This is a genomic window from Pseudoflavonifractor sp. MSJ-30 (assembly GCF_018918045.1).
Classification (GTDB): Bacteria; Bacillota; Clostridia; order Oscillospirales; family Oscillospiraceae; genus Faecousia.
Genome location: NZ_JAHLPU010000015.1, coordinates 1 through 55,015, shown reverse-complemented (window position 1 = coordinate 55,015; position 55,015 = coordinate 1). Strand labels below are relative to the sequence as shown.

Sequence of the window (55,015 nt, the reverse complement as noted above, 5' to 3'; positions counted from 1 at the left end):
TACCGGGATGTGCCGGAAAACCTGATCGGGGCTATTGTAGAATCCAACCGCACCCGGAAGGACTTCATAGCGGACCGGGTGCTGCAAATGGCGGGATACTATGGCTACGACGAGGACAATGAATACAATGCCAACGCGGAAAAAACCTGCGTCATCGGGGTCTACCGCCTGACCATGAAGGCCAATTCTGATAATTTCCGCCAGTCCTCCATTCAGGGCGTCATGAAGCGCATCAAAGCCAAGGGCGCCGCGGTCATCATCTATGAGCCATCCCTGGAGGACGGCACGACCTTTTTCGGCAGCCGGGTGGTAAACGATTTGGCAGAGTTCAAAAAGAACAGCCAGGCCATCATCGCCAACCGCTACGACAGCTGTCTGGATGATGTACGGGAAAAGGTCTATACCCGGGATCTGTTCCGCAGAGATTGATTTTTCCGGCAGGAGCTTCAAGGCCCCTGCCGGATTCCTTTTTTTTGGGGGAGACAAATGAAAAGCAATGTGTTATAATAAAGCAAAAATGTCTGAAAGAGGTTTGTCACAATGAAAAAAGCACTGATCACCGGCATTACCGGCCAGGACGGCTCTTATCTTGCCGAATTCCTTCTGGAAAAGGGCTACGAGGTCCATGGCATCACCCGCCGGGCGTCCATTTCCAATACTGCCCGCATTGACCACCTTATGGGGAAGATCAAACTCCATGACGGGGACCTGACCGATTCCTCCAGCCTGATTCGCATCATCGGTCAGGTCAAGCCGGATGAAATTTACAATCTGGCGGCCCAGTCCCATGTGCAGGTCAGCTTTGACGTGCCCGAATATTCCGGCGATGTGGATGCCCTGGGCGTTCTGCGGATTCTGGAGGCGGTCCGCATCTGCGGACTTGCCGGTACCTGCCGCATTTATCAGGCATCTACCTCCGAGCTTTTCGGCAAGGTGGAGGAGGTTCCGCAGCGGGAAACCACACCTTTCCACCCCTATTCCCCCTATGCCGTTGCCAAGCAGTACGGTTTCTGGATGACCAAGGAGTACCGGGAGGCCTATGGTATGTTTGCCGTCAACGGCATTCTCTTCAACCACGAGTCTGAGCGCCGGGGCGAGAACTTCGTCACCCGAAAGATCACGCTGGCTGCCGGACGCATTGCCGAGGGCTTGCAGGACCATCTGGAGCTTGGCAATATGGATTCCCTCCGGGACTGGGGCTATGCCAGGGACTATGTGGAATGCATGTGGCTGATTTTGCAGCAGGAGACTCCGGATGACTATGTTATCGCCACCGGCGAGCAGCACACCGTCCGGGACTTTACGGAGAAGGCCTTTGCCGCCAACGGCATGACCATCCGCTGGGAGGGCACCGGTATTGACGAAAAGGGCTACGACGCGGAAACCGGCAAACTGCTGGTGTCGGTCAATCCCCAATGGTTCCGGCCAACGGATGTGGATAATCTGTGGGGCGATCCCACCAAGGCCAGAACGAAGCTGGGGTGGAACCCCCAGAAGACCAGCTATGCGCAGCTGGTGCGGATCATGGCAGAGCACGACCGTGCTTTGGCAAAGCGGGAAAAGGCAATGATGGAGGCGGCGAGATGATGGAGAAAAACGCGAAGATCTATGTGGCGGGACACCGGGGCATGGTAGGTTCCGCCATAGTCCGGGAGCTGCAGCGCCAGGGCTATACCAATATCATCACCCGCACCCATAAGGAACTGAATCTGACCCGGCAGGACCAGGTGGAGGCATTCTTTGCCGCGGAGAAGCCGGAGTATGTGTTCCTGGCGGCGGCGAAGGTAGGCGGCATTGTGGCCAATCAGAATGCGCTGGCCGATTTTATGTACGACAATATGGTGCTGGAAATGAACGCCATCCATGCGGCCTGGCAGAACGGCTGCAAAAAGCTGGAATTTCTGGGCTCCTCCTGCATCTATCCTCGCATGGCGCCACAGCCCATGAAGGAAAGCTGTCTGCTGACCAGCGAGCTGGAGAAGACCAACGAGGCATACGCCCTGGCAAAAATATCGGGACTCAAATACTGTGAGTTCCTGAACCGGCAGTACGGCACGGACTATATTTCCGTTATGCCTACCAATCTTTACGGACCCAACGACAATTACCATCCTACCCACAGCCATGTTCTGCCCGCGCTGATCCGCCGCTTCCATGAGGCAAAGGTCAGCGGCGCGGAAAGTGTCACCTGCTGGGGTGACGGCAGCCCCCTGCGGGAGTTCCTGTATGTAGACGATCTGGCGAACCTCTGTGTCTTCCTGATGAACAACTACTCCGGCAATGAGACCGTCAACGCCGGTACCGGCAAGGAACTGTCCATCAGGGAGCTGACCGAGCTGGTTGCCAAAGTCGTGGGGTATACCGGGGAAATCAGGTGGGATTCCAGCAAGCCCAACGGGACTCCCAGAAAGCTGCTGGATGTTTCCAAGGCCACGGCCCTGGGCTGGACCTATAAGACCGAGCTGGAGGATGGTATCCGTCTGGCTTACGAAGACTTCCTGCATAACCCCATGCGGGCTGAGCGCTGAGGGAGAAGATTTATGAATATCATTTTGCTTTCCGGCGGCTCCGGGAAACGGCTTTGGCCCCTTTCCAATGACGTCCGCTCCAAGCAGTTTATCAAGTTCTTCAAAAAAGAGGACGGCGGCTACGAGTCCATGGTTCAGCGGGTCTACCGGCAGATCAAAAAGGTGGACGTTGACGCCACCGTGACCATTGCCACCAGCAAGACCCAGGTCTCTGCCATTCACAATCAGCTGGGGGAAGACGTGGGCATCAGCGTGGAGCCCTGCCGCCGGGACACCTTTCCGGCCATCGCTCTGGCGACGGCTTACCTTGTGGACGTGCTGCATGTTTCACCCGCGGAGTCTGTAGTTGTCTGCCCGGTGGACCCTTATGTAGAGGATAGTTATTTTGAGGCCCTGAAGGAGCTGTCTGCCCAGGCGGATAAAGGGGAGGCCAATCTGGTGCTTATGGGCATCGAGCCCACCTATCCCAGTGAGAAGTACGGCTATATCATCCCGGAGAGCGGAGACCATGTGGCTTCCGTCAGAACCTTCAAGGAAAAACCCACGGCGGATGTGGCGGCAGAGTACATTGCCCAGGGCGCCCTGTGGAATGGCGGCGTCTTTGCCTATAAGCTGGGCTATGTCATGCGGAAGGCCCATGAACTCATGGATTTCACAGATTATCAGGACCTGTTTGACAAGTATGAGACCCTGAAAAAGATATCCTTTGACTATGCGGTGGTGGAGCACGAGCCGAAGATCCAGGTGGTGCGCTATGCCGGGATGTGGAAGGACCTGGGTACATGGAACACCCTGACGGAATCCATGGACGAGAATATCATCGGCAAGGGTGAGCTGAACGACAAATGCTCCGGGGTGCATATCATCAATGAGATGGATGTGCCCGTGCTGGCAATGGGATTGCACGATGTCATTATCTCCGCGTCTCCGGAGGGGATTCTGGTCTCCGACAAAGAGCAGAGCTCCTACATCAAGCCCTTTGTGGACAAATTTGTGCAGCAGATCATGTTCGCTGAAAAGAGCTGGGGCAGCTTCAAGGTGATCGATGTGGAGAACGCCTCCATGACCATCAAGGTGACCTTGAATCCGGGCCACAGCATGAATTACCACAGTCATAAGCACCGGGACGAGGTCTGGGTGGTTATTGCCGGAGAGGGCCGGACCATTGTGGACGGCATGGAGCAGAAGGTCCACGCCGGGGATGTGGTGACCATGTCCGCAGGCTGCCGCCATACGGTGCTGGCGGATACGGAACTGAAGCTCATTGAGGTACAGCTGGGCGAGGAGATCAACGCCCAGGACAAGCAGAAATTTGAACTGGAGTAACAAAACAGGGGAGAGGCCCATGCCTGAAAAGAATGAACCGCTGCTGTTGCGCCCTGCCGGAAAGGATTACCTCTGGGGCGGGACCCGGCTGAACGATGATTTTGAAAAGAATATACCCTTGTCCCCTCTGGCGGAAACCTGGGAATGCTCCACCCATCCGGATGGCCCCAGCTTTGTGGTTGGGGGACGCTTTGACGGGCGGCCTCTGGCGGAGGTGCTGGAAGCCAACCCAGGTTATCTGGGTGCGCGGCACCGGGGTGAAACGGGGCTTCCCATCCTCATTAAGTTCATTGACGCGAAAAAAGACCTGTCCGTTCAGGTCCATCCCGGAGACGATTACGCAAGGCTCCATGAAAACGGCCAGCTGGGCAAAACCGAGATGTGGTATGTGCTGGACGCAAAGCCGGACACCAAGCTGGTCTATGGTCTCCGGCGCAGCTGCAAGAGAGAGCAGCTGCGCCGGGCAATCGCGGATGGAACGGTCGAGAAATACCTGCAAAAGCTCCCCATTCACAGGGATGACCTTTTTTTCATCCCGCCGGGTACCATCCATGCCATTGGGGCGGGAACTCTGGTGGCGGAAATTCAGGAGAGCTCCAATCTGACCTACCGGCTCTATGACTATGACCGGGTGGACAAGAACGGGCAGAAACGGCCATTGCATATTGAAAAAGCTCTGGATGTGGCAGATCTTCGGGGCTGCGCGGAACCCCGGCAGCCTCTGCGGGTGCTGAAATACCGGCCGGGCGCGGCCTCGGAGCTGCTGTGCCGGTGTAAGTATTTCGAAGTTTACAGAATGCTGGTCAATACCGAGCGACGGCAGCGGGTGGAATACCGGGCCGACGAGCTGGCCTTCCGGGTGCTGCTCTGCGTGGGCGGCTGCGGGACGATCGCCTATGACGGCGGGAGCATCCCATTCTACAAGGGAGACTGCGTTTTCGTTCCGGCGAATTCCGTGACGCTGACCATCCATGGGCAGGCACAATTCTTGGACGTGAAAGGATAACATATGGAAATCGAAAAAGAATACAGTCGCTGGCTGGAAAAAGCCCTTGCGGACGCGGATGTGGCGGAAGAGCTGAAAAGCATGGATGCCGCTGAAAAAGAGGACGCCTTTTATCGGGATTTGGCCTTCGGCACCGGCGGCCTGCGGGGTGTGATCGGTGCGGGCACGAATCGGATGAACGTCTATACCGTGGCAAAAGCCACCCAGGGTCTGGCGAACTATCTCAGGAGTCATTTTGAGAAACCGTCCGTGGCCATTGGCTATGACAGCCGTATCAAGAGCGATCTGTTCGCCCGGGTTGCGGGGGGGGTGTTTGCGGCAAACGGAGTTCAGGTGCATATCTGGCCTGTACTGATGCCGGTTCCAACGGTGTCCTTTGCGGCCCGCTATCTGAAGACCTCCGCGGGTGTTATGATTACCGCCTCCCACAACCCAAGCAAATACAACGGTTACAAGGTCTATGGCCCTGATGGCTGCCAGATCACGACTCAGGCCGCCGCGGCAGTTCTGACGGAAATCGAAAAACTGGATATTTTCGAAGATGTAAAAACCGGAGATTTTGAGACAGAGCTGCAGAATGGGAACATCCGCTATATTCCCGAAGAAGTGTATACCGCCTTTGTTAATGCAGTCAAGGCCCAGTCTGTTCTCTTCGGGGAGGGGGTAAACAGAGACGTTGCCATTGTTTACAGCCCTCTGAACGGCACAGGCCTGAAGCCTGTTACCCGGACGCTGAAGGAGATGGGCTACACCAATATTGCGGTAGTCCCCGAGCAGGAGCAGCCGGACGGCCATTTCCCCACCTGCCCTTATCCCAACCCCGAGATTCGGGAGGCCATGGCGCTGGGTATGGAATATGCGAAAAAGACCAACGCGGACCTGCTGCTGGCAACGGACCCGGACTGCGACCGGGTGGGCATCGCCGTGCGCACCAAGGCGGGGGATTACACCCTGCTCAGCGGCAATGAGGTGGGCCTTTTGCTGCTGGACTACATCTGTGCCCAGCGCGTCAAGCATGACAAGATGCCGCAGGATCCTGTCATGGTCAAGACCATTGTGACTATGGACCTTGCGGAGCGGATCGCGGCACATTATGGGGTGGAAACCCGCAATGTGCTGACGGGCTTCAAGTTTATCGGGGAGCAGATCGGCTTATTGGAAAAGCAGGGCCGGGAAAACAGCTATATCTTCGGCTTTGAGGAAAGCTACGGTTACCTGACCGGCTCCTATGTCCGGGATAAGGACGGTGTGGACGGGGCCTATATGATTTGCGAGATGTTTAGCTTCTACGCCACCCGGGGCATCAGCCTTCTGGACAAGCTGGAGGAACTATACCGCACCTATGGCTATTGCCTGAATACCCTGCACAGCTATGAATTTGACGGCAGCGCGGGCTTTGCCAAAATGCAGCGCATTATGGCCTCTTTCCGGGAAAGTATTTCGGAATTTGGGGGAAAGAAAGTGGAAAAGGTTCTGGATTACAGCGCCGGACTGGACGGTTTGCCCAAGTCCGATGTGCTGAAATTCCTGCTGGAAGGAAATTGCTCTCTGGTGGTTCGCCCCTCCGGCACGGAGCCGAAGCTGAAGCTCTATGCTTCCATCAGTGCTGAAAACAAAGCCGCAGCGGAGAAGACGGAGGCGGCCATTCTGCGCTGCGCTGAGGAAAGGCTGAAATGAAAGCCTGTTTCCTTCGGTGCGTGTCGCTCCTGCTGTTAATACTCTTGTTTACCGGCTGCGGGGAGGTCAAACTTTCCACTCCGGAAAAGGCCGCCTGGAAGCAGTGCGGCAGACTGCTCGCCAAAATCAGCGGGGAGTTGTCCGCCTGCGGCTATGATTCTCCGGCAGAAAAATGGCAGCGGTCCACGTTGATTCCCGAGGACAGGGCGCGGGTGGAGGCTGTTGCCGCGGGGGCAGGATTCTGCATTCTGCGCAGCGGCCGGGATATCCCGGAGTATCTGGCGGAGCCGGAAGGACTGCTGCAATTTCTGGATCAGGTACAGGCAGGCAAAGACTGCTTTTTTTCCCTGTTTCAAATCACGGAAACGGGAATGCTTTCCTGCCGCTATTTCTGGCAGGAGAACAGGCAGTTCTACCTGACTACACTGACCTGCGACCCGGCGGTGAAAGGGAAGAGCTCCATCCTTGTCCGGGAGACCTACTCTGTTCGGAATTGGACGGTCTCCGAAGCGGGGAATTTCTTCTATCAAGTCTTTTGGGAGGATGACCAGCACTTTGCCAACTATTCCCGCATCCGCCTGAGAGAGCCAGACCCAGTGCTGTGGCAGATGACGCGGGAATGCATCCTGTCCATCGGCTACAGCGGGACAAATATGTTCCTTGTGGATTGGGCTGCGCCGGACTATGGGAACCTGAGTCTGAATGATCTGTGGGATCTGTTTTATTATAGAAAGACTGGGAATATGCCGAATCCGGAAGAATTCTCTTATGACCGGGAGAGCCGGTGCTATCGGATCCCGGCAGTGGATTTTGAAGAACTGATTCTGCCCCGGTTTCCCATGAGCAGGGAAGAACTGCAAAGCGTGGCGGATTACGACCCTAAAACGGACACCTATTCCTGGCTCCCGCTGGAGAGCGAGTTGATCATTCGCTTTGGGCATCCCCTGGTGGAGCCGGAAATAACGGCTTGCCGGGAAAATGAGGACGGCAGTCTGAACGTTATGGTGGAGACCGTCTGCACGGATCTGAAGCTGGACAGCCTGTACAGTCATGAGGTGACTATAAAAAAGCGGCCGGACGGTACTTGGCAATACTTGGGAAACCGAAAGCTGACGCAGCCTGAGGATTTCATTCCACTCTCCCGCCGGGAGGTCATGGAAAGCATTGTATAGAAAACAGCCCCGGCAGGGGCTGCTTTGCTGTTGTGGTTGCAATTCAAGTGCTTTTGTGGTAATATATCGAAAAAAGAAACAAGGAAGGCTCTTTTCCATGAGTAAAAAAGTCCGAAATTGGCTGTGTGCGGTTCTGATTATTGCGGGCCTCGCCATGATTGGCGTGGCAGGCTGGGTTTGGTTTGACGAGAATGTGGACCGCAGCGGCTGGGTCCAGGAGGACGGTGTTTATTCCTACCGGAATTTTCACGGAAAAAAGGTAACAGGATGGGAGACCATTGCGGACAAGATCTACCATTTTGACGCCGAATACAGGATGCAGACCGGCTGGCAGGATCTGGAGGTCGGACGGTGCTACTTTGGCGCCGACGGCGTCCTGCGGCTGGGGCTGACCCAGGTGGATGGGCAGATCTACTACTTCAATCCCTCCACGGGGGCCATGTCTACCGGTTGGCAAACCATAGAGAATGGTACCCATTATTTTTCCGCCTCCGGCCCTATGGTCACCGGTTGGCAGGAAATCGAGGGAAACCGGTATTATTTTGACGAATCCGGTGTGCTGGCTACCCAGTGGCTGACTCTGGAGACCGGCACCTACTACTTAGGCGATGACGGCGTTCCCCGCACGGGCAGACAGGACATGGAGGACGGCGTCCGCTTCTTCCGGGAAGACGGCACCATGGTCACCGGCTGGCTGGACGAGGAAGACGGGAAACGTTGGTATGACGATTCCGGGCTGATGCAAACCGGCTGGCTGGAACTGGAAGGGAAACGCTATTTCCTCTCGGATGACGGACTTGTACAGACCGGCTGGCGTGAAGAAGGGGAGTATCGCTATTACCTCCAGGAGGACGGCAGTGCCGCTGTGGGAAAGCAGAGTATTGACGGCCGAACCTGGTACTTTACCCCCAAGGGCATTCAGGTGGTGCTGGTCAATAAGGACAATCCCATTCCCGATGACTGGACTTGGGACACCGTGGAAGTGGAAAAGGACCGGCCCATTCAGCGCATCGCGGCGGAGCCGCTGCGGCAGATGCTGGCCGATTGCAGAGCTGCCGGAAACAACTGCTACTTAAACAGCGCCTACCGGACCCATAAGCAGCAGACCGAAATACTGAAATTGCGGACGCAGGAATATGAAGAAAAGGGCATGACCTATGAGGAGGCCTATGAGGAGACCCTGAAAACCGTGGCACTGCCCGGCACCAGTGAGCATGAGCTGGGCCTGTCCACAGACCTTGTAGGCAAGGAGGCCAACGAATGGCTGGCTGTCCACTGCTGGGAGTACGGCTTTATCCTCCGCTACCCTGCGGACAAGGAGGAAATCACCGGCATTACCAACGAGCCATGGCACTTCCGCTATGTAGGCGTTGAGGTGGCCATGGACATGAAGGACACCGGGCTGTGCCTGGAGGAGTACTTAGGCGCGGTATAAGGGGCAAATGAAAAAATGTAGGGGACGATGCCTGCATCGTCCCGAGGCCAGATTGACAGAGAAGTGCGTTTGATCGTTAAGCTCTGTAGTCGAACCTTCGGGACGATGAGGGCATCGTCCCCTACTTATATTATAATGTGTCTGCTATATTCTACCCGATTTGCTCCACGATCCACACGGTTCCGACGACCTCGGAATCCGAGTTCCGAATCTGGATCGTGGCCTGCCCAAAATCATTGGTGGGAATGTCATAGAAGACGTTTCCGGTACTCTTGTCCAGCAGCCCCCAGAGGTCCAGCTCCTCACAGTAGGTCTTCAGATAATCGTCCACGAGACCCTTGTCCGTAACGGTAAAGGGCAGCTGCAGGCGGTAGCCGGACAGGGACTTTGACAGAGTGCCGTCCTGGAACAGCATACCGGGAACGCTGTCCGATACCACGGGATGGAAAATCTGCTTGTCGCCCTCCGGCTCGGGAGCGGCTGTCAGGGACAGGGGCAGCGTCTCTATAGTGGGTTCTTCCTGACCAAGGGGCCACACGTAGACCGTGCAGGTACCGGTCAGGGTTTCCGGACCGCGCAGAGTGTGCTCGCTGGACAGGATCAGCGTCAGTTCGTTGGTGCCGTTGCTTCTGGGGAATATACCCTGACCGTTGACGTCCCAGTCAGTGAAATCCATGCTGGCTTCGGCCTTGAGCAGTGTTTTCCCCAGCCGGTCCGCGTATTCCTGTAAGGTTTCGTTTCCGCTTAGGCCGATCTCGCCGACTGGGTACGAGCCGTTTATATAGGCCGGGATCAGAATATAATCTTCTCCGGCCCGGATGGTGACGCTGAGCATGATTTTCTCACCCGTATACAGGCTTTCCGTCAGGGCGCAGCTCCAACCGGCGTCCGATTCCGCCGCGGCGGTCTCCGGGGTGATATAGGCCGCCTCTCCCGGGGAGACCTGCTTGAGTGTTCCCGTCATCGCTTCCCGGATGCCCATGAAGTTGGCCGCGTAGGCCGTGAGCGCCATGGCGATAACCAGGCAGGCCGCCAATACCAGCACCCACAGCCGCCGATGGCCGGGTCTGGCCTCGTATTTCCCCTTGCCCTCGGGCAGGGGGGCGATTTTTTTTTGCCGTTCCTCCCAGGCGGAGAGGAAACGGTCATCGATGCCGTTCATGGCCTTGTTGAATTCCGAAATGGTCATACCGCAATACCCTCCTGTTCCAAACGCTTGCGCAGGGAAGACCGCATTTTTTGCAGGCGATATTGAATTTGCCGCACGGAATTCCCGTAGGTTTCGGCAATCTGCTCCAATGGCACGGCGTAAAAGTACCGGGCTGCGAAAATACCCTGCTCCTCCCGGGAAAGGCTTCCCAGAAACGCGTTGATGTTTCTGGTGATCTCCCGCTGCTCCATGCGCTGGGCGGGATTCTGCCGCCCGTCCGGCAGGCAGTCCTCGATTTCGGACAGCAGAATGTCCGTTTCTGCGGACCGCTTGGCGGCGGTCAGGTAGCTGTAGCGTGTGAAGGACTGATTCCGGACAATGCGGCTGAGAAAGTGCCGCAGCACCCGGGGCCGGGTAGGCGGGATGGTATTCCAGGCAGCGAGATAGGTATCGTTCACCGCCTCCTCCGCGTCCTCATGCCGGTGGAGAATATTTTCGGCAATGGTATTCAGGTATGCGCCGTATTTCTTGCCGGTTTCCCGGATTGCTTGTTCCGACCGGGCAAAGTACAGCGCCACAATGGCATTGTCTTCCATAGCTTGCTCCTTGTTTGCTTTTTGTGTAAGGGCCTTACACCTATATAGTAGGCAAAGAAGGGGATGGAAACAAAAGTAGGGGAAATCTTTTTATTACAGATAATTATCCAGCTCCTGCTCGACCTGGGGAATAACCTTGACCTTCGGAGCCTTGATCTGCTTTCCTCGGAAGATCACCATGGAGAGTTCCCGCAGCGCGGAAAGATTTGTCAGCGGATTCTCCCGGCATACCAGCATATCCGCGGATTTTCCGGCCTCAATAGAGCCGGTCTCCTTTTCAATGCCCGCAATTTTCGCGCTTGCCAGAGTGGCGATGTACAGGGCCTGGGCGTTGGAAACGCCGCAGAACCGGCGCAGATAGGTCAGCTCCCGCCAGGTGTCGTATTGGGTTACATAGGGACAGGCGGTGTCCGTGCCCAGACCGACGGGGATGCCCGCCTCCAGGCAGGCCTTGGCGCAGCCAACAATGCCGTCCATAACGATGCGGCCATTGTACTTCTGCATATCCGTGGCGTGGCTGATGGACTGATCGAACAGGGAGAAGGACAGGGTGGGGGAGATGGTGGTCACCAGACTGGCGCCCCGCTCCTTGAACAGCTCCAGAATCTCCGGGTCCGGCATGGCGCCGTGCTCAATGGTATCCACGCCGTTTTCCAGAGCGGCCCTGACGCCCTCCGGGCTTTCCACATGGGCGGCAACCTTCAGCCCCAGAGCGTGGGCCTGATCGCAGGCGGCCCTGATGATGGCGGGGTCCATTTTCAGCACGCCCGGCTCACCCTTTTTCACCGCGTCCAACACGCCGCCGGTGACCATCAGCTTGATGAGGTCAGCTTTGGTCTCGGCAATGGTTTTTACGCAGGCTTTCGCCTCCTGAGGCGTGGTGACGATGTGGGCCAGAGACCCGGCCATATGTCCGCCGGGAACGGAGACGGCCATATTGCCTGCCAGAATTCGGGGGCCAGTCTGACGTCCGGCGTCAATGGCGTCCCGCAGCTGGGCGTCGAAATCCAGAATGCCGCCTACGGTGCGGATGGTGGTCACACCGGAGAGCAGCTGCTGCTTGGCATAGCCCGTAACCATGGCCTTGCCCAGACGCCGGGTCAGGCCGTTTGCCGTTACCAGCTTGACGGCCTTTACGGGGTCCGTCTGCTTTTTTCTGGGTTTGCCGGAGCCTGCCAGATGCACATGCAGATTGATAAGACCCGGCAGAAGATACTGCCCGTCCAGATCCTGCTTCTTGAAGTCACCGGAAATGGCCCCTTCGGGTACAATGGCGTTGATCCGTCCGTTTTCTACCAGAATTGCCAGACCTTTTTGGGGCTGCATATGCTCTGTGCCGTCCAGCAGGACGAAATTGGTAAGCGCGTATTTTTCCATGATAGGTTTCTCCTTATGGTATCCCATGAAGGGCCCTCTGCCGCTTCGTCAGGGAACTGTTATTATTATAGTAGGGGCACAAAAGACGCTCGTACAGAACACGCTTGCGTTCCGGCCGCGTATCCACCCGGATGGCGGAACCGGCACCGCAATTCCACATAGGGGGAGGAATCTGAGCCGACGCGCCAGAGCCGGGAGTCATTCCGGGTACACAGCCATTCCTCCATATCCAATGTCAGAGAGGGGGGAGATTATGCGTTTTCCTCCGGCAGCGCCACGGGACGATAACTGTGGTGCACCGCGGGCAGAAATTTCTCCAGAATATCGGAAAGCCTGATTTTCAGACTGGATGTATTGACGCAGGGATGGCAGCCGATGTATTCGTCCTGCAGGAGGTCTTCGTCAATGAGCAGCTGCACCCGGTTCCCATGGTCGTTCATCAGCCCAAGAACACTGACGGAACCCGGATGGATGTCCAGCAGCTGCGCCATATGTTCTTCGTCCGCAAAGGACAGCCGGGAGCAGCCCAGCTGGGCGGAGAGCGTTTTCGTGCGGAATTTTTTTGCGTCGGGCATCAGAAGCAGGTAAAAAACCGTTTGCTGCCGGTTGCAGAGAAACAGATTTTTGCACATCCGGGTGCCGAGTGCTTTGTCCACATCCTCGCAGGCTTCCATAGTCATGGCGGGGACGTGATCTATGCGGGCATAGGGAATTTTAATTTCATCCAAAAGAGCGTAGGTACGAAGCTCCCGTTCCTGCCGGGAGCCGGAGAAAGGATTGTCTTCCATAAACAGACCACCTTGTAGTGTTATTTTTCTTAAATTATACCCCCTTTTTCGCTGGGTTTCAATCCTTTTCTTGCGGAAGTGGATGCGGCTTTACAAAGATGAAAACTTTCCATGTTTTGAATATTTATTACAAAAATATGAAATAAAAAAGTTTTGTCAAATGGTTGATTTTTTTGAAATATATGCTATAATGCAGATACTCAATTTTCAAGAAAACGAGGAGCGGTCATATGGCAGAGGATGCACGCGTTCGTAAAACAAAACAAAAGTTATCGGCAGCGCTTGTCGGGCTGCTTCTGGAGGGGGACTTTGAGGATGTCTCTCCTGCGAAGCTCTGTGAGCACGCCGGAATCAATCGATCCACGTTCTACCGGAATTACAAGAGCATTTCTCAGTTGAAAGAGGAAGTGGAGAACAAGATCCTTTCCGGTGTGAAGTGGCCGGTAAAGCTGACCAATGGTGCGGCGGACCGCAGAGAAATTGCGGAACAGTTGAACTATATTAAGGAGCATAGAGATCTGTTCATGGCTCTGTCCTCCAAGAGTTTCCGGGAAGATATCTTTGATAAAATCCGGGAACGGGCCATTGCGCTGGCGAAGGAGACTTACCCTGAGTTCCAGACACTTCAGCAGACCTATGACTACGACAACCTGACGGTTTATGCCATCAGCGGCGTTGTCGGTACTGTCGCAACCTGGTTTATGACCGGTATGGCGCAGGATGTGGAGTCGTTGGGCGACTTCCTGGCATCCAGAATCACCGATACGGTCATCAGATTGAACAAGGTATGATTTGACCGCCGGGCGTGTTCGCCCGGCGGCCTTTTGCTGCTCCGGATGTTTACTTTCGGAAACGGTACTATGCAGCATGCATAGTACTGCATTGAACAAATTGACCCGGTTTGTGTCTCTTGAAACGGAATCCGGTTCCGGAAAAACGGCGTGCCGCGGATACATCCCATTTTCAAATATTTTTAATACCTCTATATAAAAAAGAATATATTCCTTTGTGGATTCTGACGGAAATGCGTCATCAAAAACCCGCACTGGCGATGGTATAGCATAAATACTTCCGTTTGACAAATATAATGATTGAATTATTCCCAGAATGTGCTATAATATTTACTGGAATACAGGAGAGCGTCAGCTCTCTATATATGAAAGGATTGATTCCAATGGCTCTCGTAACAACAACCGAAATGTTCAAGAAAGCCTACGACGGCGGCTACGCCATCGGCGCTTTCAACGTCAACAACATGGAGATCGTTCAGGGCATCACTGAGGCTGCCGGCGAGCTGAAGTCTCCCGTCATCCTGCAGGTTTCCAAGGGCGCCCGCGCCTATGCCAACCACACCTATCTGGTGAAGCTGGTTGAGGCTGCCGTTATTGAAAACCCCGAAATTCCCATTGCACTGCATCTGGACCATGGCGACAGCTTTGAGCTGTGCAAGAGCTGCGTTGACGGCGGCTTTACCTCCGTTATGATCGACGCCTCCTCCAAGTCCTTCGAGGAGAACATCGCTCTGACCAAGAAGGTCGTTGAGTATGCCCATGACCACGGCGTTGTTGTCGAGGCCGAGCTGGGCACTCTGGCCGGCGTGGAAGACGAAGTGGCTGTTGAGCACGGCAAGGAAAGCTATACCCATCCCGAAGAGGTTGAGGAGTTCGTTTCCCGCACCGGCTGCGACTCCCTGGCCATCGCCATCGGCACCAGCCACGGCGCTTACAAGTTCAAGCCCTCTCAGTGCACCCGGAATGCCGACGGCATTCTGGTTCCGCCCCCCCTGCGTTTCGACGTTCTGGAGGAGTGCATCAAGCGTCTGCCCGGCTTCCCCATCGTTCTGCACGGCTCCTCTTCCGTTCCCCAGGAATTCGTGAAGATGGTCAATACCTACGGCGGCAACATGCCCGACGCTATCGGCATCCCCGAGGATCAGCTGCGGAAGGCTGCTCAGCTGGCTGTCTGCAAGATCAATATCGACTCCGATATCCGTCTGGCAATGACCGGCAATATCCGCAAGTACTTCTACGAGCATCCCGATCACTTCGATCCTCGTCAGTACCTGAAGCCCGCTCGTCAGGCTGTCAAGGACATGGTCGCCCACAAGATCGTCCACGTTCTGGGCTCCGACGGCAAGGCGTAAAAAACAACGGACCAATAAAGCTTCCCGCGGGGTCTCCCGCGGGAAGTTTTTCTATCAGGAATAAGGAAGCCCTGTTTCGGCCCATTCAAAGAGGAGAGGTCTGGAGGCGGCAGAGGTACCGCTGATGGAGGGACGCGTTGAACACCGCAGCGGAGGAGAAGTTCAGGAAAAGCGGACAGAGGGAAAACGTTGAAAACGGCTTCGGAAAACACGAATTTTTTTCAAATTTCGTGTTGACTTTTGAAGGAAACAATGATAAAATAACCCAGCCGCATTGAGAAGGCTTACAAGTGCTGCCCAAAAGCAGCCGCCTTTAGAGCGAGACTACGCGATTAAAGTAGGTGAAATGAGAAATGAAGGCAGTTTTTGTTACCGGTGGTAAGCAGTACACCGTTGCCGAGGGCGATGTCCTCTTCATTGAGAAGCTGGCTGTTGAGGCTGAGCAGACCGTGAAGTTTGACAAGGTCCTGGCTGTCCTGGACGGTGAGAACTCCAAGATCGGTGCTCCCGTTGTGGAGGGCGCTGTTGTTGAGGCCAAGGTCGTGAAGAACGGCAAGGGCAAGAAGATCGACGTGCTGAAGTACAAGGCAAAGAAGAACGAGAAGACCCACATCGGTCATCGTCAGCCCTATACCAAGGTCGAGATCACCAAGATCGCTCTGTAATCAAAGAGTATGACAAAGATCGAATTTTTTACCGAGGACGAGCGGATCACCGGATTCTCCGTCTCCGGTCACAGCGGTTATGCCGAAACGGGCAGCGATATTGTCTGCGCCGCGGTTTCTGCCGCTGTCACCATGGCTGAGGCCACCATCAACGATGTGTGCGGCGCAAAGGCCAAGGTTCGCGTCAAGGAAGCGGACGCCCGCATTACTTTGACGCTCCCCGTAAGCTGCGATGAAGAGGAAAGCGTTCAGGCTTGTTTAGCCGGTATGATGCTGTATCTTTGCAGTCTGCGGGATCAATATCCCGACAACATCGAAGTTTTGGAGGTGTAATACAATGCTGAAGATTGGTATTCAGTTCTTCGCTCACCACAAGGGCGGCGGTTCCACCAAGAACGGCCGTGATTCCGAGTCCAAGCGACTGGGCTGCAAGCGTGCTGACGGTCAGTTTGTTCTGGCTGGCAACATTCTGGTTCGCCAGAGAGGCACCCACATCCATCCCGGCACCAATGTTGGTATCGGCAAGGATGACACCCTGTTCGCCCTGGTTGACGGCACCGTCAAGTTTGAGCGCATGGGCAAGGATCGTCGGAAGTGCTCCGTTTACGCTGAGCAGTAAGACAAGCCTATGAATGAAGGACTGCTGCGGAACAATGCGGCAGTCCTTTTTTTGAAATCTGGGTGGCAGAGAACAGGCCATCCTTTTAACAGCCCCAGGGCAGGGCGCTCTTTTCTGTGTCACCCACTGTGAAGCATGGAGGTATACTACTATGTTTGTAGATAAGGTTCGAATTACAGTCTGCGGCGGACGGGGCGGCGATGGCGCCGTGGCCTTCCACCGGGAGAAATATGTGGCGTCCGGCGGCCCTGACGGCGGCGACGGCGGCCATGGCGGCAGCGTGATGCTGCGGGTTAACGACAATCTGTCCACGCTGCTGGATTTTCGCTATAAACGGAAGTATTCTGCCCAGTCCGGCGCCAATGGTCTTGGCCGGAATATGAGCGGCAAGCGGGGAGAGAATCTGATCATTGAGGTCCCCCGGGGTACCGTGGTGCGGGATGCGGAGACCAACCAGATCGTTGTGGATATGTCCACCGGTGAGGATTTCGTCATTGCCAAGGGTGGCCGTGGGGGCTGGGGCAATGCCCATTATGCCACCGCCACCCGGCAGGTGCCCCGGTTTGCCAAGGTGGGCCTCAAGGGTCAGGAGCGGGACGTGATTCTGGAGCTGAAACTTCTGGCGGATGTGGGCCTGGTGGGCTTTCCCAATGTGGGCAAATCCACTTTGCTTTCCGTTACCTCCAACGCCCGCCCCAAGATCGCCAACTATCACTTTACGACCCTGTTCCCCAACCTGGGGGTAATCTATGTGGACGAGGGTGTGTCCTTTGTTATGGCCGATATCCCCGGCATCATTGAGGGCGCCGCGGAGGGCGCGGGTCTGGGCCATGACTTCCTGCGGCACATCGACCGCTGCCGTCTGCTGGTTCATGTGGTGGATGTTTCCGGCAGCGAGGGCCGGGACCCGGTGGAGGATTTTAACGCCATCTGTGACGAGCTGGCAAACTACTCCGTGGACCTTTCCAACCGGCCTATGATCGTTGCCGCCAATAAAATTGACCTTCTGCCCCCGGACAGCGACAATTTGCAGCGCCTGCGCGCCTGCGTGGAGGCCGCCGGCTGTGAGCTGTATGAGATCTCTGCCGGAACCACCCAGGGCACCCGGAATCTCATGCGTGTGGTGGCCGAAAAGCTGCGGACGCTGCCGCCTGTGACCATTTATGAGCCGGAGTATGTAGAAAAGCAGCCCGAGGCGGGAGACCCTCAGGAGCTGACCGTCGAGCATCTGGGCTCCACCTGGGTCGTTACCGGAATCTGGCTGGAACGACTGGTGCAGAATATCAACTTCGACGACTACGAATCACGGAACTATTTCGACCAGATGCTGCGCAAATGCGGTCTCTTTGCCCGCCTGGAGGAAATGGGCATTCAGGATGGGGATACTGTGGATATTTACGATCTGCAATTTGAGTATATGCGGTAAAAAAACAGCAGGGGCGGCAGATTTGCCGCCCCTGCTTAGACTGTCTAAAAACCCCTTAAGGGCTTTTTAGACAAACTTTTGCAGTCTGCTGCGTGCATAATTTGTCCGCCTTTGGCGGACAAATTCCACACTTGCAGCCTGATAGGTATTTTCTGCCAGGTACACGCCCCGGCAGAAAATGATTGGACTTTATTCGCAGACAAAAGTCTGCGAACTCTGCGAGACTTTTTCTACAAGCTGAGCAGGGGCGGCAGATTTGCCGCCCCTGCTGGCCATTTACCGCTACCGGCGAAAATTCTCAAACGCAGGAGGCGATGCCCCCATCGTCCCGAGCGTTCAACAACAGAGCGGTGCGTACGAATACTGTTCCGCTGATTGGGCTTCGGGGAGATGAGGGCGTCGTCCTCTGCGTTCTTTGTTGGGAGATTTATACCTCCAGCGCTTCTTTTTTATCCTGGTACTGTTCCCACAGATCGTCGCTCATCTCCTGGAAGATCCGCTTTGCCCGGAAGGTTCCGTCACAGAGGCGGGAGACGGATAAGGTGACATAGAATTCGTCTCCATCCTCATCCTGACCATAGCTGACGTAGTTTTGCTTCCAATCGTGGATCCAGCCCTCACAGGCGACGGCCTTGCCGCACCAGGGGCAGGAAAAGCGGAGCAGCTCAGGATCCTGCAAAACGGTCTGCTGGCTGTCGAAGCTCCGGTCGTTGGGCAATTCGGCGAAGACCCGTGAGGCGTACTCGTCCAGATATTCCTCCAGATCCAGGTGGTCACAGATCTTGGCGGTGTTTACGGAGTCGTTCATGGCATCATGGGCGGCATCACCGGATTCACCAAGCACCTCCATGGCGTATTCCAGAGAGTACTTCACGGTGCCGCGCATGATTTCCCGGCCGAATATTCGCTGCAGATCGTACCAATCCGGCAGACCGGAAATATCAATGCCGTGGAGGGCCATGTTGTCGATCAGCGTGGGAAGGTCGCTCATGCTCCAGGTCATGAAAGCGTATTTCTCACCGCACCAGTCGATGAATTTCCGATAAGCCTCCGGGAAAGGAAGCCCCTGTTCTTCCAGAAGTCTGTCGTGGATTCCGGTGAGGGACGCGATCCGCTTGTGCATTTTCTTATAGTGTTGGGGCTTGCTGTACACCCGCAGAGTGTCAATCACATGGAAGTGCTCGTCCAGTTTGGCAGCGCCGATTTCAATGATCTCCCCCGGCAGGTAAAAGGGTTCCCGGATGGCGGTAGCCTCTTCTGTGGGCTGGTTCCATTCCAGATCAAAAATAATGTAGTTCATGATTCTCTCCCTCTTATACAATATGGGCGGCAAGCTGCCGCCCATATATATTTTCTATTTCTTTGCGACCGTCGGCATGGGCATATCGTCGTAGTCGAAGACCTCCCGGACCTTTTTGTAGATCTCGGTGTAGGTCTTGCCGTTGTCCTTGTAGCGCCAGCCCGCGCCGGCGTAGGGCTCCTTGCCATAGAAATTGGTCACGCAGTCCGGGTGAATCTCCTTGAAGATTTTTTGCTCGTCCGCCGGGACCCGTGTCTGCTTGCACATGAATTGCTCCAGAGGCAGACCGTCCAGAGCGTGGAGATCCGAGACCTTGGAATAGCAGATGTTCAGGTTCCTGAGATTTTCGCAGCCTGCCAGCGGATCAATGGATTGCAGCTTGTAGCAGTAAGCCAGCTCCAGAAATTCCAGCTTTTTGCAGTTCTCAAACCCGTCCAGCTGCTTCACGGCGCAGCCGGAGGCAATGAAAATTTCCAGGTCCGGCATATACCCCACAAAGCTCAGATCTGTCAGCGTTTCGTTATGGCCGATATCCATATATTTGGTGCGCCAGCAGTATTTCAGGTTTTCACAGGTGTCGTCAAAGACGTTGTAAACGGCGCGGATGGTTTCCGCGTTGGTCCAGGCACTGTATTTGCCGAATTGGATGCGCCAGACCAGCTCCGTCCTGGGGTAATCCTCCCGGATGGAGGCCATGGTCTCGTTGTCCAGGCCGCAGTTGTCCAGTACGAAGGCCTCGCAGTCCGTCATAATGGCCAGAGCCTGCCGCAGGGCGGGAATGTCATCCTCTGTCAGGGAGAGATCCTTGAATTCCACTTTGATATCGTTGGTGGCTATCTGTTTGCCAAAAAGCGTGAAGGTATAGTGGAAGCTGGCGTTGGGGGCGGCGTTTACCAGCCACTCCACGTCGGCTTGGCTCAGGCTGCTGGTGCCGTCGGCGCGCATCAGCTCCACAGTCTCCAGCTGGGGCAGACGGGCAAGAACCTCCTGAGCGGCGTTGAGCTGGCCGGAGGTCAGCTGGGAGAGGTCGAGGGAGGTGGTGTCCGCGGTGAACTCCTGCCCGGCCAGCCCCAGGGTATAGCTGATTTCCAGATTTGGATATTCATTTTGCAGATTGCTCAGCTCGTCGGCGGTCAGGCAAGTCTTTGGCAGAATCAGTTTCTTGGTGTCCTTCAGATAGGACAGGTTGGTCATCAGTGTCTCATAGTCCGTTTCCTCAGCAGTCAGGGTAATCTCCGGGGTGCCGTGGGCCACAGACTTCTTGCCCAGGTCAACGGTATAGATGATGTTGACATCCGGATGGCTTTGGGCGTAGACCTCCAAGGCGGGATAGGCGGTGGAGCCGGTGGCGTCCAGCAAAGTCAGGTTTTCATATTTTTCCAGGTCGCCCAGATTTTCATAGGTGACGATCATCTGCAGTTCCGTCGCCAGGTATTTGGGGTCCGTGGTTTCCGGCGGAGCGGTGGTGGTTTCCGTCACCGCCTCCTGCTTGCCGCAGCCGGTGAGCAGAAGCAAAAGAAGCAGCAGGAACGCATATTTTTTGGTATTTCCGCGCAAGCCCATGGGGTATGGCCTCCAGTAAACATAATGCCATTACTATACCACAATCGGTCAATGAATGCAAGAAAGAGGAAAATAATTCACGATAATTCCACAAATAATTATTGGGAAAACGGCGTGGTGGCAATCAGAAAATGGGCGGCATATGCGCCGCCCATTGGATTCCTCTCGGTTTCGGTTTACAGATCTACCTTGTCAAAACGCCTTTGGGCTTTTTTCATAGCAAGCCTGCTTCCCAGAGCATAGGCAATGGCGCACAGGAGCAGTACGGTGGTTTGGAGCCCCCAATGCCCGGCTGTGGCATTCAGCCATTCAAGGCCGGGAATATGGTGCAGGGTTTCGCCTGCGGCTACGATGAGAAAGGCTGTGATGGAAAAATATACGAAGGGCTTCCCCAGGGCGTAGCCCGTTTTCCAATAGCCGCCCAGCACCAGAACATTAAAGCTCAGAAATACCAGCAGCAGGTTACCCAGATAGGCCGGATTGGCGTTCATCATGGCATTCTGGGTGTATACCGCGGTCTCAGAGAGGAAACCCGCGCGGATAGCCGTCAAGACGGCGCAGAGCAGGAAGAAAAGCAGCTGCATTCCGACGCAGAACAGATAGTTTGCCTTTACCACGTCCGCCTTACTGACAGGCAGCAACAGGGTGTAACTCAGATCATTTTGCTCCCGGCTGTTCATCATGGACTGGAACAGGGAAAGACACAGGAAAAAGCTGCTCATGGCGATGGGATAGCCGGGAATCATGGTCATGCCGGAAAAAAGCAAAAAGAGATAGCACAGGGGCAGGGCTGTAAACGTGAATTCCTTTTTTACAAGCTGCTTCACAGTTGTATCTCCTCCTTTTCCAGCTTGACCATGATGGCCTCCAGACCATCGCAGTCCGCGTAATCCGCCAGGAAGGCGGGAAGGGGTTTGGACGCGATAATTTCACCTGCCTGAATATAGGTGATGTCGTCGGCACAGCCCGGCAGGTCTGTGGTGATGTGGGTGGAGAACAGAATGGATGCACCTTTCGCCGCCAGCTGCCGGAAAATATCCGTCAGTTCCGCCCGGGATACCGGGTCCAGGCCGCTGGATGGTTCGTCCAGAATCAGAAGTTCAGCCCCATGGGACAGGGCCAGTGCCAGCTGGAATTTGACTTTCATGCCCTCGGACAGCTGCCGAATCTGTTTGCCGGTGTCCAGCCGGAAGACTTCCAGATAGTGGGCAAAGGCGGCGTCGTCCCAGTCCGGGTAAAAGCTCCTGGTCAGAGCGGTGATCTGCGCCAGAGTTTTCCGGGGATAAAATACTGCTCCGCCGGAGGCGTAACCGATATGTCTGCGGACGTCACTGCCGGTATCGTCCTGCCCAAGGACATGGACGATACCGCCGTCCCTGTGGACAAGCCCCAGAATCGATTTCATAGTCGTGGTCTTTCCAGCGCCATTTCGGCCAAGAAAACCCATGATATGGCCTTTCTCCAGAGAAAAGCTAACATTTTTCAGCGAAAAATTTGGATATTGCTTACAAAGCCCGGAAACTTCCAAAACAGGTCCCATAGTCATCCCTCCTTATGGCTCTATTTTAGGACAGGGCATCGAAAAAGTCCACCATTGTAGGCGAACATTTTTGCGGAAAAAATGTTAACCCCGGTTGCATTTTACAGCCGGGACGGGTATAATAGAAAGTATGTGAAAGGAGGGCGACCATGCTGGCTGAGAATCTGCTGTATCTGCGCAAGCGAAACCGCCTGACTCAGGAGCAGGTGGCAGGGGCTGTGGGCGTGTCCCGCCAGGCCCTTTCCAAATGGGAAACAGGGGAGTCTGCTCCGGATATTGACAATTGTATCGCTCTGGCGAATTTTTATAATGTGACTTTGGATGATCTGGTTCGCTACGCGCCGGAGGGACAGCTACTGCCTATCCCGCCAAAGGGAAAGCATTTCTTCGGCGCGGTGACGGTAGGGGAGAATGGTGTGTTCCGACTGCCGGAAAAGGCGTTGGAGGTTTTCTCAATCCGTTCCGGTGAGGAACTGCTGGTCCTTGGCGAGGATGGCAATGGCATTGCCCTTGTAAAAAAAGACATCTTTTTACAGAGAATAGACTGATCTCCCCGCGGCCGGCGGGGAGATGTTCAGAAATCCCTATAGTATTCCGCCGGAAGCACGTCGGACAGCTCCATGAGGGCGTGGTCCCGTTCTCCGGCATAGTCGATGCGCAGCAGAGGGGAGCGCAGCTGGGTGCCGCCGTCCTGACGGATGGCAATGGTCATGGTGACCCGGGTGCCTCCCTGGGGCGGGCGATCCATAAGCACGGTGCCTCCGTGGTGAGAGGCGGCAGAGCGGACCATGACCATGCCCAGGCCCAAACCAGAACGCCCGTCCTCGATGGAGGGCTGCCGCAGATAGCGCCGGAAGACGCTGCCCCGGATGGCGTCAGAAATGCCGCTGCCGGTATCCTGAACACAAAGCCGCAGCATTCGGCCCTGTCTGGTGAGACTGGCGGTGATACTGCCGCCCTTTGGGGTAAATTTGGCGGCGTTGGACAGCAGGTTCAGAATCGCCCGCTCCAACTCCTGGGTATCGGCAACGCAGTAAAGGCTATGCTCCGGTCCATGATAGCTGAGGGACAGATCAATTCCGCGCAACAAGGTCTGACCCTTTTCAAAAATCTCCCGGAAAACGGCGGTGATCTCCACCAGCTCCTGGTGGCTCAGTCCCGCCGCCGCGGCGGACATATTGCCGATAACGCGCAGCATCTGCGCCATGCTGCGGTTCAGCGCCGCGGTTTGCTTTTCCGCTTCTGGGCCTGCCTCCCGGGCCAGCATTTCCGCGGATGCTTGAATGTCTGCCAGGGGCTCCCGCAGGTCAGCGGCAGCCAGGGCCAGGGCCCGGAGTTCACGGGTCTCTTCGGGACCTTCCAGCAGGAAGAAATCCCAATCTCCCCGACGTTCCACCTCCGCACCGAAGACGGTGCCGGAAATGTTCAGCGTCAGGTACAGGCTTCCACCCCGAAAGGCAGCGTATTCTTCCCGGCCTGTGGCCAGAAGCGGCGTAATTTCGCATCCCTCCGGGAGCATCAGAGGGTCGGCAGCCTGATTGCACCGGAAAATGCGCCCGTCCTTGACGCAGAGACAGGGGGAAACGATGAGATTCAGCGTCTCAAAGGGAATGGTTTCCTTATCCATGACAGTCCTCCTGACAGTGATAGCATGCGCAGAATCGGGAAAAACTTTCCCGGCAGGTTTCGACATTTCTCTCAGACTATTGTAACGCCCTTGTTTGCAAATAGCAAGAAGGATTTTTGACGCGGAAGAGAGGCAGTTCTATGCACGAAGGCCACAGAGAACGGGTGAAAAGGCGGTTTCGCCAGGAGGGACTGGACAGTTTTTCGGACATCCAGGCCCTGGAGCTGCTGCTGTTTTATGTGATCCCACGGGTGGATACAAACCCCATTGCCCATGCCCTGCTGGACCATTTCGGCAGCTTTTCCCAGGTGCTGGAGGCCAGCCCGGAGGAGCTGATGAAGGTGCCGGGTATCGGGGAAAACGCGGCGGTGTTTCTGACCCTGATTCCCCAGATGGGCAGATTTTATATGGTGGACCGGGCCAATCATGTGAAGGCTTTGCCGACCCTGGAACAATGCGCGGACTATCTGGTGCCCCATTTTTTCGGGCGGAAGCTGGAAACGGTGTTTATCCTCTGTCTGGATGCCAAGTGCAAGCTGCTGTGCTGCAAGGAGCTGGGAGAGGGCGGCACCAATTCTGCCGGAGTTTCTATTCGCAAGATCGTGGAGACGGCCATCGGCGTCAACGCAACCACCGTTGTACTGGCCCACAATCATCCCAGCGGTCTGGCGGTGCCCTCGGCGGAGGATATCCAGACCACCCGCCGCATTGCCCACGCTTTGCAGGCTGTGGAGATCACTTTGGCGGATCACATCATCGTGGCGGACGGGGACTATGTTTCCGTTGCCATGTCTGATGACCGCTTTCGGGACTGCCTGCTGATATAAAGGAGATTACCTATGGATCATTTTGAACTGGTTTCGGAATATAAGCCCTCCGGCGACCAGCCGGAGGCCATTGAGGCTCTGGCCAACGGCGTGAACTGGGGGTTGCGGGAGCAGACTCTGCTGGGTGTCACCGGCTCCGGCAAGACCTTTACCATGGCCTCGGTTATTGCGAAGCTCAACCGGCCAACTCTGGTGTTGGCCCACAACAAGACCCTGGCGGCCCAGCTGTGCTCGGAGTTCCGGGAGTTTTTTCCAAAAAATGTGGTAGAGTACTTCATTTCCTACTACGATTACTACCAGCCTGAGGCGTATATTGCCCATACGGACACCTATATCGAAAAGGATGCTTCCGTCAACGAGGAGATCGACCGGCTGCGCCATTCGGCCACATCGTCCCTTTTTGAACGGCGGGATGTAATCATCGTGGCCTCCGTCAGCTGCCTGTATGGCCTGGGGGATCCCATTGACTACAAGAGCATGGTCATTTCCCTGCGTGTGGGCCAGGAGCGGCCTGTGGATGAGATACTCAAAAAGCTGACGGAGATCCGTTATGAGCGCAACGATATCGACTTCTCCCGAAATAAGTTCCGGGTCCGGGGGGACACGCTGGAGGTCTATCCTGCCTATTGGTCCGGCCGGGCTATCCGGGTGGAGTTTTTCGGGGACGAAATCGACCGCATCAGCGAGATCAACGCCGTATCCGGCATGGTGGAGCGCTATGTGGACCATGTGGCGATTTACCCCGCCAGCCATTATGTGGCCTCCAGGGAAAAGCTCCAGCGGGCCATGCTGGAAATCCAGAAGGAGTGCGACGAGCAGGTTGTAAAATTCCGGGCGGAAAACAAGCTCATTGAAGCCCAGCGTATTGCCCAGCGCACCGCCTACGACCTGGAAATGATGACGGAAATCGGCTTCTGCAACGGCATTGAGAACTATTCCCGGGTCATTCAGGGCCGGGCCCCGGGATCGCCTCCTACCACACTGCTGGATTATTTCCCGAAAGATTTTCTTATGTTCATTGACGAAAGCCACGTCACCCTGCCCCAGTGCCGGGCCATGTACGCCGGAGACCGGAGCCGGAAGGATGCTCTGGTGAACTATGGCTTCCGCCTTCCCTCCGCCTACGACAACCGGCCCCTGAACTTCAAGGAGTTCGATGAGAAGATCAATCAGGTGATTTACGTCTCCGCTACTCCCGGCGAGTATGAGCGTACCCGTTCCGGCCAGATTGTGGAGCAGGTCATCCGGCCTACGGGCCTGCTGGACCCCGTGGTGGAGGTCCGGCCCATTGAGGGGCAGATTGATGATCTGATCGGCGAGATCAATGCCCGCACGGCTAAGCAGGAGCGGGTGCTGGTGACGACCCTGACCAAGAAAATGGCAGAAGATCTGACGGTGTACCTGCAAAAGGCGGGCATCAAAGTCCGGTATATGCATTCGGATATCGGCGCCATGGAGCGGATGGAGATCATCCGGGATCTGCGGCTGGCGAAATTTGACGTGCTCGTAGGAATCAACCTGCTCCGTGAGGGCCTGGACCTGCCGGAAGTGAGCCTGGTTGCCATTCTGGACGCGGACAAGGAGGGCTTCCTGCGCAGCGAGACCAGCCTGATCCAGACCATGGGCCGGGCGGCCCGAAACGCCGGGGGCAAGGTTATTATGTATGCCGATACGGTGACGCCCTCCATGCGCATCGCCATGGACGAGACTGCCCGCCGCCGGGATATCCAGGACGCCTACAACAAGGCCCACGGCATTGTTCCCAAGACCGTTATCAAGTCCGTCCGGGATCTGATCGAGATTTCCTCGCCCACCGCAGAGCGGAAGGGACGCAATGGTGTGAAGATGACCAAGGCGGAAAAGGAAAAGGAGATCGCCCGTCTGGAAAAGCAGATGAAGGAGGCGGCCAAGATGATGGAGTACGAGTATGCCGCCGTGCTCCGGGATCAGATCGTGGAGCTGCGGGGGAACGGACTCTGAAAAGCCCTCATTCCAAAAATATTCCGCGGCACGGTAAATTGTCCTTGCAATTTGCGCCGCGGATGGTATAATAAAATCCATCACATACAAAGGAGTTTATCCCAATGACTATTTTGACTGCTACCGGCTCCGCCGGAATGGGCAGCATGCTGGTGACTCTGGTCCTCATGCTGGCCGTGTTCTACTTCATGCTCATCCGCCCTGAAAACAAGCGGAAGAAGGAAGCAGAACAGATGCGTTCCGCTGTGAAGACCGGCGACAAGATCACCACCATCGGCGGCATTGTCGGCACCGTTGTCAACGTGAAGGAAAACAATCTGGTCATCGAGACCGGCGCCGATCAGGTCCGTATCGAGATCGCCAAGTGGGCTATGTCCACCAACGAGACCGCCGCTGAGGCCGCCAAGGCTGAGGCCAAGAAGGCCCAGGAAGCCAAGGCAAAGGCCAAGGCCGCCAAGAAGGCCGAGAAGGGCAAGTAAGCAAAGAAAAAACCACATCGGCTCCATACCGATGTGGTTTTTCTTTACCCAAGCTTTTTTAAGGGAACTGTTTCCAGAATGGGAATGCCCAGCTTTCCGAGCTTTTCCCGGACCTGGGTCTCAACCTTTGGCACCTGCAGTGCCTCCGGCTGGTGGGCATCGCAGCCCAGCACCATAGGCAGGCCTGCCTGAGCAACCAGCTCCAGGAATCTCTGGTCGGGGTAGTTTCGGCCCTCCCGGAAGCCCAGGAAATTGAATTCCAGGGGCAGACCGTGGTCCTTGGCTTCCCGGACGAGCAGCCCCATCCATTCGTTATAGACAGACCGGTTTCCGGTGAAATTGAGAATATCCGGATGGGCCATATAGGTGTACAGTCCGGTATCCATGGCGGCAATGCCCTGGCGGACATAGGCCTCCAGAATTGCTTTGTCTGCCGTGGGCTGACTGCTGTAGACCCCATCCGGCTCGTTGCCAACGAAGTGCTGGCCCAGAATCATGTATTCCACCTGCTCCTGCCGGAGAAAGTCCACGAGCCGGTCGAAGTATTTGGGGTAGTATTCCGCCTCCACGCCGACATGGATCTCCAGCCGGTCTGCATAGCGGTCCCGCAGAGCGTTCACTGTGGATACATAGCCGGGAAGCTCTTCCGGGCGCATCCGGAAGGTGGAGTAGTAGTCCCCGGGGAAAAAATAGGGTGTATGGTCCGAGAAACCCAAAATCTTCAGCCCGGCAGACAGCGCCGAATCCACATATTCCTGCTCGCTGCCCTGGGCATGGTTGCAGCGGGGCGTATGGGTATGATAATTCGCAATCATAAAATATCTTCTTTCTTTACCTTTTTTACACATTATACCACGTTTTTTATAAAATGCAATGTGGTTACGGGGGATATATCCATGAAAGACTTTCCTGTGTTTACGACGGAAAACGGTGTTGCCAGCCTGATCCTGAAGGAGGTTCCCTATCGGGGAGAGGCCTATATCCACCTTCGGGATTCTCAGGATCCCAAAGCCCTGCTGGAGGAATGCGTATCCTTCTGTGCCGCCTGCGGGGCAGAGAAGATTTATGCCTCCGGCAGCGAGATACTGGAGGAATATCCGCCGCATACGGCGATTTTTGAAATGCGGGGCATCCCCAATGTGGAGGAAGCGCTGATCGAGTCCCTGTTTCCGGTAACGGAGGCCACGGTCAGCCGGTGGCGGGCACTTTACAATGAAGCCATGTCCGCGGTGGATAATGCCGGAACCCTGGAAAGGCGGGATGAGGCCCGGCTGCTGGAGGGCGGGGCTTATTTTGTCCATCATCGGGGGGAGCTTCTGGGCATCGGCTATTTGCGGGAGGACTGCATTGAGGCCATTGCCGCCGCGTTTCCCGGTGCGGGGAAACGTGTTCTGCACTCGCTGGCCTCTGTGTGCCCCGGGGTGCCGCTGCGTCTGGAGGTAGCCGGAACCAACGAACGGGCCATTGCGCTGTATGAAAAAGTCGGATTTCTGAAGGTAAAAGAGCTGTCCCGGTGGTATCGGGTTCGATAAAACAAATATTTTCTGACTGTCAAGGAAAAATACTTGACAAAGAACAGAAAATCGTGTATGATATCCGAGCTGTCAAGTGGATTTGCTTGACAGAGGAGGATCGCCCATGGATGCACTGGAAATGACGCTGCTGTTTGATTACTACGGCGAGCTTTTGACCCAGCGGCAGAGGGACTGCCTGGATATGCGTTACAACCAGGATATGTCTCTGGGAGAGATCGCCCAGGAGCTTGGCGTCAGCCGCCAGGGGGTCTATGACAACCTGAGCCGGGCGGAGACGCTCCTGCGGAATATGGAAGAAAAAACAGGCTTCCTGCGCCGGGATGAAAAGGTCCGCTCGGCTGCCCAGCAAATCATCCGGGCGGCGGAGATGCTGTCCACCTCCAAAGATCCGGAGGTGGGGAAACTGGCCCGGCAAATCCTGGCAGCGGCAAAGGAACTTGAGGAGTAAGGTATGGCATTTGAAGGCTTGACTGAAAAAATCTCTTCCACCTTCAAAAAGCTTCGTGGCAAAGGCCGCCTGAAGGAAGCGGATGTGAAGGAGGCTATGCGGGATATCCGTATGGCACTGCTGGAAGCAGACGTGAGCTATAAAGTGGTAAAGGACTTTACAAAGTCCGTTACCGAGCGCTGTGTGGGCGCGGATGTGCTGGAATCTTTGACGCCTGCCCAGATGATCGTCAAGATTGTCAATGAAGAGCTGTGCAAGCTCATGGGCAACGAGACCAAGCACCTGAATATCAATCCAAACGGACCTACAGTGGTTATGCTGGTGGGTCTGCAGGGCGCCGGCAAGACCACCAACGGCTCCAAGCTGGCGGGCCTTATGAAGCGCCAGGGAAGGAATCCCCTGCTGGTGGCCTGCGACGTCTATCGTCCCGCGGCAATTCAGCAGCTGAAGGTCTGCGGCGAAAAGCTGGGCATTCCGGTGTTCGAAAAGGGCACGCAGGATCCCGTTGTAACAGCCAAAGAGGCCGTGCTGTACGCTCGCCAGCGTGGCTATGATATGGTATTTCTGGATACCGCCGGCCGTCTGCATGTGGACGAGGCTCTGATGGAAGAGCTGAAAAACATCAAAGCCGCCGTTAAACCCAACGAGATTATGCTGGTGGTTGACGCCATGACAGGTCAGGACGCGGTGAACGCCGCCCAGACCTTTAATGAATGGCTGGACATCGATTCCGTCATGCTCTCCAAGCTGGACGGTGATGCCAGAGGCGGCGCGGCCCTGTCCGTCAAGGCTGTGACCGGCAAGCCCATCAAGTTCGCCGGTGTCGGCGAAAAGCTGGAGGACATTGAGGTCTTCCACCCGGACCGGATGGCAAGCCGGATTCTGGGTATGGGCGACGTGCTGAGCCTCATTGAAAAGGCGGAGAAAGCCTATGACGCCAAGCAGGCCGCCAAGATGGAGGAGAAGATGCGGACCAACCGCTTCACCCTCCAGGATTTCTACGACCAGATGGTGCAGCTGAAGAGCATGGGTTCTATGGAGGATATCCTGGCCCAGATGCCCGGCGGCGCGTCCATGAAGGACATCAAGCTGGATCCCAAGGCTATGGCCCATACCGAGGCCATTATCCTGTCCATGACCCCCAAGGAGCGGGAAAACCCCTCCATTATCGGGGCAAGCAGAAAAAAGAGAATTGCCGCCGGCTGCGGCCTTCGGGTGGAGGATGTGAACAAGCTCCTCAAATCCTTTGAGCAGATGAAAAAGCTCATGAAGCAGTTCTCTTCTCCCGGCGCGGCCAAGAAGCTCAAGCGTATGGGCGGCTTCGGCGGTATGCGTTTTCCGGGGTTCTAAGTTGGTTCGCTGAAAGCAAATTGCTTTGCGATAGATAAATTCAAATATTTTATGGAGGTGAAACTTTCATGGTTAAGATCAGACTGAGAAGAATGGGCGCCAAGAAGGCTCCTTACTACCGTATCGTTGTTGCCGATTCCCGTTCTCCCCGTGATGGCCGCTGCATCGAAGAGATCGGCACCTACAACCCCCTGACCGCTCCCGCCACCGTTACCGTTGACGTTGAGAAGGCTCAGAACTGGATCAAGAACGGTGCCCAGCCTACCGATACCGTTCGGGGCCTGCTGAAGAACGCCGGCGTTCTGTAAGCCCTTTCTGAAGGAGTGGCACAATGAAGGAACTTTTGCTGTATATGGCAAAGAGCCTGGTGGATGACCCGGATGCCGTCACCGTTGTGGAAACCTCTGACGAGGAAGGCAAGGTGCTGGAGCTCCATGTGGCCGAAGGTGACATGGGCAAGGTGATCGGACGCCAGGGACGGATCGCCAAGGAGATCCGTACCATTATTAAGACCGTAGCCCAGCGCACTGGCGAAAAGGTTACTGTCGAAATTGTGGACTAAACGGCTATGCGTGGCGATTTCGTCACGCATTTTCGTTTATTTATGATTTTTTCAAGGGAATGCTCCCTTTCATAACCATAAAATGAGGAGACGAAACCATGAAACTCCAATTTATTGAAGCAGGCGAGATTGTGAATACCCACGGCGTCCGGGGTGAGGTGAAAATGCTCTCCTGGCTGGACAGCCCCGAGTGTATGCTTGATTTTGACCGCTGCCGGATCGGCGGGAAGGACTATACTGTCGCTGCCTGCCGGGTGCAGGGCACCTGTGATCTTTTGAAGCTTTCCGGCGTGGAAACCATGGAACAGGCCCAGGCGCTCCGGGGCAAAACTGTGGAGATCTACCGGGAAGACGTGGACGACGATGTGGTTTTTGCGGCAGAGCTGGTGGGCATGGATGTGTTCAGCCGGGGAAATGCCATCGGAAAAATTACAGATGTACTGGATTATCCCGGCAACCAGGTCTATGTGGTCAAAGGCGACCGGGAATACATGATTCCGGCGGTGAGCGCTTTTATTCTGTCTGTAGAGATGGAGGAAAACCGGATGGAGGTCAGGCTGCTGGAGGGGATGGAAACCGATGCGGATTGATATTCTGACCCTGTTCCCGGATACACTGGGGGATGTGTTGTCCGAAAGCATTCTGGGCCGGGCGCAAGAGCGCGGCTATATCCAAATCGAAGCCCACCAGATCCGGGACTATACCTCCAACAAGCAGAACCAGGTGGATGACTACCCCTACGGCGGAGGCCGGGGCGCCATCATGCAGGCGGACCCCATCTATCGCTGCTGGGAGGCAGTCTGTGACGAAGCCGGCGGGCCGGTGCATACCGTCTATATGTCCCCCTGCGGTCATACCTTCAAGCAGGCCGATGCTATCCGCCTGAGCAAAATGGAGAATCTGATTCTGGTCTGCGGCCATTATGAGGGTATCGACCAGCGTTTTATCGACGAGTGCGTGGACGAGGAGATATCCCTGGGGGATTTTGTCCTCACCGGCGGCGAGATCGCCGCCATGGCTGTGACGGACGCCGTGTGCCGTATGGTTCCGGGCGTTCTGGCGGATCCGGAGTGCTTTGAGGACGAAAGCCATTTCTCCGGACTTCTGGAATATCCCCAGTACAGCCGTCCCGCTGTCTGGCATGGCCGGGAAGTACCGGAAATTCTGCTTTCCGGCAACCATGAAAAGGTAAACCAGTGGCGTCGTAAGCAGTCCCTCCGCCGCACGAGAGAACGCCGCCCGGATATGTATGAAAAGCTGGACCTGTCTTCCAAAAAGGATCAGAAGCTCCTTCGGGAAATGGCCGCGGAGGATGGAGGCACCGGAGAGTCGTGCCGGGTCAAATCGGAGTGAACCATTGGCGGAAAATCACGTTTAAACATAAGAGACTCGCCGCAGCCGGATATTTTGCGATCCGAAGCTGCCGCGAGTCTCTGTTTTTATGCGATTGGGCTGCCCTGCGCTGTAAGCGGCGGCACGGAAGAACGGCGGTCAGGGAAGCGGCCGATGGCTTTGTCAGCGCTTTTTTCTGGGAGCGGCGGGGCGGTTTCCGGTATTCGGCTTTCCGGCAGTGTTGCTCCGGCCCTGAGGCTTTGCCGCAGGTTTTGTCGTTTTACCGGTCTTTGCCGGAACTCTGGCCCCGGCGGTATAACCGCCGCTTCTGGGCGGTATGGCCCGGATAAGACATTTGGGGCCGGAGCCAATCAGGTCTTCCCGGTGGGCTTTTAAGAGGGCTTCCTTGAGCAGATAGTAGTTTTTGGGATTCCGGTACTGGATCAATGCCCGCTGCATGGCCTTTTCGTGGGGGTCCGTGGGTACATAGACATGCTCCATGGTCCGGGGATCCAGTCCGGTGTAGTACATGACGGTGGAGAGAGTGGAGGGGGTCGGGTAGAAATCCTGGACCTGCTCGGGGTTGTAGCCCATATCCCGGATATATTCCGCCAGCTCCACGGCCTCCTTCATGGTAGAGCCGGGGTGGCTGGACATGAGGTAAGGCACCAGATATTGGTCCATTCCGTACTGCCTGTTCAGGGCAAAGTATTTCTCCACAAACCGGTTGTACACCGCGTTCCGGGGTTTGCCCATGCGGCAGAGCACCGCGTCGGCTACATGCTCCGGGGCTACCTTCAGCTGTCCGGAGATATGGTACTGTACCAGCTCCCGGAAGAAGGTGTCCTTTTTATCTGCCAGCAGATAGTCAAAGCGGATGCCGCTGCGGACGAAGACCTTCTTGACCCCGGGTATCTTCCGCAGCTTGCGCAGCAGGTCCACATAGTCGCTGTGGTCGGCGTTCATATTCTTGCAGGGGGCAGGGTACAGGCACTGCCGCCCGCCGCAGGCGCCCTTGGTCATCTGCTTTTCACAGGCCGGGTGCCGGAAATTGGCGGTGGGGCCGCCTACATCGTGGATGTAGCCCTTGAAGTCCGGATCCTTCACCATTTTTTGGGCCTCTGCCAGAATGGATTCGTGGCTCCGCACCTGGACGATCCGGCCCTGGTGGAAAGTCAGGGCGCAGAAGGAGCATGCCCCGAAGCAGCCCCGGTTGCTGACCAGACTGAATTTGACCTCTTCAATGGCAGGTACGCCGCCCAGCTTTTCGTAGCTGGGGTGGTAGGTCCGGCAGTAGGGCAGATCATAGACCGCGTCCATCTCTTCTGTGGTCAATGGTTTCTGAGGTGGATTCTGCACCACAAACTCCTTGCCATAGGGCTCTGCCAGCCGTTTGGCGGTGAAGGGGTCGCAGTTGCCATACTGGATTCTGAAGGATTCGGCATAGCTGCGTCTGTTTTTAGAGATTTCCTCAAAGCCGGGCAGGACGATGGTCGGCAGACTTTCGTCCAGCTCTCTGCACTTATAGACTGTGCCGTCAATGTAGGTGATATCCTTTACGTCCATACCGGCGTTCAGGGCGTCCGCAATCTCCACAATGCTCTTTTCGCCCATACCGTACATCAAAAGGTCTGCCTGGGAGTCCAGAAGAATGGAACGCTTCATGCCGTCGGACCAGTAGTCATAGTGCCCCAGTCTGCGCAGACTGGCCTCAATACCGCCAATCAAAATAGGTACATCTTTGTAGGTCTGCCGAATCAGGTTGCAGTAAACGGTGGTGGCGTAATCGGGCCGCCTGCCCATGACGCCGCCGGGGGTGAAGGAGTCTGTTTTCCGGCGGTGCCGGGTGACGGAATAGTGGTTGACCATGGAGTCCATGTTGCCGCCGCTGACCAGAAAGCCCAGACGCGGGCGGCCGAAGACGTCAATGGATTTTGGATTCCGCCAGTCCGGCTGGGAGATAATGACCACGCTGTAGCCGCGGTTTTCCAGGATCCGGCTGATGATGGCGTGGCCGAAGGAGGGGTGATCTACGTAGGCGTCGCCAATAACATAGACAAAATCCGGCTGCTCGATGCCCCGGTCCAGCATTTCCTGTTTGGTGATCGGTAAAAATTCCATGTTGTTCTCCAATTTATTCGCCCAGAGAGAGTACGCGCTCCATGAGCTTTTGATAGACGTGCGCCACCATCCAAGGCTCCGTGACCTTCCGGGGCACGGAGGAAACCGGGAACCAGGCCACGCCGCTGTTTTCATCGGACTTGATTCGAAGCGTCTGCTTCGGGTCCGCTTCCAGCAGATAGGTTACATTCAGGTGCAGATGGCTGGAAACATAGGTTCCGCGCTTGACATGGCCGTCTACTGTCAGGGTTTCCAGAGAGAAGATGCCATTGTGCAATAGCCTGAGATTTTCCAGCCCGCTTTCCTCCCGGGTCTCCCGCAGGGCGACGGCCAGCAGGTCCCGATCCCCATCGGCGTGACCGCCCATCCAGGCCCAGGACCTGTAGATATTGTGGTAAATCAGCAATACCTGCTGCCGGTCCGGACTGACTACCCAGGAGGAAGCCGTGAAGTGGGCAAAGGTGTTTTCCCGGGAAAAGGGATCCGGGGAAGTGTTGAGCCAGCTGAGCATCTGCGCCTTGTCCTTCTGCTCCTGCTCACAGCCGGGGGAGAAGGCTCTGATTTCTGACGCGATATCCATTAATTCTTTTCGACCTTCTTTTCGATCTTCTTTTTGGTGCCGTCGGGCTGCAAAATATAGGTGTTTTCCAGCTGCCCCACCAGATTGGCCTTTACGGAGTCGATGTAGATGCGGCGCAGCTTGTCCCGCTCTGCCAGCTCCTCCGGGGTCAAAGAACCCTCTTTGGCTTTTTTGGCCAAAGCGTTGATTCTGGCAATGACTTCGTTCATGTTCATAAGCAATTCCTCACACATATTTCTGAATGATGACCGCAATGCGGTCCTTTTTTGTCTTTCCGCCGATCTGGGCCAGCCTGATCTTGCCAAGCCCCCGGACGGATACCTTCGCACCCTCGGCAACAGCCTTGTCCGGCTTTTCGCAGGGCAGACCGTCAATGCTTACCTTCCCGGCGTGGACGTAATCCGCCGCCAGAGCGCGGCCAATGCGGAAGCCGGAGGAGATCACGCTGTCCAGCCGCAGAGCGGCCATGGTGTCCCGGATTTCCTGAAATTCCGGCTCCGGCATGGTCAGCCCCGCAAGGGAAATCTGCTTCAAACGCAGCTTTGTCCGGCCTGCTTCCCGCAGATTGTCCAGCACATAGGGGGTGATCTCGGCGGTGGTGAAAAACAGGCAGCGGCCCGGCTCCACGCAGATGTCGCCAACGGTCTCCCGGGCAATCCCCGCCCCCATCAGCGCGCCAAGAAAATCCCGATGGCTCAGTTTGTCCGCTTCAAAAAAGTTGGCTTCCAGACAGCAAAGCGGACTGTCCTCCCCGTAAAGCGTGCTTTCTTCCAAATAATCCGGCAGATAGATCAGCATTTTTCGCTCCGCGTCTTCGTAGCCGCCAAAGCGATGCAGCCCCGGGAGATTTCCAAAGAGAAAGTCCGCCAGTTCCAGTTCCCGAGGGGAGAGAAAGCAGGTGTTGGCAGTTATATTCTTCCGAACACCGGCGTTAATTTTGTCATAGAGCTTGGCAAGCAGGAGCCTGTCCTCCGGCGTTTTTGCGATTTTTTCAATTCCGCTGCGTTCCATAGCATCACCTTTCCCTATTATAGCACAGAAACCCCCTTTGTGAAAGAAGTTTTTCTTGTGCCTGTGGATTAAATCGTGTATAATAACCCCAGATAAAAGGAAAATGAGGGATCAGGCATGGTTGTTGGGATCATTGGCGGCGGCGCTTCCGGTATGGCGGCGGCGCTGCGGGCGGCGGAAAATCCGGACTGTCAGGTGCTTCTGCTGGAGCGGCAGGCGAGAGTGGGCAGAAAACTCCAGGCTACGGGAAATGGGCGGTGCAACCTGACCAATCTCCATGCCCTGGAGGGCGGCTACCATGGGGATGATCCTGCCTTTTCCCGTACCGCATTGGAGCAGCTAAGCCCGGAAAAGACCCGGGAATGGTTTCTGAAGCTGGGACTTCTGACTGTGGCAGAGCCATCGGGACGGGTCTATCCCTTTTCGGACCAGGCAAATTCCGTGGTGGATGTGCTGCGATTCGCCCTGGAAAAGCCCAATATCACACTGAAAACCGGATGTGAAGTCCAAAAGATTCGGCGGGAGGCAGAGGGATTCCGCATTGAGACGGACAGCGAAGCGATTTCCTGCGACAGGCTGATCATCGCCTGCGGCGGTCTGGCGGGGACAAAGCTGGGGGGCTCCATGTCCGGCTATAAGCTGCTGCGATCTCTGGGCCACAGCTGTACCCGGCTGCGGCCTACCCTGGTGCAGGTGAAAACCGACTGGCCGGGGGTCTCGGCTCTGAAGGGCGTCCGGGCGGAGTGCCGCGCGGAAGTTTACAGGGACGACACCCTTTGGTCTGAGAGTGCCGGAGAAATTCAGTTCACAGAGTACGGCCTGTCCGGCCCGGTGATTTTCGAGGTCTCCCGGGATGTGTGCCAGGGAAAAGGGGACTGGCAGTGCCGTCTGGATCTGCTGCCTCAGATTTCAGAACGGCAGTTGGAAAAAATGCTGCTGGCCCGAAGGGAAACAAAACTGAATGCGGGAGAATTGTTCACGGGTATTCTCCACAACCGTCTTGGCCGGGTGCTGGTTCAGGAGATCGGCATCGGCCTCAATATGCCCATTGCCCAGCTGCCGGAGACAGCCGTTGCCAGGGCGGCGGCCAGCGCGAAATGCTTTTCCGTTCACCTGACGGAGCCTCTGGGCATGGACAGCGCCCAGGTCACTGCGGGGGGCGTTGTAACGGAGGAATTTGACGGGACTACCATGGAAAGCAGGCTTGTTCCCGGACTGTACGCCTGCGGCGAAGTGCTGGATGTGGATGGGGACTGCGGCGGCTACAATTTGCAATGGGCCTGGAGCTCCGGAAGCCTTGCGGGACAGAATGCCGGGAGAGGGGAATAAAAAATGCTGCGTATTCGAGATATTGCCATGGGTCCGGAGCAGGATACGACGGCCCTGCTCTTTGAGACGACGAAAATACTGCGGGTATCTGCTTCGGAAATTCAGAGCCTGCATCTGGTCCGCCGGTCGGTGGACGCCCGGAAAAAGCCGGATGTGAAGTTCATTTATACGGTCGATGTGGCCCTGAAAAGCGGCGAGGGGAAGGTCCTGAAAAAGTGCGGAAGCAAAAAAGTGACTTTGGCCCCCGCGGAGCGTTACCGGCCGCCGAAAAAACAACCGGAAGCGGAAAAGCGGCCTGTGGTCATCGGCTTTGGCCCTGCGGGTATGTTCGCCGCCCTGATTCTGGCCCAGGCGGGGCAGCGCCCCATCGTTCTGGAGCGGGGCGAGGATGCGAAGTCCCGCCATGAAAAGGTGGCGGCTTTCTGGAAAAACGGCACTCTGGACCCCAAAAGCAATGTCCAGTTCGGCGAGGGCGGCGCGGGGACCTTTTCTGATGGAAAACTGAATACCGGTATCAGCAATCCCAGAATTCACTGGATCCTGGAGCAGTTTGTTGCCTTTGGTGCCCGGGAGGACATTCTGTATGACGCCAAACCCCATGTGGGAACGGATGTGCTGCTGGAGGTAGTCCAGAGCCTCAGAAAGAAGATCATCGCCTTGGGCGGTGAGGTGCGCTTTTGCAGCCGGGTTACGGAATTTTTGCTGGAAGGGGATGCCCTTTCCGGGGTGAAGCTGGAAAGCGGCGAGAGCATCCCCTGCGATAAGGTGGTGCTGGCCATCGGCCACAGCGCCCGGGACACCTTCGAGACCCTGCATTCCCAGGGCGTTCCCATGGAGCCGAAGCCCTTTGCCATGGGCGTCCGCATTGAGCAGAAGCAGGAAAAGATCAATCTTGCCCAGTACGGAAAGCAGGATGTCCATCTGCCTCCGGCGGACTATAAGCTGGTCCAGCATCTGGAGAACGGTACGGTTTACACCTTCTGCATGTGTCCCGGCGGCTATGTAGTGGCGGCGGCCTCGGAGAAGGGGCGTACCGTGACAAACGGTATGAGCTATGCGGACCGGAATGGGGAAAACGCCAACGCGGCACTGCTGGTTACGGTCAATCCGACGATATTTCCGGAGAAAGGGCCTCTCGGCGGCATGTACTGGCAGCGGGAAATCGAGGAGGCGGCCTACCGCCTGACCGGGAGCTATCGTGCCCCGGCCCAGCGGGTGGGGGATTTTCTGGCAGGCAGGCCCAGCGAAGGCCCGGGCGAGGTAACACCCACCTACGCGCCGGGCGTTACCTGGACGGACCTGCATCGGTGCCTGCCGGAGTGCATTACCGGACCGCTTGGTCAGGCACTGCCGGAACTGGATAAAAAGCTTCCCGGCTTCGCCGGCCCGGACGCGGTGCTCACCGCCCCGGAGACCCGCAGCTCCTCTCCGGTGCGTATCCTGCGGGACGAGACCCGGCAGTCCGCTATCCGGGGACTGTACCCAACCGGCGAGGGCGCCGGCTACGCCGGCGGCATCATGTCCGCCGCTGTTGACGGCATCTTAACAGCCGAGGCAATACTGGAAGGTCAAGCATAGGAAAGGGCGGCCGATACGGCCGCCCGATTTTATTGCCTTGTCCGGATGTACACAAACACGCACAGAATGATCTGCGCCGCGAGGATCAAAGGAATGCCGACTGTGAATTTCGGGTGTTTGGTCTTATGCCGGACAGCGTACATGCCGAGCAGCGCGCCGATGCTGCCGCCCAGGGCGGCGGAGGTCATGAGGGTCGCTTCCGGGATGCGCCAGAGATTTTTCCTGGCTTTGTACTTGTCCACTAGCATAAGCAGGAAAGCAATGGCATTGATTATCAGCAGGTAAAGCAAGATGATTTCTTTCATGAAAAAACCTTTCTGGAGGGGATTTTTTGAAAAAACGGGTTTTGTTTGGAATGCTGGCGGCAGCCATCCTGCTTGGCGGCTGCGGAAAAGCGGAGACCTTTGAAACGGTGGCGGACGAACTGGATGTGCCTGTCCTTGCCCAGCCCCGGACTGTTACGGTGGACATTCCGGGCGAGGCAGAGCAGGGGGCGCTGGAAACCGCATCCGGGCGGCTGTATGTCACGGACGACTATGAGATCATTCTGGAGACTATGGATTCCGGAGATCTGGACGCCACGCTTCTGGAACTGACGGGCAGATCCAAAGACCAACTCACGGTTCTGGAAACCCGGGAGAATGGTCTCAAGCGCTACGAATTCGTCTGGGCCACCGCCGGAGAGGAGGGGGACCGACTGGGCAGGGGCATCATTCTGGATGATGGGAACTACCACTACTGCCTGTCCGTGGAGCGTCCGGCAGACCCGGAAAAGGTCTCTCAGGTGGTATGGAGTCAGGTGTTTTCATCCTTTGGCCTGGAGCCGGAGTCGTCAGATCCGTACTGAGCCAGCACCTCCCGGCAGAGGTCCTGAACGGCTGCCCGGATCCGGGGCGGGTATAGGATTTGTGCTTTATCACCAAAGCCGATGACCCAGCTGAGGAACATGGGGGACTCCGCCACGTCCACGGTGAAGACAAAGTGGTCTTCGCCATCCGGAAACAGCATGGTGTTGTTTCCAAAGCGGTCCATGACCACGTTGGTCAGGCTTCTGTGAAAACGCATTTTTACGCTGACAGTATCCCCATTGAACATCTGGAAACGCTTCTGAGCGTAATCATTCAGGGATTGACCGGTGAGTTCCGGACAGGGCTGGCGGGCAGCGGGCAGCAGCTCAATGTGGGTCATGCGGTCTACCCGGTAGGCCGTAACGCCGTGGCGGGGGGAGAGGGCCAGCAGGTAGCAGTTCTCGTTGTCCTGGTACAGGCCGTAAGGGCTGGCGGTATAGTCCTTATCCCGGTATTTCGGCCTTCCGTCAATGCCCCAGTCGAAGTAGCGGAAGGATATCTGCCGGTTCTGGAAAATGGCCTCCTGGATGGTGTCCACATCGTAGTAGATGGACTGGTTCATGTTCTTGATCCGGCCTGCCACCACCACGTTCCGCCGAACCTGCTCGGCCTCCTGCTGGCTGCAAAGACGGGACAGCTTTTCAATCAGCTCCAGAGATTTGCCTTCTGTCAGAAACCGGCTGGATTGGACGGCACCAATCAGCAGCTTCAGCTCCGGCAGCTGAAATTCCCGCTCGCCAATGTAATAGCCGCCCCCCTTGCCCCGGCAGGTCAGAATGTCGATGCCGAAATCCTGCAAGGCCGCAATATCGGAATAGATGGTCTTGCGGTCACATGGAATGCCGCGCTTTTCCAGCATTTCCACAAGCTCTGTTGCTCTCACCGGGTGCTCCTGGTGGGAGTTTTTTTGAAGATAGTCCAGAATATACAGGATCTTCAGCTTTTGGTTGTCCGATCTTGCCAAGGTTCTCACACGCCTTTCTGTCTTTCTGACGCATATTATAGCATAGTTTTCGAAAAGGGGAAACGTTAATTTGATTTTTGGAAAGAAATATGATACCATATGCAAAATTACAGCAGCATCTTTTTTGAAAGATGCGGAAAGGATGCGCTATGCTTACAGTTGGGTGCCATCTGTCTGCCTCGAAGGGCTATGCCGCCATGGTGCGGCAGGCTATGCAGCTGGATGCCAATACCTTCGCCTTTTTTACCAGAAATCCCAGGGGCAGCAGCGCCAAAGCGGAAAACCCCAAGGACGAGGCTCATGCCCGGGAACTGCTTTCGGAAAACGGCTTTGGCCCGCTGGTTGCGCATGGGGCTTATACCATGAACCTGTGTACGGCAGATGAGGAGGCCAGAGAATTTGCTGCTTCTGTTCTGGCGGATGATCTGCGCCGGATGGCGGCACTGCCCGGGAACTTTTACAATTTCCACCCCGGCAGCCATGTAGGTCAGGGCGTGGACGCGGGCATTGCCTATATTGCCCAGGCTCTCCGCAAGGCTCTGGAGCCGGACTATCCCGTAACGGTGCTGCTGGAGACCATGGCGGGAAAGGGCAGCGAGATCGGCGGCCGGTTTGAGGAGCTGCGGGCCATTCTGGACGCGGTGGGCAGCGCCAAGGTTGGCGTCTGCCTGGATACCTGCCATGTGTATGACGGGGGCTACGATATCGTAAACGACCTGGATGGGGTTCTGACGGAATTTGACAGAGTGATCGGTTTGGACAGACTGAAGGCCCTGCATCTGAACGACTCCAGGAATCCCTTCGCCAGCCATAAGGACCGGCATGAGTGCATCGGGAAGGGTTCTCTGGGTGTAGAGACCTTCCGGAAGATCGTGAATCATCCGGCGCTTCGGGGAAGACCCATGATTCTGGAGACGCCCAACGAGCTTCCCGGCTACGCGCGGGAAATTGCCCTGCTGCGCAGGCTGGAGGCAGAAATCTATTGACACAAAAGAAAGGATGGTGAAGGATGGAGCGAATTCAAGAGATCCTGAACCTGATCGCGGCATCCCGGGAGACCTATGCGGCCGTATTTCTGGCGGTATCCCGGTATCTGGTGCCTGCTTTGGGGGTGTGGCTGCTGCTGCACTGCGCCCGGCCTCTGATCTCCTTCCGGCGGGAGCCGGAGATCTGGGCCTGGCTGAAATTCGGGGACGGCAGCCAGGTGGCGGTGACCCACTGGGAAAACGTCATCGGAAGAAGCAAGAGCAGCGATATCAACATTGCGCTGTCAACGGTGTCCCGAAATCACGCAGTACTTACGCGATATGACGACGGCAGCTGGACGATTACGGATGCCAGCTCCAAAACCGGGACCTGGGTCAACGGGGAAAAAGTGGATATCCGTGCCGTCCATGAGGGGGATACCATTTCCATCGGCGGTGTGGATATGGAGCTGCAGGTTATTACCAAGCGGCAGGAGCAGCTTCAGGCCCAGCTGCGGACCAGGGGCTCCGGCGGCTGGAGCGGACTGCTGGGGCTGTTGATTCTGACGCTGCTGCAGGCGGTTATGCTGGCGGGATTCCTGCTGAACGGGCCGGAGGAGGAGTTCCAGACCTATTTTCTGGGCTTCGGTGCCGTAACGGTCTGCCAGTGGGTGCTGTTTCTCTTCTATTTGATGATACGCAGAAGCTCCTTTGAGGTGGAGACCCTGGCCTTTTTCCTTTGCACTCTGGGCGTGGCGGCCATTGCCACGGTGAAGCCTCAGGAGCTGGGCAAGCAGTCGGCGGCCATGGTTTTGGGTATTCTGGTGTTCCTTATGATCGGCTGGTCCCTGCGGGATCTGGAGCGGGCCAAACGCTTCCGGTATCTGGCGGTGCTGGCGGGCGTGGGCTTCCTGGTCATTACGCTGCTGTTCGGCACGGAGTACTATGGCGCGAAGAACTGGCTGGTCATCGGCGGACTGTCTCTGCAGCCCTCGGAGCTGACCAAGGTGTGTTTTGTCTACGCCGGCGCGTCCACCATGGACCGGATTATGAACAAGCGGAACCTGATTTTGTTCATTGCCTATTCCGTGGTGATCTGCGGACTGCTGGCGCTGATGAATGACTTCGGCACGGCGCTGATTTTCTTCTGCGCGTTCCTGATTATTGCGTATCTTCGTTCCGGAAGCATGGGCACCATCGCCCTGGCCTGCACGGCTCTGGTTTTTGCGGGGGTTCTGGCCCTGCGTATTGCGCCCCACGCACTGAGCCGGTTTGCCACCTGGCGGCATATCTGGGAGAATCCTTACAACAGCGGCTACCAGCAGACCCAGGCCATTATGTGCATTGCCTCCGGTGGCCTGTTTGGATTGGGGCCGGGGAATGGATTTTTGCAGAAGGTTTTCGCGGCGGATTCGGACATCGTGTTCGCAACGATTTCTGAGGAATGGGGTCTTCTTGTTGCCCTGCAGATGGTGCTTGCCATTTCGGCACTGGGCTTGTTTGCCATCCGGACTTCCCGGATGTCCCGCAGCAGCTTTTACTGCATCGGCGGCTGCACCGCGGCGGGGATATTGCTGATTCAGGCGTCACTCAATTGCCTGGGGACCGTGGATATTCTGCCCTTTACAGGCGTGACCTTCCCGTTCATCTCCAACGGCGGCACCAGTATGATTGGCGCCTGGGGCTTACTGGCCTTTGTCAAGGCGGCGGACACCCGGCAGAATGCCAGCTTCGCGGTGCGTTTTCACAAATAGGAGTTTACTATGAACAGAGTAACCAAAAGAACTTGGATGATGGCCATATTCGTGGCGCTGCTTCTGGGCGGCATGGCCTTCTTTGCAGGCGAGTATGCCCTGAAAGCAGACCGGTGGGTCGTTGCCACGGGGTCTCCCCATGTTTATAACAACAGCAATCTGGGCAACGGCACCGTTGTGGACCGGGACGGTGTTGTCCTGCTGGATGTTTCCGGCAACCGCGCCTACTCGGACAATGCCGAAACAAGGGCATCTACCATGCATTGGCTGGGAGACCGGAACGGCAGGATTCAGGCAAAGGCAGTCGCCAACTACGCGGCTATTCTGGCAGGGTACGATAAGGTCAATGGCCTGTATAACTATGCCGGAGAAACAGGCGTGGAATCTCTGACCATTTCCGCGGCTGTGCAGAATGCGGCGCTGCGGGCCCTGAACGGCAGGAAGGGCACCGTAGGCATCTATAATTACAAAACAGGGGAGATCCTCTGCGCAGTAACCTCGCCCACCTATGACCCGGACAATGTGCCGGATATTGCCGGGGACACCTCCGGAAAATACGAGGGCGTGTATTTGAACCGGTTTTTACAGTCCACCTATGTGCCGGGATCCATTTTCAAGATCGTCACCACGGCGGCGGCCCTGGAATGCGTGCCGGATATCGAAAGCCGGACCTTTACCTGCACAGGCTCCTATGAATACGGCACAGAAGCCGTGACCTGCGAGCGGGCCCACGGAACCCTGGACCTGAAGGGTGCCCTGGCCCACTCCTGCAACTGCAGCTTTGCCCAGATTGCTCAGCTGGTGGGCCGGAAGAATATGGAAAAATACGTCGCGAAATACGGCATTACGGACACTGTGTCCTTCGACGGCGTGACCAGCGCCAAGGGCAATTACGATATCAAAGACACCGGCGGAGCCTCTTTTGCCTGGAGCTGCATCGGGCAGCATTCCGATCTTATCAACCCTGCCCGGTTTATGACCTTTGTCGGCACCATCGCCGCGGGGGGCAAAGGCGTGGAGCCCTATCTGGTTTCCGATGTTACCCGGGGTGAGGAGACCCTGTATACCGCCTCCGGGAAAAGCACGGGACGGATTATGAGCGAAGCTACGGCAAAAAAGCTGCAGCAGTACCTCCGCAACAATGTGCGGACCATTTACGGCGACGGGAATTTCCCGGGCCTGTCCGTCTGTGCCAAGTCCGGCACCAGCCAGTTGGGCGGGGGACAGAAGTCCAACGCCATGTTCGCCGGTTTTGTAATGGATGAGGCGTATCCGCTGGCCTTCATTGTCGTTGTTGAAAACGGCGGCTACGGCAGTGCAACCTGTGTGCCTATTCTTTCTCAGGTCCTGCCGATTTGCAAGGCTGCGTTGGATAGCCGGAACTAAAGACTTGTTTTGAGCCATTGCGCAGGATACCGCAATGGCTCATTTGCTTTCCTGTGCGGACAGTTGTCCGGAGAGGAATGACAATTTCTCTTGTTATTTTGTACAAAAAATGAAGGAACTGTTAAACATTATATGTAGTGTTTACCTTGTTGACAAATGTCCTTGTGCGAGATACAATATGGACACATTCAAGAAGGGGGTTGCCCAGATGAAGACGATGGAAACGCAATTTCAAAACGCTGCATCCCGGGCCTCCGGACGATTGATTCCCGAGCTGAAGCTGGCCGGTCTGCGGGTTGCCATTCTGCGCCTGCTGCCCATTATTCGGAGCTGAAAGCAATCGGGGTATTCATTTCGTATGAAGAAGCGGTTGCGGTGTGCAATCGCTTTTTTGTAGTTTTGTAAGTAAAGGAGAAAAGAAAAATGAAAAAGGTACTTGCATTGACCATGGCTCTGGCCCTGGTCGCCGCTTCCTTCGCAGGCTGCGGCAAGAGCGCGTCCACCGCAACCACCGCCGCTGCCGAGACCACGGCTGCCGCCGGTGAAACCGCTGCCGAAGGCGTCGGTACCGTAAAGATCGGCATGTCCGGTCCTCTGACCGGCCGTGCTTCCGCTTACGGTCTGGCTGTCCGCGCCGGCATGGAGGTCGCCGTTGAGGAAATCAACGCCAAGGGCGGTCTGCAAATCGAGTTCAAAGCTGAGGACGACGAGGCCGACGGCGAAAAGGCCGTTTCCGCCTACAACGCCCTGAAGGACTGGGGCATGCAGGTCATGGCCGGTCAGGTTACCACCGGCTCCGCTCTGGCCGTCGCGCCTGAGTCCGTTGCCGACAACATGTTCAACCTGACTCCCTCTGCCTCTGCTGAGGCTCTGGCCCTCACCGGCGACAATATCTTCCAGATGTGCTTCACCGACCCCAACCAGGGTGCTTCCGCCGCTGAGCTGGTTTCCACCAAGTATGCCGGCGCCAAGGTCGGTGTCATCTACGACTCTTCCGACGACTACTCTACCGGCCTGTACAACGGCTTTAAGACCAAGGCTGCCGAGCTGGGTGTTGAGGTTGTCGCCACTACTTCCTTCACCGCTGACAGCAAGGCCGACCTGTCTACCCAGGTGACCCAGTGCCAGAATGCAGGCGCCGATCTGGTCTTCCTGCCCATCTACTATACGGAGGCTTCTCAGATCCTGACTTACGCGAGCCGTATCAGCTATGCTCCCAAGTTCTTCGGCTGCGACGGTATGGACGGTATCCTGACTGTGGAAGGCTTTGATACCTCTCTTGCCGAGGGCCTGGTGCTGATGACCCCCTTCGATGCCAACGCTTCCGACGAGGCAACTCAGTCCTTCGTTACCAAGTTCAAGGCCAAGATGGACGGTCTGGTGCCCAACCAGTTTGCTGCTGACGGCTACGATGTGATTTACGCCATCTACGATGCCCTGACTGCTGCCAATATCACGGGCGATGAATCCGCTTCCGAGATCTGCGATGCCCTGAAGGCTCAGTTCGCCACCATGTCCGTTGACGGTCTGACCGGCTCCGGCATGCACTGGGATGAGAACGGCATGATCTCCAAGGCTCCTGCCGCTGTGGTTGTTGAGAACGGCGTCTACGTTCCCATGGCCTGATTTCTAAAAACGCTGGGATGGGGGGCAAAAGCCCTCCATCCCTTCAACGGAATTCAGCAGTCTATGAGAGCGGCGAGGCTCTTGACGCTGTCATAGGCTGTTGAAATAAAAAGAGAGGGGATATTATGAAAATCATTCAGTATCTGATCAATGGTATCAGCATCGGTTCCGTTTACGCCATTATCGCGCTGGGCTATACCATGGTCTACGGCATTGCGAAAATGCTGAACTTTGCCCACGGTGATATTATCATGGTGGGTGCTTATATTTCCTTCTGCGTTACCAATTACCTGGGACTGCCCGTTGTGGTTTCCATCCTGGCGGCTATGGCAGTCTGTACGGCTCTTGGTATGCTCATTGAGGCGCTTGCATACAAGCCTCTGCGGGGGACTCCCAGCCTGGCCGTTCTGATTACGGCCATCGGCGTCAGCTACTTTCTGCAGAACGCGGCCCAGCTGATTTGGTCCTCCAGCCCCAAGAACTATACCAGCGTTGTTACCTTCCAGCCTCTGCGGCTGGCGGGAGGTCAGCTGGTAATCACAGGAGAGGTCATTGTAACCATTATTGCTTCCATTGTCATCATGGTGGGCCTGACCTGGTTTACGGGCAAGACCCGCACGGGGAAGGCCATGCGTGCCGTCTCTGAGGACCGGGAGGCCGCGGAACTCATGGGCATCAGCGTGAATAAGACCATCTCTACGACCTTTGCCATTGGCTCCGCGCTGGCTGCTATTGCGGGCGTGCTGCTGTGTTCCACCGTGCCGACGCTGCAGCCTACCACCGGTTCCATGCCCGGCATTCGTGCCTTTACGGCGGCTGTTCTGGGCGGCATCGGTTCTATTCCCGGCGCAATGCTGGGCGGTATTCTGCTTGGCGTTATCGAGACCTTCAGCAAGGCATATTTAAGCCCCCAGTTCAGTGATGCCATTGTGTTTGGCGTGCTGATTGTCATTTTGCTGGTGAAACCGGCGGGCCTCCTTGGCAAGCAGGTTCAGGAGAAGGTTTGAGGTGCGTCCAATGAAGAAACTGAATCGGAATCAAGTAAAAAATGCTTCCACTTACATTTTGGTAACAGCCGCGTTTCTTATTCTGCAGGTGCTGTCTACCCAGGGAAAGCTGAACAGCACCACCAAGGGCTTCCTGGTGCCCGCATGCGCTTATATTGTGCTGGCGGTATCTCTGAACCTGCTGGTTGGTATCTGCGGTGAGTTGAGCCTGGGCCACGCGGGATTTATGGGAATCGGCGCTTTTACGGGAATCGTTGTAACATCCCTGCTGGCTGAAGCGGTGCCGAACGGTGTGCTGCGGCTGGTGATGGGCATGATTGCCGGCGGTGTACTGGCAGGCGTTGTAGGCTTTTTGATCGGCATCCCCGTGCTGCGGCTGCGAGGCGACTATCTGGCCATCGTGACCCTGGCTTTCGGTGAGATCATGAAGAATGTGTTCGGCAACCTCTACCTGGGCGTGGACGAAACCGGTCTGCACGCCACCCTCAAGACCGAGGGCCTGACCCTGGCCGAGGGCGGAAAGATGATCATCTCCGGTCCCCGGGGCGCTACGGGCATTACCAAGCTCTCTACCTTTGCAATCGGCTTCGTGCTGATTCTCTTCACCCTGTTCGTGGTGCAGAACCTGATCAACTCCAGGGAAGGCCGGGCCATCAAGGCCGTCCGGGATAACCGGATCGCGGCGGAATCCGTTGGCATTAACGTCACCGCTTTCCGCATGAAAGCCTTTGTGGTTTCTGCTTTTCTGGCAGGTATGGCTGGCGCGCTGTATGCCATGAACTATGGCTCCATCACTGCCTCCAAGTTTAACTTCAACACCTCCATCAACATTCTGGTGTTTGTGGTGCTGGGCGGCATGGGCAACATTCTGGGTTCCATTATCTCCGCAACGGTTCTGTATATCCTGCCGGAGGCCATGCGCGGTTTGCAGGACTACCGGATGATTCTTTACGCCGTTGTTCTGATTCTGGTTATGCTCTTTACCTGGTCTCCCAAGATGAAGGATATTATCTCTGTGGTGACGGATAAGGTGCGGGGTGTATTCCGTAAAAACGAGAAGGAGGCAGCTTTCCATGAATGAGTATTCCAAAAAAATTCTGAAGGTGCCTACCGTTACTTTTGTCCGGGAACAGGACCAGGGCAAGCAGCCCGTTCTGGACGTTCGGAATCTGGGCATCGACTTCGGGGGCCTGACCGCTGTGGACGGCTTCAATATCACCATCGGTCCCACCGAGATATCCGGACTCATCGGCCCTAACGGCGCCGGCAAGACCACAATTTTCAATCTGCTCACCGGCGTGTACCAGCCTACCCGGGGCAGCGTACTGGTCAACGGCATTGATATCAAGGGTATGCCGGTTCATAAGGTCAATAAGCTCGGCATCGCCCGTACCTTCCAGAACATCCGCCTGTTTACGGATATGTCCGTGCTGGACAATGTAAAGGTGGGGATGCACAACGATATCAAGTGCTCCTTCTTTGAGAGCGTACTTCATCTGCCCGGTTACTACAAGGCTGAGAAGAGAGCCAACCAGAAGGCTATGGAGCTGCTGGATTTTATGGGCCTTGCGGAGTTTGCCGATACCAAGGCCGGCAGTCTGCCCTACGGCGTCCAGCGCCGTCTGGAGATTGTCCGCGCTCTGGCGACCAATCCGTCCGTTATTCTGTTGGACGAGCCTGCCGCCGGTATGAACCCCAGCGAGACCACGGAGCTGATGCACCAGATCCGCCGTATCCGGGATACCTTCCATGTGGCTATTTTTCTCATTGAGCACGATATGAACCTGGTCATGAACGTCTGCGAGGCCATCGCCGTGGTCAACTACGGGCGCATCATTGCCAAGGGCACTCCGGACGAAATCCGGACAAATCCCGCGGTTATTGAGGCCTACTTAGGCAAGGAGGAGGGTGATGCAAATGCTGAAGGTTGAGAATATTGACGTATACTACGGCGCCATTCACGCGGTGAAAAACGTGTCTTTCGAGGTGGGCGACGGGGAAATCGTGGCCCTGATCGGCGCCAACGGCGCAGGCAAGAGCACCATCCTGAAGACTGTCTCCGGCCTGATGCACCCCCGGACGGGAACCATTACCTTCTGCGGCCAGAACATCACCCACACGGAGGCCTATAAGCTGCTGCGCACGGGTCTGGCCCATGTGCCGGAGGGACGCCGCATCTTTTTGCAGATGTCCGTTCAGGAAAATCTGGAGATGGGTGCATACATCAACAAGTCCGTTTCCCAGGAGGATCTGGAAATGGTCTTCAACTATTTCCCACGCCTGAAGGAGCGGCGTAAGCAGGTGGCAGGCACCCTGTCCGGCGGCGAGCAGCAGATGCTGGCCATGTCCCGGGCTTTGATGTCCCACCCCAAGCTCATGATGCTGGATGAGCCCTCCATGGGCCTTGCCCCTATTATCGTGGATCAGGTATTCGGCATCATCAAGGAACTGCATAAGTCCGGAACCACCATCCTGCTGGTGGAGCAGAACGCCAGAAAGGCCCTGCAGATTGCGGATCGGGCTTATGTTCTGGAGACCGGTTCCATCACCCTGACCGGTACCGGCGTGGAACTTGCCAAATCCGACGAGGTCCGGAAGGCATATCTGGGCGGCTGAGAAATTTTTTCCATAGGAATTACACCCTCTGCATAGACTGTGCGGGGGGTGTTTTTTGCGTGTGTCGAAAAAGATATCTGCACGGGTTCTGTATGATCGCTCTGGGCATTGGAATATTGCTGGGGACCTGGATCAACTCCGTTTTTCTGTGCGTCCTGCTGGGGCTGATGCTCATGACCATTGGCTGCTGCGTTTTGCGGGGAAGATAGGCATAGATGTTTTACCGCGGGCATACAGTAAGAGCAGGCAGTGCATTTGCCGGGGTGCGAAGGAGTGAGTTCTATGGAAATGCAATTGAAAAGCACATCGATTTCCTATCTGGAACCGGTGGCCGCAGGCAGCAGGAATCTGGAACAGACCCAGCAGATCCGTCTGCCGGACGGTATGCCGGACGTAGAGCGGATCATTGGCTGCTGGGGCCAGACGGTGCTGCGGAGCAAGGAATGGCGCTCCGACACGCTTACGGCAGCCGGAGGCGTATTGGTATGGGTCCTCTATCAGCCGGAAGACGGTTCCCAGCTCAGGGCGCTGGATGGCTGGATCAGCTTTCAGGGAAAGTGGGATCTGCCGGAGAATAACGAGGATGGGCATATGATGGTGCAGACCGTTCTGCGTTCACTGGACGCAAGGCCCGTCTCTCCCAGAAAGATTCTGGTGCGGGCGGGGATCGGCCTGAACTGTCTGGCATTGATGCCGAAGCAGGCTGAACTGTACCGGGCGGAACAGGTGCCGGAGGATGTGCAGCTGCTTCGGAAGCAGTATCCTCTGCGGCTGTACACGGAGGCAGGGGAGAAGAGCTTTGCGTTGGAGGACAGCGCGGCGTCTCAGGGGGACGGGCAGGGAAAGCTGATTGCCTGCACGGTGCTTACAAATTTGACGGATCAGAGGGTGGTCGGAGATAAGATCGCCTTCCGGGGCAGCGCGGAGGTCACGGGGCTGCTGCTGGACGGAGAGGGAAAGCCGCGGGATCAGCGCTTTACGCTGCCTTTTTCCCAGATTATCGAGTTGGACCGGGCCTATGGGAACGACGGCGAAGCGGATATCCAGCTCTGCGTTACCAATTTTGAGGCAGAGACGGATCAAGAGGGGGAGCACCGCCTGCGGGTGGGGCTGACGGCCCAGTATGCCCTCAGCGACGTGACCATGACGGAGACCCTGGAGGATGGCTACAGCACCAGAAGACCCTTGAAAATGACTTGGGACACCCTGGAACTTACCCCCATTCTGGAGCGCCGTTGGGAGAGCCTCAGCGGAGAAGCAGAGCTGCCGGAGGATGCGGACAACGCCGTAGACCTGCGGGGCGCATGGGATATCCCCACCTGGGAGCGCACGGAAGACGGCTTCAGCCTGGAGACGCAGGGAGTGACCCAGATGCTTTACCAAACCGATCAGGGCCTGAACGGCGCCCATCCGCACTGGGAAGGGAAGAAGGAAATGGCGGCTGACGCTCAGACAAAGCTGGCTTTGACCGCCCTCCAGCCGGTGCGGCCCCAACTGAGTCCGGGAGCGGGAAGGGTGACGGGGGAGTGCCGATTCCAGGTGACGAGCTTCGCCGGGGCCGGTATACCGGTGGTTACGTCCATCGAGCTTGGAGAGCCGGAGAGCAAGGACGCTTCCCGTCCCTCGCTGATCCTGTGCCGGACGGGGGGAAGGAGCCTCTGGAACCTGGCAAAGGACAACGGCTCCACGGTGGAGGCTATCCGGACTGCCAACAAGCTGGAAGGGGAACCGGAGCCGGGAAGGATGCTGCTGATTCCTGTGGTATAACACAAAGCGCCGTCCCGGGGGAGAGCCGGGGCGGCGCCTTTGGCAGACTGTCGCATCCTGGGGGAAGTGTCCGCCATCGTCAAGAATAGCGAATCTACACGGGGATTTGCAAGGGGATTTTGTCGAATGGGAAAAACTTATTGGATCGTATACCGGACCTCTGTGGAAGCGTTAGGTGTGCCGGCGAAGAACTTCTGCAGATTGTCCACGGTGGTGGCGGCAATGCTGTCCAGGGCCTCCTGCGTCAGAAATGCCTGGTGAGAGGTGACGATGACGTTGGGCATGGCGATGAGCCGCACCAGCTTGTCGTCCTGAACGATATGACCGGAGAAATCCTCGTAGAAAAAGTCGCCTTCCTCTTCGTAGACATCCAGACAGGCTGCGCCAACCTTTTTCTCCTTGATGCCGGTGATGAGATCCTCGGTGTTGATGAGGCCACCCCGGGAGGTGTTGAGGATGGTAACGCCCTTCTTCATCTGAGCAATGGACTTGGCGTCGATCAGGTGCCTGGTTTCCTCTGTCAGGGGGCAGTGCAGGGAGATGATGTCAGATTTGGCAAAAAGCTCGGGAAGGTCCACATAGCGGAGTCCACTGTTTTCCGCCGGGAATTTATCATAGGCAAGAATGTGCATGCCGAATCCCCGGCAGATATCGGCGAAGACCCTGCCGATTTTGCCGGTGCCGATGATGCCTACGGTCTTGCCGTGGAGGTCAAAGCCTGCCAGACCCTGAAGGCTGAAGTTGAAGTCCCGGGTGCGGATATAGGCTTTGTGGGTCCGGCGGTTGATGGTCAGAAGCAGTGCCATAGCGTGCTCCGCGACGGCATAAGGAGAGTAGGCGGGAACACGATAGACGGGCAGCTTTCCCTGACAGGCCCGGATATCTACATTGTTAAAGCCCGCGCAGCGCAAGGCAATGACCTTCACGCCCAGTGCATGGAGTGTTTCCACCACAGGGGCGGAAACGGTGTCGTTGACGAATACACAAACGGCATCGTAGCCCGCGGCCAGGGACACGGTATCCTCGTTCAGACGGGTCTCGAAATACTTGATCTCCAGGCCGGAATCGGCGGCATAGTGGTCGAAGCCGGGGACATCATAGGATTTTGTATCAAAAAAAGCAACTTTCATAAGAAGAACCTCCATAAAGTATTTATTTATCGATACAATAATAGCGAAATAGAACGGGATAGTCAATAGGAAAATGATCAATTCGCTGAATTTTGAAGGAACCTATAAAATAGTGTGCTTCCGGCTGCGGAATTTCATACACATTGTCGGCAAGGATTTCTTTCCGGTTGCTTTTTCGGGAAACGGTGTTATAATGGAGAAAACGCAACGGGAGAGAACGCAATGAAAGAAAAGCTGCTGGCTTTCGTGAAGGCCCATTTGGATGTTGTGACCTATCTGGTGTTCGGCGTGCTGACCACGGTGGTCAACTACCTGATTTACCTGCCCTGCCTGAACTGGCTCCATCTGCCTGCCTCGGTAAGTAACTGCATTTCCTGGGTAGTGGCTGTGGCCTTCGCCTTTGTGACCAACAAGCCCTTCGTCTTTCAGAGCCATGACTGGTCCAAAGAGGTGGTTCTGCCGGAGCTGAGCAAATTTGTGGCTACCCGCATTTCCTCCGGTTTGATTGAGACGCTGATTCTCTTCATCTCTGTGGATATGTTGCATGGGAACGGCAATATCTGGAAGCTGGTCACGCAGGTGCTGGTCATTATCGTCAACTATGTGGGCAGCAAGCTGCTGGTGTTCCGGAAAAAGTGATTTCCTGCCGAGACGTTTCTTCCCGAGACGTTTCTTCATCGTCTCGGCAAATTTCTCCTTGACAATTCTACCCAGATATGCTAATATATCCGGGCAGTCAGCTGAATAGCTTTTCATTCGGAGTGATACCCAAGAGGCCGAAGGGGCTCCCCTGCTAAGGGAGTAGGCGTCTAAAAAGCGCGCGAGGGTTCAAATCCCTCTCACTCCGCCATTTGCCTGTTTTACTTTTTTCAGTAGAACAGGCAATATGTTTACGGAGAGATGTCCGAGTGGTTTAAGGAGCTGGTCTTGAAAACCAGTGACGCGGCAACGCGCCGTGGGTTCGAATCCCACTCTCTCCGCCAAAAGTCCGCCGCCTGGATAACAGCGGCGGATTTTCCTATAAATGAGGTGAAAACGGCAATGCGGAAGGTCATCATCATCGGCTGTCCCGGTTCCGGGAAGACAACATTTTCCAGACATCTGGCGCGGATCACAGGGCTGCTGCTGTATCATCTGGATTCTATCTGGCACAAACCGGACAAGACTGCTGTTTCCGAAGAAGCCTTTGTCCGCAAGCTGGAAGAAATTATGGCCGGGAATACATGGATTCTGGACGGCAATTTCGGCAGGACAATGGAAATGCGTCTGCGGCGCTGCGATACGGTATTTTTGCTGGACTACCCTCTGGAAACCTGTCTGCAGGGCGTACGGGACCGAATCGGAAAGCCCAGACCGGAAATGCCGTGGATAGAGGAGAAGATGGACCCGGAATTTCGGGCGTTTATTGAATCTTTTCCACAGACCAAATTGCCCCATATCTATGCGCTGTTGCAGCGGTATGGAGACGGCCGGCAGGTGATCGTATTCAAAAGCAGGGGAGAAGCGGATGTTTTCCTAAAGCGGTTGGAGAATGCGACATGAAAGAATGCGGGGCAGTTGCCTCGGTGATCGTTATGGCTCTGGCCGCAATCGTTGGCTTTTTACGGATGGCGGCCCTTGGCGGCGCGCTGGAGGGCGCGATCCTGTTTGCTATGATAGCGGGCTTTGGCTGCCTGATTTATGCGCCGGACAACCGTGGAAGCTGAAAACTTTTGCGCCCGCGAAAAAAACTATTGACAAATGCTTCCTGACGTGGTATTATGTCGAAGCGTCAAGTGTGAGTTTGACGCTTGAGTGAAGAAATGGGCGAGTGGTGGAATTGGTAGACTCGCTAGATTCAGGTTCTAGTGTTCATTGCGGACGTGCGGGTTCAAGTCCCGCC

Annotated in this window: 59 protein-coding genes and 3 tRNA genes (1 of these 62 cut by a window edge); 45 read left to right on the top strand and 17 right to left on the bottom strand. The window is 56.2% G+C overall.

The features are described from left to right. From KQI10_RS01800 to KQI10_RS01765, 8 genes are all read left to right on the top strand, one after another. A protein-coding gene (locus tag KQI10_RS01800) for a nucleotide sugar dehydrogenase (RefSeq protein ID WP_216565693.1) crosses the window boundary here: on the top strand, positions 1-429 show its 3' portion. Its footprint begins 810 nt before the window's first position; 429 of the gene's 1,239 nt are visible here — the last part of the coding sequence; its start codon lies off the left edge, out of view; the stop codon is at positions 427-429. Positions 430-540: 111 nt separating this feature from the next. Further along, positions 541-1,587, top strand: coding sequence for a GDP-mannose 4,6-dehydratase (gmd, locus tag KQI10_RS01795; RefSeq protein ID WP_216565692.1), 1,047 nt, complete (start codon positions 541-543; stop codon positions 1,585-1,587). Further along, positions 1,584-2,528, top strand: coding sequence for a GDP-L-fucose synthase (locus tag KQI10_RS01790; protein WP_216565691.1), 945 nt, complete (start codon positions 1,584-1,586; stop codon positions 2,526-2,528). The genes gmd and KQI10_RS01790 overlap by 4 nt, the downstream gene beginning before the upstream one ends. A gap of 12 nt (positions 2,529-2,540) precedes the next feature. Beyond that, positions 2,541-3,854 (top strand): sugar phosphate nucleotidyltransferase, encoded by a 1,314-nt coding sequence (locus KQI10_RS01785; protein WP_216565690.1) that lies wholly within the window; start codon positions 2,541-2,543, stop codon positions 3,852-3,854. A 19-nt stretch (positions 3,855-3,873) separates the two neighbouring features. After that, entirely contained in the window at positions 3,874-4,860 is a 987-nt protein-coding gene (locus tag KQI10_RS01780; RefSeq protein ID WP_216565689.1) for a type I phosphomannose isomerase catalytic subunit, read from the top strand. Between the two features lie 3 nt (positions 4,861-4,863). Further along, on the top strand, positions 4,864-6,537 hold the full coding sequence (locus KQI10_RS01775) for a phospho-sugar mutase (RefSeq protein ID WP_216565688.1): 1,674 nt from the start codon (positions 4,864-4,866) through the stop codon (positions 6,535-6,537). Beyond that, a complete protein-coding gene (locus KQI10_RS01770) occupies positions 6,534-7,709 on the top strand; it encodes a DUF6070 family protein (protein WP_216565687.1) in 1,176 nt (391 codons plus the stop codon). The genes KQI10_RS01775 and KQI10_RS01770 overlap by 4 nt, the downstream gene beginning before the upstream one ends. A gap of 97 nt (positions 7,710-7,806) precedes the next feature. Beyond that, a complete protein-coding gene (locus KQI10_RS01765; RefSeq protein ID WP_216565686.1) occupies positions 7,807-9,144 on the top strand; it encodes a M15 family metallopeptidase in 1,338 nt (445 codons plus the stop codon). Between the two features lie 151 nt (positions 9,145-9,295). Here KQI10_RS01765 and KQI10_RS01760 read toward each other — a convergent pair whose 3' ends face one another. The 4 genes from KQI10_RS01760 to KQI10_RS01745 all read right to left on the bottom strand — a co-directional run bounded on the left by KQI10_RS01760 (position 9,296) and on the right by KQI10_RS01745 (position 13,055). Further along, positions 9,296-10,333 (bottom strand): hypothetical protein, encoded by a 1,038-nt coding sequence (locus KQI10_RS01760; protein WP_216565685.1) that lies wholly within the window; start codon positions 10,331-10,333, stop codon positions 9,296-9,298. After that, positions 10,330-10,890 (bottom strand): RNA polymerase sigma factor, encoded by a 561-nt coding sequence (locus KQI10_RS01755; RefSeq protein ID WP_216565684.1) that lies wholly within the window; start codon positions 10,888-10,890, stop codon positions 10,330-10,332. Before KQI10_RS01755 ends, KQI10_RS01760 begins: the two co-directional genes overlap by 4 nt. 93 nt (positions 10,891-10,983) lie before the next feature. Continuing rightward, entirely contained in the window at positions 10,984-12,267 is a 1,284-nt protein-coding gene (locus KQI10_RS01750) for an amidohydrolase family protein (RefSeq protein ID WP_216565683.1), read from the bottom strand. Positions 12,268-12,518: 251 nt separating this feature from the next. Further along, entirely contained in the window at positions 12,519-13,055 is a 537-nt protein-coding gene (locus KQI10_RS01745; protein WP_216565682.1) for a prolyl-tRNA synthetase associated domain-containing protein, read from the bottom strand. Between the two features lie 230 nt (positions 13,056-13,285). Between KQI10_RS01745 and KQI10_RS01740 the strand changes: the two genes are divergently transcribed. From KQI10_RS01740 to obgE, 6 genes are all read left to right on the top strand, one after another. Next, on the top strand, positions 13,286-13,846 hold the full coding sequence (locus KQI10_RS01740) for a TetR/AcrR family transcriptional regulator (RefSeq protein WP_216565681.1): 561 nt from the start codon (positions 13,286-13,288) through the stop codon (positions 13,844-13,846). 383 nt (positions 13,847-14,229) lie between these two features. Then, entirely contained in the window at positions 14,230-15,198 is a 969-nt protein-coding gene (gene fba / locus KQI10_RS01735; RefSeq protein WP_216565680.1) for a class II fructose-1,6-bisphosphate aldolase, read from the top strand. A 353-nt stretch (positions 15,199-15,551) separates the two neighbouring features. Beyond that, the gene (rplU, locus tag KQI10_RS01730) at positions 15,552-15,863 is read left to right on the top strand and encodes a 50S ribosomal protein L21 (RefSeq protein ID WP_216565679.1); all 312 of its coding nucleotides are present in this window, start codon (positions 15,552-15,554) and stop codon (positions 15,861-15,863) included. A 9-nt stretch (positions 15,864-15,872) separates the two neighbouring features. Further along, positions 15,873-16,196 carry a ribosomal-processing cysteine protease Prp gene (locus tag KQI10_RS01725; protein WP_216565678.1) on the top strand — a complete coding sequence of 108 codons (324 nt, stop codon included), beginning with the start codon at positions 15,873-15,875 and terminating at the stop codon, positions 16,194-16,196. A gap of 4 nt (positions 16,197-16,200) precedes the next feature. Continuing rightward, positions 16,201-16,482 (top strand): 50S ribosomal protein L27, encoded by a 282-nt coding sequence (rpmA, locus tag KQI10_RS01720; protein WP_216565677.1) that lies wholly within the window; start codon positions 16,201-16,203, stop codon positions 16,480-16,482. Between the two features lie 151 nt (positions 16,483-16,633). After that, on the top strand, positions 16,634-17,908 hold the full coding sequence (obgE, locus tag KQI10_RS01715) for a GTPase ObgE (protein ID WP_216565676.1): 1,275 nt from the start codon (positions 16,634-16,636) through the stop codon (positions 17,906-17,908). 427 nt (positions 17,909-18,335) lie between these two features. On the opposite strand, the gene KQI10_RS01710 is transcribed toward obgE, so the two are convergent. The 4 genes from KQI10_RS01710 to KQI10_RS01695 form a co-directional block, all read right to left on the bottom strand. After that, positions 18,336-19,208: a 3'-5' exonuclease gene (locus KQI10_RS01710; protein WP_216565675.1), complete on the bottom strand. Its 873-nt coding sequence runs from the start codon at positions 19,206-19,208 to the stop codon at positions 18,336-18,338. A 54-nt stretch (positions 19,209-19,262) separates the two neighbouring features. Next, positions 19,263-20,771: a leucine-rich repeat domain-containing protein gene (locus KQI10_RS01705; protein WP_216565674.1), complete on the bottom strand. Its 1,509-nt coding sequence runs from the start codon at positions 20,769-20,771 to the stop codon at positions 19,263-19,265. A gap of 176 nt (positions 20,772-20,947) precedes the next feature. Beyond that, complete coding sequence (locus KQI10_RS01700) at positions 20,948-21,598, bottom strand: ABC-2 transporter permease (protein ID WP_216565673.1); 651 nt, start codon at positions 21,596-21,598, stop codon at positions 20,948-20,950. Continuing rightward, a complete protein-coding gene (locus KQI10_RS01695; RefSeq protein WP_216565672.1) occupies positions 21,595-22,311 on the bottom strand; it encodes an ABC transporter ATP-binding protein in 717 nt (238 codons plus the stop codon). The genes KQI10_RS01700 and KQI10_RS01695 overlap by 4 nt, the downstream gene beginning before the upstream one ends. Positions 22,312-22,460: 149 nt before the next feature. Between KQI10_RS01695 and KQI10_RS01690 the strand changes: the two genes are divergently transcribed. Further along, complete coding sequence (locus tag KQI10_RS01690; protein ID WP_216565671.1) at positions 22,461-22,859, top strand: helix-turn-helix domain-containing protein; 399 nt, start codon at positions 22,461-22,463, stop codon at positions 22,857-22,859. Between the two features lie 26 nt (positions 22,860-22,885). Here KQI10_RS01690 and KQI10_RS01685 read toward each other — a convergent pair whose 3' ends face one another. Then, on the bottom strand, positions 22,886-23,938 hold the full coding sequence (locus KQI10_RS01685) for a sensor histidine kinase KdpD (RefSeq protein ID WP_216565670.1): 1,053 nt from the start codon (positions 23,936-23,938) through the stop codon (positions 22,886-22,888). A gap of 140 nt (positions 23,939-24,078) precedes the next feature. On the opposite strand from KQI10_RS01685, the gene KQI10_RS01680 reads away from it, so the two are divergent. The 3 genes from KQI10_RS01680 to yajC all read left to right on the top strand — a co-directional run bounded on the left by KQI10_RS01680 (position 24,079) and on the right by yajC (position 27,224). After that, entirely contained in the window at positions 24,079-24,765 is a 687-nt protein-coding gene (locus KQI10_RS01680; protein ID WP_216565669.1) for a RadC family protein, read from the top strand. A 12-nt stretch (positions 24,766-24,777) separates the two neighbouring features. After that, entirely contained in the window at positions 24,778-26,745 is a 1,968-nt protein-coding gene (gene uvrB, locus KQI10_RS01675) for an excinuclease ABC subunit UvrB (RefSeq protein WP_216565668.1), read from the top strand. 104 nt (positions 26,746-26,849) lie between these two features. Continuing rightward, the gene (gene yajC, locus KQI10_RS01670) at positions 26,850-27,224 is read left to right on the top strand and encodes a preprotein translocase subunit YajC (protein ID WP_253285058.1); all 375 of its coding nucleotides are present in this window, start codon (positions 26,850-26,852) and stop codon (positions 27,222-27,224) included. A 44-nt stretch (positions 27,225-27,268) separates the two neighbouring features. Here the strand turns inward: yajC and KQI10_RS01665 are convergent, their stop codons facing one another. Further along, a complete protein-coding gene (locus KQI10_RS01665; RefSeq protein WP_216565667.1) occupies positions 27,269-28,039 on the bottom strand; it encodes a histidinol-phosphatase in 771 nt (256 codons plus the stop codon). An 81-nt stretch (positions 28,040-28,120) separates the two neighbouring features. Here KQI10_RS01665 and KQI10_RS01660 point away from each other — a divergent pair, with 81 nt between their 5' ends. From KQI10_RS01660 to trmD, 7 genes are all read left to right on the top strand, one after another. Then, on the top strand, positions 28,121-28,756 hold the full coding sequence (locus tag KQI10_RS01660; RefSeq protein ID WP_216565666.1) for a hypothetical protein: 636 nt from the start codon (positions 28,121-28,123) through the stop codon (positions 28,754-28,756). Between the two features lie 106 nt (positions 28,757-28,862). After that, entirely contained in the window at positions 28,863-29,207 is a 345-nt protein-coding gene (gene ylxM / locus KQI10_RS01655; protein ID WP_216565665.1) for a YlxM family DNA-binding protein, read from the top strand. A 3-nt stretch (positions 29,208-29,210) separates the two neighbouring features. Beyond that, complete coding sequence (gene ffh / locus KQI10_RS01650; RefSeq protein WP_216565664.1) at positions 29,211-30,557, top strand: signal recognition particle protein; 1,347 nt, start codon at positions 29,211-29,213, stop codon at positions 30,555-30,557. Positions 30,558-30,625: 68 nt separating this feature from the next. After that, positions 30,626-30,865 carry a 30S ribosomal protein S16 gene (gene rpsP / locus KQI10_RS01645; protein WP_216565663.1) on the top strand — a complete coding sequence of 80 codons (240 nt, stop codon included), beginning with the start codon at positions 30,626-30,628 and terminating at the stop codon, positions 30,863-30,865. Positions 30,866-30,888: 23 nt separating this feature from the next. Further along, on the top strand, positions 30,889-31,119 hold the full coding sequence (locus KQI10_RS01640) for a KH domain-containing protein (RefSeq protein ID WP_216565662.1): 231 nt from the start codon (positions 30,889-30,891) through the stop codon (positions 31,117-31,119). Between the two features lie 98 nt (positions 31,120-31,217). Then, positions 31,218-31,709, top strand: coding sequence for a ribosome maturation factor RimM (gene rimM / locus KQI10_RS01635; RefSeq protein WP_216565661.1), 492 nt, complete (start codon positions 31,218-31,220; stop codon positions 31,707-31,709). Further along, positions 31,699-32,472, top strand: coding sequence for a tRNA (guanosine(37)-N1)-methyltransferase TrmD (gene trmD, locus KQI10_RS01630; protein ID WP_216565660.1), 774 nt, complete (start codon positions 31,699-31,701; stop codon positions 32,470-32,472). Before rimM ends, trmD begins: the two co-directional genes overlap by 11 nt. A gap of 162 nt (positions 32,473-32,634) precedes the next feature. Here the strand turns inward: trmD and KQI10_RS01625 are convergent, their stop codons facing one another. Genes KQI10_RS01625 through KQI10_RS01610 form a run of 4 tightly spaced genes read right to left on the bottom strand, consistent with a single transcriptional unit; the run spans position 32,635 to position 36,163 of the window. Beyond that, a complete protein-coding gene (locus KQI10_RS01625; RefSeq protein ID WP_371818343.1) occupies positions 32,635-34,572 on the bottom strand; it encodes a YgiQ family radical SAM protein in 1,938 nt (645 codons plus the stop codon). Positions 34,573-34,585: 13 nt separating this feature from the next. Next, the gene (locus tag KQI10_RS01620; protein ID WP_216565658.1) at positions 34,586-35,152 is read right to left on the bottom strand and encodes an NUDIX hydrolase; all 567 of its coding nucleotides are present in this window, start codon (positions 35,150-35,152) and stop codon (positions 34,586-34,588) included. Next, a complete protein-coding gene (locus tag KQI10_RS01615; RefSeq protein WP_216565657.1) occupies positions 35,152-35,367 on the bottom strand; it encodes a DUF896 domain-containing protein in 216 nt (71 codons plus the stop codon). The genes KQI10_RS01620 and KQI10_RS01615 overlap by 1 nt, the downstream gene beginning before the upstream one ends. Positions 35,368-35,377: 10 nt before the next feature. Further along, complete coding sequence (locus KQI10_RS01610; protein ID WP_216565656.1) at positions 35,378-36,163, bottom strand: RNA-binding protein; 786 nt, start codon at positions 36,161-36,163, stop codon at positions 35,378-35,380. Positions 36,164-36,280: 117 nt separating this feature from the next. On the opposite strand from KQI10_RS01610, the gene KQI10_RS01605 reads away from it, so the two are divergent. Next, complete coding sequence (locus tag KQI10_RS01605; protein WP_216565655.1) at positions 36,281-37,492, top strand: aminoacetone oxidase family FAD-binding enzyme; 1,212 nt, start codon at positions 36,281-36,283, stop codon at positions 37,490-37,492. A 3-nt stretch (positions 37,493-37,495) separates the two neighbouring features. After that, on the top strand, positions 37,496-39,070 hold the full coding sequence (locus tag KQI10_RS01600; protein WP_216565654.1) for an NAD(P)/FAD-dependent oxidoreductase: 1,575 nt from the start codon (positions 37,496-37,498) through the stop codon (positions 39,068-39,070). A 29-nt stretch (positions 39,071-39,099) separates the two neighbouring features. On the opposite strand, the gene KQI10_RS01595 is transcribed toward KQI10_RS01600, so the two are convergent. Continuing rightward, entirely contained in the window at positions 39,100-39,375 is a 276-nt protein-coding gene (locus tag KQI10_RS01595; RefSeq protein WP_216565653.1) for a DUF1294 domain-containing protein, read from the bottom strand. A 26-nt stretch (positions 39,376-39,401) separates the two neighbouring features. Between KQI10_RS01595 and KQI10_RS01590 the strand changes: the two genes are divergently transcribed. Beyond that, positions 39,402-39,917, top strand: coding sequence for a hypothetical protein (locus KQI10_RS01590; protein WP_216565652.1), 516 nt, complete (start codon positions 39,402-39,404; stop codon positions 39,915-39,917). Here the strand turns inward: KQI10_RS01590 and KQI10_RS01585 are convergent. Continuing rightward, positions 39,866-40,882: a YafY family protein gene (locus KQI10_RS01585; protein ID WP_216565651.1), complete on the bottom strand. Its 1,017-nt coding sequence runs from the start codon at positions 40,880-40,882 to the stop codon at positions 39,866-39,868. The genes KQI10_RS01590 and KQI10_RS01585 overlap by 52 nt on opposite strands. Before the next feature lie 149 nt (positions 40,883-41,031). Between KQI10_RS01585 and KQI10_RS01580 the strand changes: the two genes are divergently transcribed. The 11 genes from KQI10_RS01580 (at position 41,032) to KQI10_RS01535 (ending at position 52,003) form a co-directional block, all read left to right on the top strand. Continuing rightward, the gene (locus KQI10_RS01580; protein WP_216565650.1) at positions 41,032-41,868 is read left to right on the top strand and encodes a deoxyribonuclease IV; all 837 of its coding nucleotides are present in this window, start codon (positions 41,032-41,034) and stop codon (positions 41,866-41,868) included. 23 nt (positions 41,869-41,891) lie between these two features. Further along, complete coding sequence (locus KQI10_RS01575) at positions 41,892-43,601, top strand: FtsW/RodA/SpoVE family cell cycle protein (RefSeq protein ID WP_216565649.1); 1,710 nt, start codon at positions 41,892-41,894, stop codon at positions 43,599-43,601. A gap of 9 nt (positions 43,602-43,610) precedes the next feature. Beyond that, entirely contained in the window at positions 43,611-44,987 is a 1,377-nt protein-coding gene (locus tag KQI10_RS01570; RefSeq protein ID WP_216565648.1) for a penicillin-binding transpeptidase domain-containing protein, read from the top strand. A 208-nt stretch (positions 44,988-45,195) separates the two neighbouring features. Beyond that, positions 45,196-45,321, top strand: coding sequence for a hypothetical protein (locus KQI10_RS11785; RefSeq protein WP_256445286.1), 126 nt, complete (start codon positions 45,196-45,198; stop codon positions 45,319-45,321). An 89-nt stretch (positions 45,322-45,410) separates the two neighbouring features. After that, positions 45,411-46,613 (top strand): ABC transporter substrate-binding protein, encoded by a 1,203-nt coding sequence (locus KQI10_RS01565; RefSeq protein WP_216565647.1) that lies wholly within the window; start codon positions 45,411-45,413, stop codon positions 46,611-46,613. A gap of 125 nt (positions 46,614-46,738) precedes the next feature. Further along, on the top strand, positions 46,739-47,620 hold the full coding sequence (locus KQI10_RS01560) for a branched-chain amino acid ABC transporter permease (protein ID WP_216565646.1): 882 nt from the start codon (positions 46,739-46,741) through the stop codon (positions 47,618-47,620). Between the two features lie 10 nt (positions 47,621-47,630). Continuing rightward, positions 47,631-48,701: a branched-chain amino acid ABC transporter permease gene (locus KQI10_RS01555; protein WP_216565645.1), complete on the top strand. Its 1,071-nt coding sequence runs from the start codon at positions 47,631-47,633 to the stop codon at positions 48,699-48,701. Next, on the top strand, positions 48,694-49,551 hold the full coding sequence (locus KQI10_RS01550; protein ID WP_216565644.1) for an ABC transporter ATP-binding protein: 858 nt from the start codon (positions 48,694-48,696) through the stop codon (positions 49,549-49,551). The genes KQI10_RS01555 and KQI10_RS01550 overlap by 8 nt, the downstream gene beginning before the upstream one ends. Next, positions 49,538-50,236 (top strand): ABC transporter ATP-binding protein, encoded by a 699-nt coding sequence (locus KQI10_RS01545; RefSeq protein WP_216565643.1) that lies wholly within the window; start codon positions 49,538-49,540, stop codon positions 50,234-50,236. The genes KQI10_RS01550 and KQI10_RS01545 overlap by 14 nt, the downstream gene beginning before the upstream one ends. 59 nt (positions 50,237-50,295) lie before the next feature. Continuing rightward, positions 50,296-50,445 carry a hypothetical protein gene (locus tag KQI10_RS01540; protein ID WP_216565642.1) on the top strand — a complete coding sequence of 50 codons (150 nt, stop codon included), beginning with the start codon at positions 50,296-50,298 and terminating at the stop codon, positions 50,443-50,445. A gap of 73 nt (positions 50,446-50,518) precedes the next feature. Continuing rightward, positions 50,519-52,003: an SPOCS domain-containing protein gene (locus tag KQI10_RS01535; protein WP_216565641.1), complete on the top strand. Its 1,485-nt coding sequence runs from the start codon at positions 50,519-50,521 to the stop codon at positions 52,001-52,003. Positions 52,004-52,140: 137 nt separating this feature from the next. On the opposite strand, the gene KQI10_RS01530 is transcribed toward KQI10_RS01535, so the two are convergent. Next, positions 52,141-53,133 (bottom strand): 2-hydroxyacid dehydrogenase, encoded by a 993-nt coding sequence (locus KQI10_RS01530; RefSeq protein ID WP_216565640.1) that lies wholly within the window; start codon positions 53,131-53,133, stop codon positions 52,141-52,143. Positions 53,134-53,355: 222 nt separating this feature from the next. On the opposite strand from KQI10_RS01530, the gene KQI10_RS01525 reads away from it, so the two are divergent. The 6 genes from KQI10_RS01525 (at position 53,356) to KQI10_RS01500 (ending at position 55,015) form a co-directional block, all read left to right on the top strand. Continuing rightward, positions 53,356-53,772 (top strand): GtrA family protein, encoded by a 417-nt coding sequence (locus KQI10_RS01525; RefSeq protein WP_216565639.1) that lies wholly within the window; start codon positions 53,356-53,358, stop codon positions 53,770-53,772. Positions 53,773-53,891: 119 nt separating this feature from the next. After that, positions 53,892-53,983 (top strand) — tRNA-Ser (locus KQI10_RS01520). A 44-nt stretch (positions 53,984-54,027) separates the two neighbouring features. After that, a tRNA-Ser gene (locus KQI10_RS01515) sits at positions 54,028-54,116 on the top strand. Positions 54,117-54,174: 58 nt separating this feature from the next. Continuing rightward, complete coding sequence (locus KQI10_RS01510; RefSeq protein ID WP_216565638.1) at positions 54,175-54,675, top strand: AAA family ATPase; 501 nt, start codon at positions 54,175-54,177, stop codon at positions 54,673-54,675. Beyond that, on the top strand, positions 54,672-54,839 hold the full coding sequence (locus tag KQI10_RS01505) for a hypothetical protein (protein ID WP_216565637.1): 168 nt from the start codon (positions 54,672-54,674) through the stop codon (positions 54,837-54,839). The genes KQI10_RS01510 and KQI10_RS01505 overlap by 4 nt, the downstream gene beginning before the upstream one ends. A 106-nt stretch (positions 54,840-54,945) precedes the next feature. Then, positions 54,946-55,015, top strand: a tRNA-Leu gene (locus tag KQI10_RS01500).

Coding starts and splice junctions, on each gene's coding strand:
- KQI10_RS01605 (WP_216565655.1), top strand. CDS start 36,281: ATGGTTGTTGGGATCATTGGCGGCGGCGCTTCCGGTATGGCGGCGGCG.
- KQI10_RS01620 (WP_216565658.1), bottom strand. CDS start 35,152: ATGGATATCGCGTCAGAAATCAGAGCCTTCTCCCCCGGCTGTGAGCAG.
- ffh (WP_216565664.1), top strand. CDS start 29,211: ATGGCATTTGAAGGCTTGACTGAAAAAATCTCTTCCACCTTCAAAAAG.
- KQI10_RS01750 (WP_216565683.1), bottom strand. CDS start 12,267: ATGGAAAAATACGCGCTTACCAATTTCGTCCTGCTGGACGGCACAGAG.
- ylxM (WP_216565665.1), top strand. CDS start 28,863: ATGGATGCACTGGAAATGACGCTGCTGTTTGATTACTACGGCGAGCTT.
- KQI10_RS01775 (WP_216565688.1), top strand. CDS start 4,864: ATGGAAATCGAAAAAGAATACAGTCGCTGGCTGGAAAAAGCCCTTGCG.
- KQI10_RS01510 (WP_216565638.1), top strand. CDS start 54,175: ATGCGGAAGGTCATCATCATCGGCTGTCCCGGTTCCGGGAAGACAACA.
- KQI10_RS01575 (WP_216565649.1), top strand. CDS start 41,892: ATGGAGCGAATTCAAGAGATCCTGAACCTGATCGCGGCATCCCGGGAG.
- KQI10_RS01525 (WP_216565639.1), top strand. CDS start 53,356: ATGAAAGAAAAGCTGCTGGCTTTCGTGAAGGCCCATTTGGATGTTGTG.
- KQI10_RS01600 (WP_216565654.1), top strand. CDS start 37,496: ATGCTGCGTATTCGAGATATTGCCATGGGTCCGGAGCAGGATACGACG.
- KQI10_RS01690 (WP_216565671.1), top strand. CDS start 22,461: ATGCTGGCTGAGAATCTGCTGTATCTGCGCAAGCGAAACCGCCTGACT.
- trmD (WP_216565660.1), top strand. CDS start 31,699: ATGCGGATTGATATTCTGACCCTGTTCCCGGATACACTGGGGGATGTG.
- KQI10_RS01610 (WP_216565656.1), bottom strand. CDS start 36,163: ATGGAACGCAGCGGAATTGAAAAAATCGCAAAAACGCCGGAGGACAGG.
- KQI10_RS01625 (WP_371818343.1), bottom strand. CDS start 34,572: ATGGAATTTTTACCGATCACCAAACAGGAAATGCTGGACCGGGGCATC.
- rpmA (WP_216565677.1), top strand. CDS start 16,201: ATGCTGAAGATTGGTATTCAGTTCTTCGCTCACCACAAGGGCGGCGGT.
- KQI10_RS01545 (WP_216565643.1), top strand. CDS start 49,538: ATGCTGAAGGTTGAGAATATTGACGTATACTACGGCGCCATTCACGCG.
- KQI10_RS01555 (WP_216565645.1), top strand. CDS start 47,631: ATGAAGAAACTGAATCGGAATCAAGTAAAAAATGCTTCCACTTACATT.
- KQI10_RS01530 (WP_216565640.1), bottom strand. CDS start 53,133: ATGAAAGTTGCTTTTTTTGATACAAAATCCTATGATGTCCCCGGCTTC.
- KQI10_RS01780 (WP_216565689.1), top strand. CDS start 3,874: ATGCCTGAAAAGAATGAACCGCTGCTGTTGCGCCCTGCCGGAAAGGAT.
- KQI10_RS01665 (WP_216565667.1), bottom strand. CDS start 28,039: ATGATTGCGAATTATCATACCCATACGCCCCGCTGCAACCATGCCCAG.
- KQI10_RS01550 (WP_216565644.1), top strand. CDS start 48,694: ATGAATGAGTATTCCAAAAAAATTCTGAAGGTGCCTACCGTTACTTTT.
- KQI10_RS01785 (WP_216565690.1), top strand. CDS start 2,541: ATGAATATCATTTTGCTTTCCGGCGGCTCCGGGAAACGGCTTTGGCCC.
- KQI10_RS01615 (WP_216565657.1), bottom strand. CDS start 35,367: ATGAACATGAACGAAGTCATTGCCAGAATCAACGCTTTGGCCAAAAAA.
- KQI10_RS01505 (WP_216565637.1), top strand. CDS start 54,672: ATGAAAGAATGCGGGGCAGTTGCCTCGGTGATCGTTATGGCTCTGGCC.
- KQI10_RS01680 (WP_216565669.1), top strand. CDS start 24,079: ATGCACGAAGGCCACAGAGAACGGGTGAAAAGGCGGTTTCGCCAGGAG.
- KQI10_RS01705 (WP_216565674.1), bottom strand. CDS start 20,771: ATGGGCTTGCGCGGAAATACCAAAAAATATGCGTTCCTGCTGCTTCTT.
- KQI10_RS01580 (WP_216565650.1), top strand. CDS start 41,032: ATGCTTACAGTTGGGTGCCATCTGTCTGCCTCGAAGGGCTATGCCGCC.
- KQI10_RS01565 (WP_216565647.1), top strand. CDS start 45,411: ATGAAAAAGGTACTTGCATTGACCATGGCTCTGGCCCTGGTCGCCGCT.
- KQI10_RS01660 (WP_216565666.1), top strand. CDS start 28,121: ATGAAAGACTTTCCTGTGTTTACGACGGAAAACGGTGTTGCCAGCCTG.
- KQI10_RS01695 (WP_216565672.1), bottom strand. CDS start 22,311: ATGGGACCTGTTTTGGAAGTTTCCGGGCTTTGTAAGCAATATCCAAAT.
- KQI10_RS01685 (WP_216565670.1), bottom strand. CDS start 23,938: ATGGATAAGGAAACCATTCCCTTTGAGACGCTGAATCTCATCGTTTCC.
- KQI10_RS01740 (WP_216565681.1), top strand. CDS start 13,286: ATGGCAGAGGATGCACGCGTTCGTAAAACAAAACAAAAGTTATCGGCA.
- KQI10_RS01745 (WP_216565682.1), bottom strand. CDS start 13,055: ATGGAAGACAATCCTTTCTCCGGCTCCCGGCAGGAACGGGAGCTTCGT.
- yajC (WP_253285058.1), top strand. CDS start 26,850: ATGACTATTTTGACTGCTACCGGCTCCGCCGGAATGGGCAGCATGCTG.
- rimM (WP_216565661.1), top strand. CDS start 31,218: ATGAAACTCCAATTTATTGAAGCAGGCGAGATTGTGAATACCCACGGC.
- KQI10_RS01570 (WP_216565648.1), top strand. CDS start 43,611: ATGAACAGAGTAACCAAAAGAACTTGGATGATGGCCATATTCGTGGCG.
- obgE (WP_216565676.1), top strand. CDS start 16,634: ATGTTTGTAGATAAGGTTCGAATTACAGTCTGCGGCGGACGGGGCGGC.
- rpsP (WP_216565663.1), top strand. CDS start 30,626: ATGGTTAAGATCAGACTGAGAAGAATGGGCGCCAAGAAGGCTCCTTAC.
- KQI10_RS01770 (WP_216565687.1), top strand. CDS start 6,534: ATGAAAGCCTGTTTCCTTCGGTGCGTGTCGCTCCTGCTGTTAATACTC.
- KQI10_RS01640 (WP_216565662.1), top strand. CDS start 30,889: ATGAAGGAACTTTTGCTGTATATGGCAAAGAGCCTGGTGGATGACCCG.
- KQI10_RS01790 (WP_216565691.1), top strand. CDS start 1,584: ATGATGGAGAAAAACGCGAAGATCTATGTGGCGGGACACCGGGGCATG.
- fba (WP_216565680.1), top strand. CDS start 14,230: ATGGCTCTCGTAACAACAACCGAAATGTTCAAGAAAGCCTACGACGGC.
- KQI10_RS01725 (WP_216565678.1), top strand. CDS start 15,873: ATGACAAAGATCGAATTTTTTACCGAGGACGAGCGGATCACCGGATTC.
- KQI10_RS11785 (WP_256445286.1), top strand. CDS start 45,196: ATGAAGACGATGGAAACGCAATTTCAAAACGCTGCATCCCGGGCCTCC.
- uvrB (WP_216565668.1), top strand. CDS start 24,778: ATGGATCATTTTGAACTGGTTTCGGAATATAAGCCCTCCGGCGACCAG.
- KQI10_RS01560 (WP_216565646.1), top strand. CDS start 46,739: ATGAAAATCATTCAGTATCTGATCAATGGTATCAGCATCGGTTCCGTT.
- KQI10_RS01765 (WP_216565686.1), top strand. CDS start 7,807: ATGAGTAAAAAAGTCCGAAATTGGCTGTGTGCGGTTCTGATTATTGCG.
- KQI10_RS01760 (WP_216565685.1), bottom strand. CDS start 10,333: ATGACCATTTCGGAATTCAACAAGGCCATGAACGGCATCGATGACCGT.
- KQI10_RS01595 (WP_216565653.1), bottom strand. CDS start 39,375: ATGAAAGAAATCATCTTGCTTTACCTGCTGATAATCAATGCCATTGCT.
- KQI10_RS01535 (WP_216565641.1), top strand. CDS start 50,519: ATGGAAATGCAATTGAAAAGCACATCGATTTCCTATCTGGAACCGGTG.
- KQI10_RS01710 (WP_216565675.1), bottom strand. CDS start 19,208: ATGAACTACATTATTTTTGATCTGGAATGGAACCAGCCCACAGAAGAG.
- rplU (WP_216565679.1), top strand. CDS start 15,552: ATGAAGGCAGTTTTTGTTACCGGTGGTAAGCAGTACACCGTTGCCGAG.
- gmd (WP_216565692.1), top strand. CDS start 541: ATGAAAAAAGCACTGATCACCGGCATTACCGGCCAGGACGGCTCTTAT.
- KQI10_RS01755 (WP_216565684.1), bottom strand. CDS start 10,890: ATGGAAGACAATGCCATTGTGGCGCTGTACTTTGCCCGGTCGGAACAA.